General features: G+C 59.1%; 56 protein-coding genes and 1 pseudogene (2 of these 57 cut by a window edge). 10 read left to right on the top strand and 47 right to left on the bottom strand.

The features are described 5' to 3' along the window. A protein-coding gene (locus ACN0TA_RS00570; RefSeq protein WP_417578745.1) for a bifunctional folylpolyglutamate synthase/dihydrofolate synthase crosses the window boundary here: on the top strand, window positions 1–773 show its 3' portion. It extends 520 nt beyond the left edge of the window; 773 of the gene's 1,293 nt are visible here — the last part of the coding sequence; its start codon lies beyond the left edge, outside the window; it ends in the stop codon at window positions 771–773. Window positions 774–871: 98 nt separating this feature from the next. On the opposite strand, the gene trxA is transcribed toward ACN0TA_RS00570, so the two are convergent. The 13 genes from trxA to ACN0TA_RS00505 form a co-directional block, all read right to left on the bottom strand. Continuing rightward, entirely contained in the window at window positions 872–1,195 is a 324-nt protein-coding gene (gene trxA, locus ACN0TA_RS00565) for a thioredoxin (RefSeq protein ID WP_417578743.1), read from the bottom strand. Between the two features lie 108 nt (window positions 1,196–1,303). After that, window positions 1,304–4,723, bottom strand: coding sequence for a double-strand break repair helicase AddA (gene addA, locus ACN0TA_RS00560; RefSeq protein ID WP_417578741.1), 3,420 nt, complete (start codon window positions 4,721–4,723; stop codon window positions 1,304–1,306). Further along, window positions 4,720–7,782 carry a double-strand break repair protein AddB gene (gene addB, locus ACN0TA_RS00555; RefSeq protein ID WP_417578739.1) on the bottom strand — a complete coding sequence of 1,021 codons (3,063 nt, stop codon included), beginning with the start codon at window positions 7,780–7,782 and terminating at the stop codon, window positions 4,720–4,722. Before addB ends, addA begins: the two co-directional genes overlap by 4 nt. Further along, window positions 7,782–8,525, bottom strand: coding sequence for a nucleotidyltransferase family protein (locus ACN0TA_RS00550; protein WP_417578737.1), 744 nt, complete (start codon window positions 8,523–8,525; stop codon window positions 7,782–7,784). Before ACN0TA_RS00550 ends, addB begins: the two co-directional genes overlap by 1 nt. A 3-nt stretch (window positions 8,526–8,528) precedes the next feature. Continuing rightward, window positions 8,529–8,999, bottom strand: a complete 471-nt coding sequence (gene tsaE, locus ACN0TA_RS00545) for a tRNA (adenosine(37)-N6)-threonylcarbamoyltransferase complex ATPase subunit type 1 TsaE (RefSeq protein ID WP_417578735.1) — start codon at window positions 8,997–8,999, stop codon at window positions 8,529–8,531. Window positions 9,000–9,003: 4 nt separating this feature from the next. After that, window positions 9,004–11,475: an ATP-binding protein gene (locus ACN0TA_RS00540; RefSeq protein WP_417578733.1), complete on the bottom strand. Its 2,472-nt coding sequence runs from the start codon at window positions 11,473–11,475 to the stop codon at window positions 9,004–9,006. A 244-nt stretch (window positions 11,476–11,719) separates the two neighbouring features. Next, window positions 11,720–13,120, bottom strand: a complete 1,401-nt coding sequence (gene ahcY / locus ACN0TA_RS00535; RefSeq protein WP_417578731.1) for an adenosylhomocysteinase — start codon at window positions 13,118–13,120, stop codon at window positions 11,720–11,722. 158 nt (window positions 13,121–13,278) lie between these two features. Further along, window positions 13,279–13,809 carry a DUF2937 family protein gene (locus tag ACN0TA_RS00530; RefSeq protein ID WP_417578729.1) on the bottom strand — a complete coding sequence of 177 codons (531 nt, stop codon included), beginning with the start codon at window positions 13,807–13,809 and terminating at the stop codon, window positions 13,279–13,281. A 36-nt stretch (window positions 13,810–13,845) separates the two neighbouring features. Further along, window positions 13,846–14,163, bottom strand: a complete 318-nt coding sequence (locus ACN0TA_RS00525; protein ID WP_417578727.1) for an HPr family phosphocarrier protein — start codon at window positions 14,161–14,163, stop codon at window positions 13,846–13,848. After that, window positions 14,160–14,558 (bottom strand): PTS sugar transporter subunit IIA, encoded by a 399-nt coding sequence (locus ACN0TA_RS00520; protein WP_417578725.1) that lies wholly within the window; start codon window positions 14,556–14,558, stop codon window positions 14,160–14,162. Before ACN0TA_RS00520 ends, ACN0TA_RS00525 begins: the two co-directional genes overlap by 4 nt. A 257-nt stretch (window positions 14,559–14,815) precedes the next feature. Further along, window positions 14,816–15,283 carry an HPr kinase/phosphorylase gene (locus ACN0TA_RS00515; protein WP_417578723.1) on the bottom strand — a complete coding sequence of 156 codons (468 nt, stop codon included), beginning with the start codon at window positions 15,281–15,283 and terminating at the stop codon, window positions 14,816–14,818. Beyond that, window positions 15,280–16,968, bottom strand: coding sequence for a stimulus-sensing domain-containing protein (locus ACN0TA_RS00510; RefSeq protein WP_417578721.1), 1,689 nt, complete (start codon window positions 16,966–16,968; stop codon window positions 15,280–15,282). Before ACN0TA_RS00510 ends, ACN0TA_RS00515 begins: the two co-directional genes overlap by 4 nt. Window positions 16,969–17,158: 190 nt before the next feature. Then, window positions 17,159–17,875, bottom strand: coding sequence for a response regulator transcription factor (locus tag ACN0TA_RS00505; protein ID WP_417578719.1), 717 nt, complete (start codon window positions 17,873–17,875; stop codon window positions 17,159–17,161). Window positions 17,876–18,203: 328 nt separating this feature from the next. Here ACN0TA_RS00505 and ACN0TA_RS00500 point away from each other — a divergent pair, with 328 nt between their 5' ends. Beyond that, complete coding sequence (locus ACN0TA_RS00500; protein WP_417578717.1) at window positions 18,204–19,802, top strand: phosphoenolpyruvate carboxykinase; 1,599 nt, start codon at window positions 18,204–18,206, stop codon at window positions 19,800–19,802. Between the two features lie 83 nt (window positions 19,803–19,885). Here the strand turns inward: ACN0TA_RS00500 and ACN0TA_RS00495 are convergent, their stop codons facing one another. The 5 genes from ACN0TA_RS00495 to ACN0TA_RS00475 form a co-directional block, all read right to left on the bottom strand. Then, the gene (locus ACN0TA_RS00495) at window positions 19,886–20,932 is read right to left on the bottom strand and encodes a hypothetical protein (protein WP_417578715.1); all 1,047 of its coding nucleotides are present in this window, start codon (window positions 20,930–20,932) and stop codon (window positions 19,886–19,888) included. Continuing rightward, complete coding sequence (locus ACN0TA_RS00490; protein ID WP_417578713.1) at window positions 20,929–21,504, bottom strand: cell wall hydrolase; 576 nt, start codon at window positions 21,502–21,504, stop codon at window positions 20,929–20,931. Before ACN0TA_RS00490 ends, ACN0TA_RS00495 begins: the two co-directional genes overlap by 4 nt. A 224-nt stretch (window positions 21,505–21,728) precedes the next feature. Next, window positions 21,729–22,616, bottom strand: a complete 888-nt coding sequence (locus ACN0TA_RS00485) for a cation diffusion facilitator family transporter (RefSeq protein ID WP_417578711.1) — start codon at window positions 22,614–22,616, stop codon at window positions 21,729–21,731. A gap of 51 nt (window positions 22,617–22,667) precedes the next feature. Continuing rightward, window positions 22,668–23,414 carry an HAD family hydrolase gene (locus tag ACN0TA_RS00480; protein ID WP_417578709.1) on the bottom strand — a complete coding sequence of 249 codons (747 nt, stop codon included), beginning with the start codon at window positions 23,412–23,414 and terminating at the stop codon, window positions 22,668–22,670. A 59-nt stretch (window positions 23,415–23,473) separates the two neighbouring features. Next, window positions 23,474–25,801: a mechanosensitive ion channel domain-containing protein gene (locus tag ACN0TA_RS00475; protein WP_417578707.1), complete on the bottom strand. Its 2,328-nt coding sequence runs from the start codon at window positions 25,799–25,801 to the stop codon at window positions 23,474–23,476. Between the two features lie 276 nt (window positions 25,802–26,077). On the opposite strand from ACN0TA_RS00475, the gene ACN0TA_RS00470 reads away from it, so the two are divergent. Next, window positions 26,078–26,881 (top strand): DUF72 domain-containing protein, encoded by an 804-nt coding sequence (locus ACN0TA_RS00470; RefSeq protein ID WP_417578705.1) that lies wholly within the window; start codon window positions 26,078–26,080, stop codon window positions 26,879–26,881. A gap of 5 nt (window positions 26,882–26,886) precedes the next feature. Here ACN0TA_RS00470 and ACN0TA_RS00465 read toward each other — a convergent pair whose 3' ends face one another. From ACN0TA_RS00465 to ACN0TA_RS00450, 4 genes are all read right to left on the bottom strand, one after another. Continuing rightward, a complete protein-coding gene (locus ACN0TA_RS00465; RefSeq protein WP_417578703.1) occupies window positions 26,887–27,660 on the bottom strand; it encodes a phosphodiester glycosidase family protein in 774 nt (257 codons plus the stop codon). Window positions 27,661–27,747: 87 nt separating this feature from the next. Next, window positions 27,748–29,007 carry an Hsp70 family protein gene (locus ACN0TA_RS00460; protein WP_417578701.1) on the bottom strand — a complete coding sequence of 420 codons (1,260 nt, stop codon included), beginning with the start codon at window positions 29,005–29,007 and terminating at the stop codon, window positions 27,748–27,750. Between the two features lie 138 nt (window positions 29,008–29,145). Further along, entirely contained in the window at window positions 29,146–30,132 is a 987-nt protein-coding gene (locus ACN0TA_RS00455) for a hypothetical protein (protein WP_417578699.1), read from the bottom strand. 32 nt (window positions 30,133–30,164) lie between these two features. Then, window positions 30,165–30,764 (bottom strand): LysE family translocator, encoded by a 600-nt coding sequence (locus ACN0TA_RS00450; protein WP_417578697.1) that lies wholly within the window; start codon window positions 30,762–30,764, stop codon window positions 30,165–30,167. A gap of 94 nt (window positions 30,765–30,858) precedes the next feature. Between ACN0TA_RS00450 and ACN0TA_RS00445 the strand changes: the two genes are divergently transcribed. Then, the gene (locus tag ACN0TA_RS00445; RefSeq protein ID WP_417578695.1) at window positions 30,859–31,314 is read left to right on the top strand and encodes an Lrp/AsnC family transcriptional regulator; all 456 of its coding nucleotides are present in this window, start codon (window positions 30,859–30,861) and stop codon (window positions 31,312–31,314) included. Window positions 31,315–31,355: 41 nt separating this feature from the next. Here ACN0TA_RS00445 and ACN0TA_RS00440 read toward each other — a convergent pair whose 3' ends face one another. The 3 genes from ACN0TA_RS00440 to ACN0TA_RS00430 all read right to left on the bottom strand — a co-directional run bounded on the left by ACN0TA_RS00440 (window position 31,356) and on the right by ACN0TA_RS00430 (window position 33,004). After that, window positions 31,356–31,847 carry a GNAT family N-acetyltransferase gene (locus ACN0TA_RS00440; protein ID WP_417578693.1) on the bottom strand — a complete coding sequence of 164 codons (492 nt, stop codon included), beginning with the start codon at window positions 31,845–31,847 and terminating at the stop codon, window positions 31,356–31,358. A gap of 107 nt (window positions 31,848–31,954) precedes the next feature. After that, window positions 31,955–32,578: a nitroreductase family protein gene (locus ACN0TA_RS00435; protein ID WP_417578691.1), complete on the bottom strand. Its 624-nt coding sequence runs from the start codon at window positions 32,576–32,578 to the stop codon at window positions 31,955–31,957. Window positions 32,579–32,692: 114 nt separating this feature from the next. Beyond that, complete coding sequence (locus ACN0TA_RS00430) at window positions 32,693–33,004, bottom strand: hypothetical protein (protein WP_417578689.1); 312 nt, start codon at window positions 33,002–33,004, stop codon at window positions 32,693–32,695. A gap of 214 nt (window positions 33,005–33,218) precedes the next feature. On the opposite strand from ACN0TA_RS00430, the gene ACN0TA_RS00425 reads away from it, so the two are divergent. The 3 genes from ACN0TA_RS00425 (at window position 33,219) to ACN0TA_RS00415 (ending at window position 35,562) form a co-directional block, all read left to right on the top strand. Next, the gene (locus ACN0TA_RS00425; protein WP_417578687.1) at window positions 33,219–33,947 is read left to right on the top strand and encodes a class I SAM-dependent DNA methyltransferase; all 729 of its coding nucleotides are present in this window, start codon (window positions 33,219–33,221) and stop codon (window positions 33,945–33,947) included. A 441-nt stretch (window positions 33,948–34,388) separates the two neighbouring features. Then, window positions 34,389–34,703: a helix-turn-helix transcriptional regulator gene (locus ACN0TA_RS00420; protein ID WP_417578685.1), complete on the top strand. Its 315-nt coding sequence runs from the start codon at window positions 34,389–34,391 to the stop codon at window positions 34,701–34,703. A 181-nt stretch (window positions 34,704–34,884) separates the two neighbouring features. Further along, on the top strand, window positions 34,885–35,562 hold the full coding sequence (locus ACN0TA_RS00415) for a class I SAM-dependent methyltransferase (RefSeq protein WP_417578683.1): 678 nt from the start codon (window positions 34,885–34,887) through the stop codon (window positions 35,560–35,562). A 281-nt stretch (window positions 35,563–35,843) separates the two neighbouring features. On the opposite strand, the gene ACN0TA_RS00410 is transcribed toward ACN0TA_RS00415, so the two are convergent. Beyond that, window positions 35,844–36,944 carry a saccharopine dehydrogenase C-terminal domain-containing protein gene (locus tag ACN0TA_RS00410; protein ID WP_417578681.1) on the bottom strand — a complete coding sequence of 367 codons (1,101 nt, stop codon included), beginning with the start codon at window positions 36,942–36,944 and terminating at the stop codon, window positions 35,844–35,846. Window positions 36,945–37,115: 171 nt separating this feature from the next. Here ACN0TA_RS00410 and ACN0TA_RS00405 point away from each other — a divergent pair, with 171 nt between their 5' ends. Beyond that, window positions 37,116–37,547: an Lrp/AsnC family transcriptional regulator gene (locus ACN0TA_RS00405; RefSeq protein ID WP_417578679.1), complete on the top strand. Its 432-nt coding sequence runs from the start codon at window positions 37,116–37,118 to the stop codon at window positions 37,545–37,547. A 168-nt stretch (window positions 37,548–37,715) separates the two neighbouring features. Here the strand turns inward: ACN0TA_RS00405 and ACN0TA_RS00400 are convergent. The 9 genes and pseudogenes from ACN0TA_RS00400 to ACN0TA_RS00360 all read right to left on the bottom strand — a co-directional run. Beyond that, window positions 37,716–38,256: pseudogene (locus ACN0TA_RS00400) on the bottom strand (ABC transporter ATP-binding protein); the annotation flags it as partial. A 63-nt stretch (window positions 38,257–38,319) separates the two neighbouring features. Then, entirely contained in the window at window positions 38,320–38,673 is a 354-nt protein-coding gene (locus ACN0TA_RS00395; protein ID WP_417578677.1) for a hypothetical protein, read from the bottom strand. A 25-nt stretch (window positions 38,674–38,698) separates the two neighbouring features. Further along, on the bottom strand, window positions 38,699–39,325 hold the full coding sequence (locus tag ACN0TA_RS00390; RefSeq protein ID WP_417578675.1) for a DUF4893 domain-containing protein: 627 nt from the start codon (window positions 39,323–39,325) through the stop codon (window positions 38,699–38,701). A gap of 79 nt (window positions 39,326–39,404) precedes the next feature. After that, window positions 39,405–40,457, bottom strand: coding sequence for a sn-glycerol-3-phosphate import ATP-binding protein UgpC (locus ACN0TA_RS00385; protein WP_417578673.1), 1,053 nt, complete (start codon window positions 40,455–40,457; stop codon window positions 39,405–39,407). Window positions 40,458–40,462: 5 nt separating this feature from the next. After that, window positions 40,463–41,311, bottom strand: a complete 849-nt coding sequence (gene ugpE / locus ACN0TA_RS00380; protein ID WP_417578671.1) for a sn-glycerol-3-phosphate ABC transporter permease UgpE — start codon at window positions 41,309–41,311, stop codon at window positions 40,463–40,465. Window positions 41,312–41,324: 13 nt separating this feature from the next. Further along, window positions 41,325–42,209, bottom strand: coding sequence for a sn-glycerol-3-phosphate ABC transporter permease UgpA (ugpA, locus tag ACN0TA_RS00375; protein WP_417578669.1), 885 nt, complete (start codon window positions 42,207–42,209; stop codon window positions 41,325–41,327). Window positions 42,210–42,320: 111 nt separating this feature from the next. Further along, window positions 42,321–43,649, bottom strand: a complete 1,329-nt coding sequence (gene ugpB / locus ACN0TA_RS00370; protein ID WP_417578667.1) for a sn-glycerol-3-phosphate ABC transporter substrate-binding protein UgpB — start codon at window positions 43,647–43,649, stop codon at window positions 42,321–42,323. A 277-nt stretch (window positions 43,650–43,926) separates the two neighbouring features. Then, complete coding sequence (locus tag ACN0TA_RS00365) at window positions 43,927–45,141, bottom strand: class I SAM-dependent RNA methyltransferase (protein ID WP_417578665.1); 1,215 nt, start codon at window positions 45,139–45,141, stop codon at window positions 43,927–43,929. Beyond that, a complete protein-coding gene (locus ACN0TA_RS00360; protein WP_417578663.1) occupies window positions 45,138–46,046 on the bottom strand; it encodes a ribokinase in 909 nt (302 codons plus the stop codon). Before ACN0TA_RS00360 ends, ACN0TA_RS00365 begins: the two co-directional genes overlap by 4 nt. Before the next feature lie 354 nt (window positions 46,047–46,400). Between ACN0TA_RS00360 and ACN0TA_RS00355 the strand changes: the two genes are divergently transcribed. Next, a complete protein-coding gene (locus ACN0TA_RS00355; protein WP_417578661.1) occupies window positions 46,401–47,195 on the top strand; it encodes a YbaY family lipoprotein in 795 nt (264 codons plus the stop codon). On the opposite strand, the gene ACN0TA_RS00350 is transcribed toward ACN0TA_RS00355, so the two are convergent. The 8 genes from ACN0TA_RS00350 to ureC form a co-directional block, all read right to left on the bottom strand. Next, window positions 47,187–47,678, bottom strand: a complete 492-nt coding sequence (locus ACN0TA_RS00350) for an MmcB family DNA repair protein (protein WP_417578659.1) — start codon at window positions 47,676–47,678, stop codon at window positions 47,187–47,189. The genes ACN0TA_RS00355 and ACN0TA_RS00350 overlap by 9 nt on opposite strands. A 45-nt stretch (window positions 47,679–47,723) precedes the next feature. After that, window positions 47,724–48,356, bottom strand: a complete 633-nt coding sequence (gene ureG, locus ACN0TA_RS00345; protein WP_417578657.1) for an urease accessory protein UreG — start codon at window positions 48,354–48,356, stop codon at window positions 47,724–47,726. After that, entirely contained in the window at window positions 48,353–49,054 is a 702-nt protein-coding gene (locus tag ACN0TA_RS00340) for an urease accessory protein UreF (RefSeq protein ID WP_417578655.1), read from the bottom strand. Before ACN0TA_RS00340 ends, ureG begins: the two co-directional genes overlap by 4 nt. Continuing rightward, window positions 49,026–49,502, bottom strand: coding sequence for an urease accessory protein UreE (locus ACN0TA_RS00335; RefSeq protein WP_417578653.1), 477 nt, complete (start codon window positions 49,500–49,502; stop codon window positions 49,026–49,028). Before ACN0TA_RS00335 ends, ACN0TA_RS00340 begins: the two co-directional genes overlap by 29 nt. A 56-nt stretch (window positions 49,503–49,558) precedes the next feature. Beyond that, the gene (locus ACN0TA_RS00330) at window positions 49,559–49,936 is read right to left on the bottom strand and encodes an MliC family protein (RefSeq protein WP_417578651.1); all 378 of its coding nucleotides are present in this window, start codon (window positions 49,934–49,936) and stop codon (window positions 49,559–49,561) included. A gap of 141 nt (window positions 49,937–50,077) precedes the next feature. Then, window positions 50,078–50,398: an AzlD domain-containing protein gene (locus tag ACN0TA_RS00325; protein ID WP_417578649.1), complete on the bottom strand. Its 321-nt coding sequence runs from the start codon at window positions 50,396–50,398 to the stop codon at window positions 50,078–50,080. Then, window positions 50,395–51,090: an AzlC family ABC transporter permease gene (locus tag ACN0TA_RS00320; protein WP_417578647.1), complete on the bottom strand. Its 696-nt coding sequence runs from the start codon at window positions 51,088–51,090 to the stop codon at window positions 50,395–50,397. The genes ACN0TA_RS00325 and ACN0TA_RS00320 overlap by 4 nt, the downstream gene beginning before the upstream one ends. Before the next feature lie 104 nt (window positions 51,091–51,194). Further along, the gene (gene ureC, locus ACN0TA_RS00315; RefSeq protein WP_417578645.1) at window positions 51,195–52,907 is read right to left on the bottom strand and encodes an urease subunit alpha; all 1,713 of its coding nucleotides are present in this window, start codon (window positions 52,905–52,907) and stop codon (window positions 51,195–51,197) included. Between the two features lie 158 nt (window positions 52,908–53,065). On the opposite strand from ureC, the gene ACN0TA_RS00310 reads away from it, so the two are divergent. Further along, a complete protein-coding gene (locus tag ACN0TA_RS00310; RefSeq protein WP_417578643.1) occupies window positions 53,066–53,740 on the top strand; it encodes a hypothetical protein in 675 nt (224 codons plus the stop codon). A gap of 90 nt (window positions 53,741–53,830) precedes the next feature. Here ACN0TA_RS00310 and ACN0TA_RS00305 read toward each other — a convergent pair whose 3' ends face one another. The 4 genes in view from ACN0TA_RS00305 to ACN0TA_RS00290 are tightly spaced (at most 14 nt apart) and all read right to left on the bottom strand, a layout consistent with a single transcriptional unit that may run on beyond the window. After that, on the bottom strand, window positions 53,831–54,139 hold the full coding sequence (locus ACN0TA_RS00305; protein ID WP_417578641.1) for an urease subunit beta: 309 nt from the start codon (window positions 54,137–54,139) through the stop codon (window positions 53,831–53,833). A gap of 10 nt (window positions 54,140–54,149) precedes the next feature. After that, on the bottom strand, window positions 54,150–54,740 hold the full coding sequence (locus ACN0TA_RS00300; protein ID WP_417578639.1) for a HupE/UreJ family protein: 591 nt from the start codon (window positions 54,738–54,740) through the stop codon (window positions 54,150–54,152). 12 nt (window positions 54,741–54,752) lie between these two features. Next, window positions 54,753–55,055 (bottom strand): urease subunit gamma, encoded by a 303-nt coding sequence (locus ACN0TA_RS00295; RefSeq protein ID WP_417578637.1) that lies wholly within the window; start codon window positions 55,053–55,055, stop codon window positions 54,753–54,755. A gap of 14 nt (window positions 55,056–55,069) precedes the next feature. Further along, window positions 55,070–55,732, bottom strand: the 3' portion of a protein-coding gene (locus tag ACN0TA_RS00290) for an urease accessory protein UreD (protein ID WP_417578635.1). It continues 135 nt past the right edge of the window; 663 of the gene's 798 nt are visible here — the last part of the coding sequence; its start codon lies beyond the right edge, outside the window — the gene reads right to left on this strand; its stop codon occupies window positions 55,070–55,072.

The raw sequence follows: 55,732 nt of genomic DNA, 5'->3' as shown, positions 1-55,732 counted from the left end.
TGGCAGAGATCGCTTCGGCCAAGGCCGGCATCGTAAAGCGGGGCAGCCCGTTGGTTGTCGCCCGCCAGCCCGATCAGGCAATGGACGTCATTGAAGCAGAAGCACGCAAATGCGGGGTCGCGCCGTTTACTGCCGGGGTTGATTTCGATGGCTTTGCCCAGCGCGGCAAGCTCGTCTATCAAGATGATGATGGACTGCTTGATTTGCCGCTCCCTGCCCTGGCCGGCGCGCATCAGATCGATAACGCAGCGCTCGCCATAGCCGCTATGCGCCGGTTTTCCCTCGTTGAGAATGATGCCCAGCTCGGTGCTGGGTTGCGCTCGGTCGTATGGCCGGGCCGCCTCATGGCTCTGCGCGGCGCGCTTTCGTCCTACACTGCTGAGGGCCAGGAACTCTGGCTTGATGGCGGCCACAACGCAGCAGGCGCCCAAGCGCTGGCCACGGCGCTCAAGGATATGAACAAGACCCGCCCTGCGCCCCTGGTTTTGATATCCGGGATGATGGCCTCAAAGGACGCAGCCAATTTCTTTGCGCCTTTTGCCGATATGGCCAGTCACGTCTTTACCGTTCCCATCCCCGGCGAGACCGGCGCCCTGCCGGCTCGCGCCCTGGCCGGGTTTCCCAAGGCGCTGGGGATGCCGACAACCATCGCCCGGTCAGTGCCCGCTGCTCTCCAGCGCGCCGCCCATTTCGAGGGCGCGCGGATCGTGATCTGTGGATCGCTCTATCTTGCAGGAGCTGTCTTGCGCCAAAACAAGACGCCACCGGTCTGAGGCTCGAGAAAAACAAAACGCCCCCAACCGGTAAGGATGGAGGCGTTTTGTCGTCTCGCCGAAACGAAAGGAGCGGCGAGAATCCGGGTCGATCAAACTCAGGCCGCGTGGCCTTCGAGCCATTTAACAAGACCGGCCTTTGGGGTTCCGGCGCCAATCTTGATATCGGCGGCTTCACCGGCCTTGAACAGGATCATGGTCGGGATCGAGCGCACACCATACTGAGCGGCGATTCCGGGATTTTCGTCGACATTGAGCTTGACGATCTTGACCTTGCCGGCCATTTCGCCGGAAATTTCTTCAAGGATCGGAGCAATCGCCCGGCACGGTCCGCACCATTCCGCCCAGAAATCAACAAGCACGGGTTCCTTGGAGCCTAGCACTTCGGTGGAGAAATTGGCGTCTGTAACGTGTCCGGTCATGGCACTACCTTTACTGTCAGGCCCCAGATATGGGCCTTTGAAAATTGCGTTGCACTATAGCTAGGCAGAGTCGGAAGCCAGTTCAAGCCTGTCTGTCACCTCTCCGTCTCACAGCACCGTGACGTCTCGAGCCGCATCATCAAGCAGCGTGTCAGGAATGGTCATCAGCGATGCGGTTTGGGTCCACAAGATCGCCGCTTCGATCCGCTTTCCGGCAAACAGACGGCTTATAGCAAGCTTGTACAGCGCCAATTGCCGCACATAGCCCGCCGAAACTGCTTTCGGGCTATCTGGCACTCCGGCATCGGATTTGTAGTCAACGATCAAAATGGTCTCGCCCGCGATCAGCCTGTCGATACGCCCTTCGAGCCGCGCATCAACCTCGCCATGCCGAATCTTGAGCGAGAACGGCACCTCAGCTCGGCTGTCCGGTCCGAACAGGCCCGCGAGGGCCGGATCTGTAAGGATCGCCAGTCCGCGCTCTGCCACAGGTCCGGCAAGGTCAGGATCGTCGGGCAAGAGCGTTTGCGCGGCGCTTAGGGCTACAGCGTCCCTCTGGTCGCGAGGCACGTCACTCAGATGTTGCAGCAACGCATGCAGGGCGATGCCGCGCATACGCGCGCCCCGCGCATCGATCAGCGTTTCCGTTGCCGTTTCCAGTCCAGAGGACACATAGGCTTCATCGTGCCGCGACGGTGTGAGAATCGGCAGCGTTGTCCGTCTTGGTGGTTGCTCCAGTCTCAGCGGCTTTGTTGAGGTGCGCCCCTCATCTGCTTGCAGGCCCGCGCTTCGGGATGGCTCTGCCTGAGCCGGAAACCGCAGGACGTCACCGCGATGATCGGAAATCTTGGCACTGTGTTCGCCCAGCGCGCCTGACACGGCGCCCATCCAGGTTTCCTCGAGTTTGGTGCGGCTGTCGAGCGTTCCGGCTATGTGCAGCGCCTCTTCGGCTCGCGTCATGCCCACATAGAGATTGCGCCAGTATTCGGCGATATTGCGGTCCTCGATTTCCGCGCGCAGCGGCCGGGAGGCGTCGCAATGATAGTCCTTGCTTGGACAATAGAGCAGGAAGTGTGCGCCGTCATGGCGGCCAAAGAACACGGCATCGGACACTGCCCGCGGCTTTGTCGCAGCATCGGCCAAAATGACCACTGGCGCTTCGAGCCCCTTGGCGCCATGTACCGTCATCACCCGAACCCCGGCGGCCTTGGCCACGAGGTCGCGCTTGATGATGATATCGGATGCCCGCATTGTCGCAACAAAGCCGGTCAATGAAGGCTGGTCGGACTGTTCGTGCTCAAGCGCCAGATCGACGAACTCGGCGATCACTTCGTCGACCTCTTCGCCGAGCCGCGCGTGAAACTGCTTGAGCCCGCCCTGCCCATAAAGCACATGCGCAAAAAACTCGTACGGCCTGTCGAAATCAAGCCGTTGGCGCAGCCCGCTCAGCCGTTCATGAGCCGATTGCGCGGCCGCCAGTGTACTCGTCCCCAGGCGTTCAAACAGGCTCAATTTTCCGCGCCCATGCGCCAAATTGAAAAGGTCTGTTTCCGATATCGAAAACAGGGGTGAGCGCAGCACTGCTGCCAGCGTCAGATCGTCGGCCGGATTGAGCAGAAAATCGGCAAGCCCCAAAAGATCGTCGATGGCAATATGGGCTGACACCGGCAGCCGGTCGGCGCCGGGGCTTGCGATGTTGCGTTGCTTTAGGGCACGCACGATCTCGGGAAAGATCCCCTTGCGTTTCTGGACGAGGATCAGAATATCCTCGGGCCGTATCGCCCGACCGCCCGGTCCGATCGGGGCGCGGATCTCGATCCAGCTAGCGATTGTATCGGCAATTCTGTTGGCCAGTTGCCGTGGCGCAGCTGCCTGGCTTTCAACCGGCTCGGTCGGCCAGGCTTCCGGGATTTCGGGATTATCGGGGTTTTCGATTACTGGCCAGATTTCGATCCGCCCGCCAGCGCGCTGACGCGCCGCCTCATGCCGGATCGAATCCGGCTCGGCCAGCAGCGATGCTGCGATATCGGAGCGGTTGAACACCTTGTCGACGCCGTCCAGCACTTCGCCAAGTGTGCGAAAGCTGGTGCGCAGCACTTCGCCGTGCCAGGTGCGCCCCGCGGCGTTAGCGGCCGCCGCCAATTGGCGGCCCTTGTCCAGAAACAGTTTCGGCTCGGCCCCCTGGAACGAATAGATCGACTGTTTAGGGTCGCCCACGGCAAAGATCGTCTTGGGCTTTTGCGCCGCGCCCACCCCGGAGAAATAGTCCTCGACCAGCGCATCGATCACCGCCCATTGCTCGGGATTGGTATCCTGGCTTTCATCGACGAGAATGTGATCGATCCCGGCGTCGAGCTTGTAGCGCACCCACTCACCCATGCCCTTGTCGCTCAAAAGCGCTGCCGTCCGCGCCACAAGGTCATCGAAATCCATAAGCGAACGCGCGCGCTTTTGGGCTTCATAGCGCTTGAGGATTGCTGCAAGAACGCGCGTCAGCGCGGCGCTGTTCTGGACAATGTTCAGGGCCTTGGATTTTTCAAACAGCCCTTCGAGCCGTTCGGCCTCCAGCGCCAGCCGTTCGGCCAGCTCAGGCATCGCCGTTGCAATTGCCTTCGCCGGAAAGCCACGTTTTGGTGCTGTCCCTGCAGCCGTAAGATAAGCCGAAAACAGCTGGCTGGCCGTAGGCGATGCCCGATCGACGCGTTCGAGCTTGTCTTCAAATGCCGCACGCTTGGCAGTGCCCGGCGGCGTCAGGGACCAGATGACCGGATACTCGCCGGTCGATACCAGCATCCCCGCAATAACCTCGCGATTGAAGTTATCTATGGTTTCACGCGGCCCCACCCCCAAGCTGGCCCCCATGGCGGCGATGGCCCGCTCGGGATCGGCAAGGATCGGCCCAAGCTTGCGATTGTTGGCAAGACATTGTGCAATCGCGGTTTCGATCTGGCTGTCGCTCAGCGCATTGAACAGCGTCCGGACCGACTCGCCCACCGGGCCGTCGGCCACCAGCCCGTCGGCAATCACCTCTTCACGTGCCTCGCGCAGCAGACGCGTTGCCGCCTCGTCCTCGATCACCGTAAAATTGACAGGCACGCCGGCTTCGCGTGGAAACCGTTGCAGCACAGCCTCGCAAAATGCGTGGATTGTGTTGATCTTGAGCCCGCCCGGCGTATCGAGCGCATGGGCAAAAAGACTGCGCGCCCGCAGCTTTTCGGCCGCGCTCGCGCGCTGTCCCAGCAATTGGGCAAGTTCGCGCTCCAGCTCGGCCTCATCGGCCCGTGACCAACCCGCCAGGATGCCCGTTACCCTGTGGCGCATTTCCGCAGCAGCAGCCTTGGTATAGGTCAGGCACAAAATCGCTTCAGGCGCTGCGCCGTCAAGCAGCAGCCGCAACACGCGACGCGAAAGCACATAGGTCTTGCCCGATCCGGCATTGGCCGAAACCCAGGCATTGGCCCGCGGCTCGGCGACGCGTGCCTGCTTGGCCGTGGTGTCGGCGGGAACCAGAAGCGCGTCGCTGCTCATTCGCCCTCTTCCCCGCCATCGAGCAGCGTCCATTCCTCGGTGCGCGCCAGATGGTCGTAATCGCCCTTGAAGCGCTGACTGGCCCTGGGGAGTACCCGCGCCGTCATCGGAAAATCGTCGCGCAGCAACATGGCGGCCACGTGGTTTTGAAACAGCGAGAATGTTGTGTCGATGGCTTGCGTAAGGCTCATGCCGTCCGGGCTGGCATATTGAGTGATCTCAAGTGCCTTTGGCCCATGCGAAAGCTTGATGAACGCCATGGCCTCGGTCAGCCCTTCGGCCCCCACAAACCCGCCGACCCGCGCCATATGAGCTTCCAGCGGCAATTGCGGCGCAAAAAACTGTTTCATTTCCTTTGGTGCCGGTGCCTGTCCGGTCTTGAAATCGATGATTTCCAACCCGCCCGATACCGTCCTGTCGATCCGGTCGGCTCGGCCTGACAGAATGAATGGAGGGTCGCATAGCGGCAATTCGATCCGGCCTGCTATTTCGGCCGTCCGCGCCGTAATCTGTGGCCTGTTGCGCTCGAAATCGAGGAAGGCGCGCGCAATCGCGCCAAACCGCGCCAGCCAGATATCGCGCCGCGCCGGTATGGCATCGAGCCGCCCGTAACGTGTCTGTGCGATGGCCATTATGGTGTCAAATGCGTCGGCATCGTCAGGATCGTGACCGGCCTGGAGGAAATCGCCGAGAATATCGTGAATCAGTGTGCCGCGCTCGGCATGGTCGGGATCAGCGCCCAGGGGGTCGATACGCCGCAAACCCAGGACGTGGCGCGCATAAAGGTCATAGGGTGAGCGCAGCAAGGTCTCGGCCTCGGTAATCGAAAGCCTGCGCGGGCGGACATCGGCCGGTGGCTTTGGGGTGGGCCTGACTGCGGGTTGTGGTGGCAGCCCAGTCGCATCGAGCCGCCGCGCCATCTCAACCCATTGAGCTCCGCGCGCCTGCATTGCCTTGTTGATTTCCGGGCCGACAAAGGCCTCAAGCCTTTGGATAAGCCGTGAGGGGTTGGCGGGCGATGTTCCGGCCCGTTCGGGCAGGGTAAACACGACATCGGGAGCGCCCGCTGCCATCAAAAAGTCATGCGCAGCCAGTCCGTGCAACTTTTCGGGCGGTTCCAGACCGGCCGCCAGGCGCATGCCCCGGCTCATCCACGGGCCCGGATCGGCAATTTCGGGCCAGACGGTTTCGATCACCCCAGCCAGGATCACCCGGTCGGCGCTCATCAGGCGCGCTTCGAGCCGGCCAAAAAGCTGAACATCCTCTGCATCGGGCTGGCGCGGTCGCACGCTCTGGCCCGCCATCAGACCGTTAAGCGCAAAGGCCAGCCCCCAGCCCGAGAGCTTTGGCCCGCGAGCGCCCTGGCGCGATGCCAGATCGATCCAGCGCGTGAGCTCGTCTTCGCCCTCCAGTATCGCAGTCTTGTTGCCCTGCGGTACGTTCCTCAAACCGGTTATTGTCTCGCCGATCGTGCTCGCGACCTCGCTTGGAGCAATTCCTTCACGCGCCATGAGTGCGGCCAGGGGTGCAAGCGCCGCCTCCAGGGCATCGATCAAGGCAAGGCAGGCCCGGGCCTTGTTTTGATCGAGTCTTAATGCCGGGCGTCGCGTTATGCCCTCAAGATTGTCGGCAATGGCGCGCCGCAAACCGGCAAAGCCGGGCAGGGGTCTTTGGCCGCGCAACACGCCAAGGTCGAGCCATTGGCCGGCCAGCGCTACGTCTGCCCGTCCAAGTCCCAGCGCCACATGCCGGTTGCGCAGCAGTGCGACAAGATCGACGGCGGCCAATCCATTGGCCAGGACCGACACGGCCTGACGCACAAGTCGCCCGGCGCGCGAGAGCAGCAGCGGCGTCCCGGCAGCATCATCAAGCGGCACGCCAAATCGCGCCAGTTCGGCGCAAATCCGCCGCGCCAGGGTTTGATCGGGCGCAACAATCGCCACGGACTTGTCGTGGCTCAGCGCGTCATGCACGCAAACGGCGATGGCTCGTGCCTCTTCTTCGGGCGTGCGCGCCACCATCAGTGACAGGCCCGCGGTGCCCTCAGTCAGGCCCGGCCCCATGCCTTGAGCAATGGCTTGCCATTTTGCGGTGGCATCGGGCAGGCCCAGCGCCGCATTGAGGATCGTGGTGCGCGGCGCGTTCTGCGGCACCAATTGGGTTACGGCCCCAGGCAATGTGCCCAGGCGTTTTAGCAGGCGGGCAAGCCCATATTGCGGATGCCCATGCGGGTTCACGCGCGGATCGGTCAGCGTTTCGAGCTCGATTTGGGAGTCGAGCCCGGCCAGAACCACAGCTCCATTGGTCAGCCCGGCCACAGCGGCAATCAGATCAGCCGTTGCCGGTATCGAACCGGTCGAACCAGCGACGACAACAGGCTTGTCCCCGTGAATGACCCCTAAAGATGCGGCCTTGCGCTCAAGCAGGACATTGGTGCGTGCCGCTGCCTCCATCTCGCCCTCTGCGGCCAGAATGTTCGGCCAGGCATCGAGTACGAACGTCACGAAATCGAGATGGTCTTGCCATTGGGCCGGCAATTGATCGCTTTCAATCGCCTTGAGTGATTGCGGGTTGCGCCGCGCAATCGTGAAGTCGTCGATCAGCGTCCCCAGCGAATCCGCCAGCGCAAAAATCTCCGCACCATTAGGCGCGCCCGAAAATCCGCCGGGACCGGGCGATGAGAACGCACCATCGCCCTGCACGACCAGCCAGCGTTCGATGATTTCGGCAAGCAGCAACCGACGCTTGAACCTGTTGATAGCGCCCGGCAGCTCGACAGGCTCATAGGGCGGAATGAATGGCTCCTGGCTCGGATCGTCTCCGCCCAACGGGCGGATATCGGGCAGCAGCATGGGCGTGTCGCCCAACCGTTCGGCCAGGATCCGCGAGAGCGCATTGGCAGCGCGCCGCGTTGGCAGGTAAATCGTGAAATCGGAAAGCCAGAACGGTCCTTCGCGCTGCCAGTCGGGCGCTATCCGTCCATCGATGATCGCCTCGGCCAGGGTCGCGAGAAACGGCGCGTGCGGCGCTATCGAAAAAACTGTGTCCCGATGCGCCATCACACGAGCGCGCCGATATCCTGCTCGGTGCGTTCAAGCGCCTGACGGTCACCGACATGAAACCATTGTGCGGCGATAGTAACGCCCCAAAGCCGCTTCGATTCGCGCGCCGTCTCGAAATGCCTGTAGAGCGAAAACGGCACGTTCGGTCCAGTGGCCGCCAGCTCGCGCGATATCAGTGCAGCCCCTGCATAAACCATCGGCCTGCCATGCGTCTTGGTCAGCCGGCCGGTTTCATCCATGAAGTAATCGGCGCCTTTGCGGAATCCCGAGGCCTCGTCTGGCGCCACGCACAACAGCACCACATCGGCATCACCCGCCCCGAAGCGCGCCTGCATGCGGGCGATGGGAGTGTCTTCGCCGGGAAGCCAGAACGTATCGGTGTTGAGCGCCAGCACCGGGTCCGACCCCAAGAGCGGCAATGCCTTGCGCAGCCCGCCGCCAGTATCGAGCAGCCTGTCCTTTTCGGGGCTCACCGCGAATGCAAGGTCGGGCAGGGCGCTTTCTAGCCGTGCGAAATGGGCGGCAATCATCTCTGCCTTGTGGTGCGCATTGACGACAAACCGCGTGCAGCCCTCGGCCAGTGCCGCATCGATGGCGTGATCGATCAACGGCTTGCCCGCCACCTCGATAAGCGCCTTGGGCTTTTCAAACGTTATGGGCCGCATGCGTGTGCCCAGTCCTGCCGCGAGCAGCATGACATCGGGCATCGGGATCGGTGGAACGGGAAAGGAATCGCTCATGGCCTATTGTGGACCTCCATCCCGCCAGGGTGCAAGCGCTGCGGCCAGGCTGTCCAATTGCCGCCCCCGTGCGGTGATGGTCAGTATGCGCCCCATACCGCTTGCGTCCATGGCCAAGGCAATGTTGAGCCCCGGTCGACGCATGAGCGATGGTGCGCGTTCGGGCCACTCGACAAGCACGATATCGGTTTCATCCTCGACAAGCCCCAATTCGTCGATCTCGGATTCGTCGGCAAGTCTGTAGAGATCGGCATGAATGATGCCGGGATAGGGCTGGACGATAGCAAATGTCGGCGATGGTACGTCCAGATCGGGGACTCCCAGCAGCGCTCTGATAATGGCGCGGGCCAGCGCGGTCTTGCCCGCGCCGAGATCGCCCTCGAGCGTGACGATGTCGCCTGGCTGCAGATGGGTGGCCAGGGCCGCCCCAATGGCGTCGGTGGCATCGGCGTCTGGCGCAAAAAGCGCGACCATTGCGCTATTCGCCTGCGTTCTGCGCCAAAGCGGCGTTGGAGGGGATAATCACTGTGACGCGGGTGCCGCGCGGCTGGCGGCCCTCGATCAAAACCGAGCCGCCATGGAGATTGACGAAGGTCTTGACGATGGCCAGTCCCAGTCCGGCGCCGCGTTGGCGCCCCTCGACAGATTGGCCTTCGAAGCGCTGGAACATGGCGTTGCGCACGTCTTCGGGAATGCCCACCCCGTCATCCTCGACGGCAAAGGCGATGCGGTCATTGCCCCGCGCAGAAACCTTCAGCCGCACCTGCGATCCGGGATCTGAGAACCGCGCAGCGTTGGACAACAGGTTATAGAGCACCTGAACGATCCGCGTGCCATCGGCGACAAATGTTGGCAGATCGCCATCGATCTCGACGGCCAGATCCACCTTTTCCTCGCCGCCGGTAAATGTGGCGTCCAGCCCGGCGCGCGCTTTTTCGATCAGTGCGGAAACATCAAGCAACTCGGGGTTGAGCTGGGCAATGCCGGCATCGACAGTGGCCAGGTCGAGAATGTTGTCGATCAAAAGGCCAAGATTGGCGCTCGAAGCGCGGATATAGTCGGTATAGGCGCGCTGCTTGTCCGATAGCGGCCCCACTTCGCCCGAAGCCAGAAGGTCGGCAAAGCCGATGATGTTGGTGAGCGGCGAGCGCAATTCGTAGGAAACGTTCTGAACGAAAGTATCTTTGAGCCGATCGGCCGCGATCAGTGCCTCGTTGCGCTCCTTGAGCACCCGCTCGTAATTGGCGCTCTCGGAAACGTCCACGAAGGTCATCATGGTCTGCCCGTCAGGCAAACGCACCACTGCATAATCGAGCAAGCGCCCATCGGCGCGGGTAATCCGCCCCTTGGTGTCCGACCGCGTTGGGTTGAGATCGATGATGCGTTGTTTCAAATCGCCCCAGATGCGCCTTCCATCCTCGGGAAACGCTTCCGAACAGGCGCGCGCGATTTCGTCGATATGGGGATGGCTGCCCAGCGTATTCATGGGCAGCTTCCAAAGGAGCGAGAGCCGCGGATTGTGCAGTTTGAGCCGGCCGTTGGTGCCGAACACGGCAACGCCTTCGGTGAGCGCATTGAGTGTTTCGCGCTGGACATGCATCAGCGCGTTGTGCCGCGTTTCCAGCGCCAGGCGCTCGGTCATGTCCTCAAAGACGTAAATCACCCCGCCGGTGCCGGTGGCCGGTGCGGCGACCACATTGGCGCAGCGCCCATCGGGCAGGTACCAGGGCACTTCGCGCGGCGCGGTCAGAGCGTAGCTCATCAAATGCTTGCCGCGCCAGTCGCGATAATCTGTTTCCGCGGGCAGCGCGCCCTGGGTGCGCAGCTTGTCCAGGATGGCTTTTTCGTTGGGCTCTGTGTTGAGCCAATTCGTGTCCAGTCCCCAGAACTGGGCATAGGCTGTGTTGTAATGGGTCAGTTGCTGGCGCTTGTCGAACACGGCGATGGGGGTGGCCAGGGCATCGATGACAGTCGTCAGATGCCCAAGATCAGGCTCTGCATTATCGGGTTCGACAGGTTTGGCGCGCGCCACGGGCAAATAGCAGTACCCAGCGCTGCCACCCGAAAGCGGGAACAGGACCAGCTCAAGCCCGCCAGCCAGTGCGTGTTCTTCGGTGAACGCTATGGTATCGGCGGCGTCTTCGATGGCTTTGAGGTGCCGCTCGCGCGTCGTAACATCGAAAATATCGGGCGCCGTACCGCGCTCGCCCTTAAGCCCCAGCGTGCGTGTGAAGTGCAGGTAGGCGGCATTGGTGTAGATCAGCAGCCCGTCCTTGTCGCGCAGCCAGGCCGGAATGGTGAGATTGGCGAGAATGGACTGAGCTTCGGCCGGTGAGGGCAGCCGGGTGAGGTCGGTCCCCTTGAGCGGGGGTTCGACACTGCCGCCCGAGGGCCGCAGCCGCACGACGGCCGCGCCGCCCACAAGCCGTCCAGTGGCCCTGATGATCCGACCGTCGCGGGCCGTAACCGAGGTTTCAAACACCCGCCCCTCAATACGCAGATCGGTCAGCCGTGCAGCCAGTGCGCGCGCGGCTTCGTCTTCGAGCCAGGAACGGAATTCAAGAACGGCATGGGCGCGGTTTTCGCCCGGCAACAGCGCAGTTATGGGGCCGATCACCGATGGTTCGATCCCGGCGTCACGCCAGATGATGGTGACTTCGGGCATGCCGGCAAGCAACCCCTCGAATTCATCGAGTGCGGCGCGCATGGCGCCAAGCTTGTCTCCGGCATCGCGCTGCGCGGCTTCCGCTTCGCGCCGCCATTTGAGCGCCAGGAGCGTCGCGACGAGTCCAAATCCGGCAGCGCCAAGCGCCATAGCATAGGGCGCTGCGCCAGAGATCGCCGTGGCTGCGAGGGGGGCCGAAAGGGCAGGAGACGCTGCAAAAAGGGCAGTGCCCGCAACGCCAACGGAGACGAATCCCGTGAGTCTGCGGAATCCTGCCGGCCGCATGCCTGATGCCCCCTTGTCCAATGATTTGCCTTGACTGCCCGTGGGATTGCCAGAAGGGCATCCCGAATCAGTTAACCATAACCGCGCCGCGAATCGCGAAAAAGAGTCAAACTGACGGGCCGTGGATAACTTAGGGCTTGCACAGTCCAGAGCAGCCGATTTGATCCTGATTTGTTCCTCAAAAGGTTAATAAAAGGGGCGCCGAAGCGCCCCAATCAGGTTTCCAAAGGTTAACGCGCCTGCGTTAGTAGCGGTAATGATCGGCCTTGAACGGGCCATTCTGAGCAACACCGATATAGTCGGCCTGCATTTTGGAAAGCTGTGTCAGCTTGGCGCCAAGTTTCGCAAGGTGAAGGCTCGCAACCTTCTCGTCGAGATGCTTGGGCAGCACATAGACCTGGTTCTGGTACGCGTCGCCCTTGGTCCAAAGCTCGATTTGGGCGAGCGTCTGGTTGGCAAACGATGCGCTCATCACGAATGAGGGGTGCCCGGTCGCATTGCCAAGATTCACAAGGCGCCCTTCGGAAAGAAGGATCATCCTCTTGTCGCCGGGGAACTCGACGATATCGACCTGCGGCTTGACGTTTGTCCATTTCAGGTTCCGCAGCGCGGCGACCTGTATTTCGTTGTCGAAATGGCCGATGTTGCAAACGATCGCCATGTTCTTGACCCGACGCATATGGTCGATTGTCAGAACGTCCTTGTTGCCGGTCGCGGTGACAACGATGTCGGCGCGTTCGATAGCGTCCTCAAGGGTCACCACTTCATAGCCGTCCATGGCGGCCTGCAGCGCACAGATCGGATCGATTTCTGTCACCAGAACGCGCGCTCCGGCGCCACGCAGGGATTCGGCAGACCCTTTGCCCACGTCGCCATAGCCGCAAACGATCGCTACCTTGCCCGCCATCATCACGTCGGTGCCCCGACGAATGGCGTCAACAAGGCTCTCGCGGCAACCATATTTGTTGTCGAACTTGCTCTTGGTCACGCTGTCGTTGACGTTGATTGCCGGGAAGGGCAGCTCGCCCTTTTCCTGAAGCTGATAAAGCCGCATTACGCCGGTCGTCGTCTCTTCAGAAACGCCCTGGATGGATGCGCGGCATTTCGAATAAAAGCCCGGCTCGGCATCGAGACGGCGCTTGATAACCTTGAACAGCTCTTCTTCTTCCTCGTTGGAAGGGTTGGCAAGAACCGAAGGGTCGGTCTCTGCCTTGGAGCCGATCAGCACCAGCATCGTGGCGTCGCCGCCATCGTCGAGGATCATGTTGGCGACTTCGCCATTGCCCCAATCAAGGATGCGGTCGGCAAACTCCCAATACTCGGCAAGGGTTTCACCCTTGTGCGCAAACACCGGAATACCGGCATCGGCAATCGCTGCCGCTGCGTGATCCTGGGTCGAAAAGATATTGCACGACGCCCAGCGCACATCGGCGCCCAGCGCCGTCAGCGTCTCGATAAGAACGGCTGTCTGGATGGTCATGTGCAACGATCCGGCAATACGGGCGCCCTTGAGCGGCTGGCTTGCTGCATATTCGGCCCGGATGGCCATCAGGCCCGGCATTTCGATCTCGGCCATCTCGATTTCCTTGCGGCCATAAGGGGCAAGCGAAATGTCTTTGACGGCGTAATTGGATGCGGCGCTCATCGGCCCGATCTCCACGTCTGATAAGTGAAAAATTTTCGTGGACTGCTTATACAAGAGACTGGCCCACCCCCGCAACCGGGATATAAAGAAAGTTTTATATCATCGCCGAGGGTTTCCGCGTCGCATCGGCTTTCAAACCCTCAAATCAGATCCTTTGGCTACATGCGCCGCTCTATGCGACTGAGCCTGACCTTGCTGCGTCGCTTTCTGAATGGTGCCCCCAGCACGCTGGCCAGAACCCAGAAAACTGCAAACCCGACCAAAAGTCCGACCAGCACATAACCGAGCCCGACGACAGTAAGGGGAACTGCTGGTTTGAAATCTTCGAGCGCCGCGGCACCGACATCGGTATCGAAATAGCGCGCGATTTCGAAAAGCTGTGTTCCAGCTGGCGCGGTGCGCAGTTCGGCCAATTGGGTTGAAAGCCGCTCATGGCGGGCGAATACGGTCTCCATCGAAATGCCGCGCTCGGCCAGAAAGCCGTCGGCGCTGGCCTGATAGCGCTCAAGGCCCTCGTCTCGTGTCAGCCCGAACTGGGCGGCGTCGGCATCGAACTGGTCGATGATCGCCGTCAGTTCATCTACTGCGCCGGCCAGGCGCTGGGTGTATTGTTGCGTATATTCGGGCGCTTGCGACAGCGTCATCCCGCCAACCGTGGCGCCGATCAGGCAGACAATGCGTTTGAGCATCGATTGGGCTTCCTTTGGGCGGCGATTGATTGGCCGTCAGGCGTGGGGCTCACCGTCCTGGTCTTCATCGAACCCGCCGGTGACCAGTTCCGTGATCGCTTCGATGGCTTCGCGGGCCTGATTACCCGTCGCCTGCACCAAAATTGTCGATCCCGGCCCGGCTGCGAGCATCATCAATCCCATGATCGAAGTGCCGCCAACAGTCACCCCGTCGCGTGTTACGCTGACCTGAGCATCAAAATGATCGGCTGTCCGCACAAAGCGCGCCGACGCACGGGCATGCAGGCCGCGCTTGTTGCAGATCGTCAGCCTTTGGCAAACTGCCCGGCCCGGTTCGGTCACTGTTGTGCTCATTTTCCAAGAACGTCGTTGGCGACATTAATGTATTTACGACCGGCGTCGGCTGCAAGGCGCACGGCTTCGCGCATTTCCATGTCCGGACGGATGCGGGCCAGCTTGACCAGCATGGGCAGATTGAGCCCGGCCAGAACTTCGATTTCGCGATCCTGCATGACCGAAATAGCAAGATTTGATGGCGTGCCTCCGAACATGTCGGTCAGAATCACCACCCCATCCCCAAAATCCACAGATTCCACGGCGGCAATGATGTCCTGCCGCCGGCCCTCCATGTCGTCGTCGGGACCAATCGAGACCGTGGCAATCCCATCCTGGGGGCCTACGACGTGTTCGAGCGCCAATCGGAACTCTTCGGCAAGCCTGCCATGGGTCACAAGGACCAAGCCCATCATAGCTTATGTCAACCTTCTCGATAGAGCGCTCGAAATCATAAGCGCTTCAAAAACAAAGACTTGGAGCCTCTTCGCGATTCGAAGAAACCTTCAAATGCTTTGGTGGCGCAACCGGGGCGAAGTCTTGAACGGGTTGGCGCGGGTTTCAAGTCTTTTCGGACGTCATGCCCGGAAAACCGGACTATGTGGTCCGGCAGTGACCGGGTACAGAGCCGGCTGGCTGACAGTGAATGTTTGCAGCCGGCCAGCGTCTCTCATCAGTCCAGAGTGGCGCCAAGCGCCCTTAACGCAGCATGAACCAGAAACCGCTGGTGCAAGCCATCGATCCGGCCCCGGCGCGGCACCGGGCAGCGTGGCACCCAGATGCCATTGATCTTGGTGGTCAGCGCCGCTTCCTCGAGCAGCCGCTCTTCGTCTTCGACAAGGTCGACAACCAGGTGGACATGAGCTTGCTTTGCAAAGGGCAGCGTTATGATGCCCCGCCCGCGCAACTCGATCATGCCCTCGATGGTTTCGGGAGCTTCCATGATCAGCCCGTCTTCGTCGGAGGACAGCAGCACCCGGTCATCTGATATCAAAAGCGCGGTTTCGCCGCGCAGCCGTCCCTGTTCAAGCAGGTCGAGCGCCAGAAGCGACTTGCCGGCGCCCGAAACGCCAGTGAGAAGAATACCGTGATCGCCGATAAGAATGCCGGTTCCGTGGGCGTTGTGCTTCGCTGGGCTCAAGTTTTCGCTCTGGGTAATGTGAGGGTAAAGACAGCTCCAGTTGCATCGCTTCGGTTGCCCGCGTCAAGCGTGCCCTGGTGCGCCTGAGCAATCTGGCGGGAAATCGACAGTCCCAGACCCGAGTGATCGCCAAAGCTCTCGCCTTCGGGTCGGTCGGTATAAAAGCGCTGGAACACTTTTTCGGCATCGCCCAGCCCCGGCCCCTGATCTTCCACCTGCGCGACCACGCTCTCGCCTTCGGATTTGATCGTGACGGTCACGGTACCGCCATGGGGCGAAAACGAGACGGCATTGTCGATCAGGTTGGTAAACACCTGCGCCAGGCGGGTATCGTGCCCTTTGACCAGAGGTGCGTGGCGCCCCTCTTCGATCTTGAGCACAACGCTCACTTCGCGATTGGCGGCGAGATCGGCCTGGATCGAAACTATGGCTGCCGCCAATTCTCCGAGATTGACAGTTTCGGTGTTCTCGCGCGCCAGCTCGGCATCGATGCGGCTGGCGTTCGAGATGTCGGAAATGAGCCGATCGAGTCGGCGCACGTCATGCTGGATGATGTCGACGAGCCGCTGACGGTCCTTGGCGGTCTTGGCCAGCGGCAGTGTCTCCACAGCGCTGCGCAGCGACGTCAGTGGGTTCTTCAGTTCATGAGCCACGTCGGCTGCAAACCGTTCGATGGCTTCGATGCGGTTGTAAAGCGCGTTGGTCATGGCGCGCAGCGAGCCCGAGAGGTGGCCGATTTCGTCGGACCTGTCAGTATAATCGGGAATTTCCGCCCGCGCCTTCATCGAGCTTTGCACCCGCTCTGCCGCCGCCGAAAGTCTGCGGATCGGTCCGGCGATCGTGCCTGCCATCAGCGCCGAAAGCGTGCCTGTCACCAGCGCGGCAACCAAAGCCAGACGCAGGATCGACCAGCGCTCCTGGGCGACGATGGCATCGATCTCGCCGGGACTTGTCGAGAGCAGCAATGCCCCCACAACGGCGCGCTGACGCTGCACGGGCACGGCGACCGAAACGACCATCTGTCCGCGCGCATCCACCCTCACTATGTCGGCGGGCGAACCATTGAGCGCCGAAGCGACTTCGGGATACCGCACGCCCTCATGGGCGGGATAATCCTGATACAGTGGATAGTCCCCGCCGCGCAAAAGTCGGCCGAACCAGTTCCAGACCGTAAAAAACAGTGGTTGGGACTGGGTGTCGTTCTCGCTGTTTGTCGCGCGCAGGATTTCGCCACTGGCATAGATGTTGTTGGAATCCAGGATCATCAGCCCGTCCCGGTCATAGATTCGGGCGCGCGTGCGCGTCGGGGTCACAAGGTTGCGCAGCAGCGGCGCCACACGTTCGGGACTGATGGGAAATTCGAGGCTGGAATCAAACAATGTATAAGAGGACGGAAACTCCCCCATATAGAGTTCGAGCAGCCTGTCGGGATTGACGGTAATCTGATCGGAATTGGCAGTGGCAGAGGCAGCCACTGCTGCTGAAATGATCTCGCCCTGCACCCGAAGCGCAGAAACCCGCACGTCGATCAGGCCGGCCCTGAAAGTGTTAAGATACATGATCCCGGCCACCAGCGCGGCCAGCGCAACCAGGTTGAGGATCACGATCCGCCGGGTGAGCGACGAGAAAAATGTGAAATTGATCAGCCGTCCCACGCCGCGGAAAAACGCGAACAGGGGGCGCATCAAGGGTTGTCTGGCCGCCTGGCGTTGCCGGGCGGACTTGGCCTTTTCTTCCCCCTTCGATGAGGGGTGCGATCTTGAAATGGTTTCGCCTGCGTCCACGACCTAAAGCGCTCTTGAGAAAAAGTGTAGGGCGGTGTGCAGTATGCAGCCAAAATCGAAGCTGGCGAAAGTGCAGTTCGTCACGCCAGACCTATTGTTCCTTGAAGCGGTAACCGACCCCATAGAGCGTTTCGATCATATCGAAACTGTCGTCGGTGCTCTTGAACTTCTTGCGCAACCGCTTGATGTGGCTGTCGATCGTCCGGTCATCGACATAAACCTGATCGTCATAGGCGGCGTCCATGAGCGCGTTGCGGCTCTTGACCACGCCGGGACGCTGGGCCAGGGCCAGAAGGATAAGAAACTCGGTGACCGTCAGCGTCACGCGCTGGCCCTTCCAGGTGCAGGTGTGACGCTCCTGGTCCATCACCAGCGAGCCGCGCTCGAGCGAGGTCTTGGGAGCGCCCTCTTCGCCGTTGACCACTGTGGATCCTGGCTCTTTGGGCGCTGCGGCGCGGCGCAGCACGGCCTTGACGCGCTCGACAAGTAGTCGCTGGGAAAACGGCTTGGTGATGAAATCGTCAGCACCCATCTTGAGCCCGAACAGCTCGTCTATCTCTTCATCCTTGGAGGTGAGGAAAATCACCGGCACGTCGGATTTCTGGCGCAGGCGGCGCAGCAGTTCCATGCCATCCATGCGCGGCATCTTGATGTCGAGAATTGCAAGGTCGGGCCGATCAGATGTCAGTCCATCAAGTCCTGACGCGCCATCGGTATAGGTGGCAACCTGATAACCCTCAGCTTCCAGCGTCATCGATACCGACGTCAAAATATTGCGGTCGTCATCGACAAGAGCGATCTTGGGCATGGAATTCCCTTTATCTGTTACAGCCTTCCGGCAGGTAAGTTGGCGCGGAAGGTATTTCAACGTCGCTTAAATGAAACTCTTGTGCCGACTTTTGCCGTGCACAATACGCGCAAATTATGGCAAGACCAAACGCTCGGTAGCGGCGCCGGTTCCATTGCGCGTCGCATTGCCCGTTCGCTGCCGATGCCCTGATCGACCCGATCTTGCGGTCCCGCCAAGACCTGCGACGCTCTAGACGAACGTCTTACGACCCATTGCCAGATGGATGCGGTGCTGGCTCAGGCTCTATGGTGGCCCTCAAGTTATCATGGGATTTATGAGTGCCAAAATGACCGCCATCACGTGCCAGAGCCTTGCCAAATCCGTTGCTGCCAGCGCTGCTTCGGTCCGGTTCAACGACACCGCGCCGATCCTCGTGGAAACCGCTGTCGCACTTGGACAGGGGCGGTTGAGCGCCGATGGCGCCTTTGTCGTCGATACCGGCAAGTTCACTGGGCGCTCGCCGTCGGACAAATTCATTGTCCGCGACGAATTGACCGAAAAGCTAGTCTGGTGGGACAATACAAGAGCGCTCGAAACTGCCCAGTTCGAAACCCTGCTTGCCGATTTTTCTGCGTCACTAGAGGGCGAAGCGCTGTTCGGTCAGCAGCTGCTGGCCGGTGCCGATCTCAAGCATCAGCTCAATGTCGAGGTTTTGACGCCGTCGCCATGGCACGCCCTGTTCATCCGCAATCTGTTGATCCGACCGGCCCGCGCCGGTCTCGACGGCTTTGCCCCTCAGGTGACCATCCTGCACAACCCCGCGTTCAAGGCCGATCCCGCGCGTCACGGCACGCGCAGCGAAACGGTGATCGCACTCGATCTGAGCCGCAACATCGTTCTGATCGGCGGCACGGCCTATGCCGGTGAAATCAAGAAGTCGGTCTTCTCGCTCTTCAATTTCCACGCCCCCTCCGATGGCGTTCTGCCCATGCATTGTTCGGCCAATACCGGCAAGGATGGGGATACGGCACTTTTCTTCGGCCTGTCGGGCACTGGCAAGACCACGCTTTCGACCGATCCCAGGCGCATCCTGATTGGGGATGATGAGCATGGGTGGTCCGATGATGGCGTCTTCAATCTCGAGGGCGGCTGCTATGCCAAGACCATCAATCTCTCGCCCAAGGCCGAGCCCGAAATTTTCGGTGCGACAAAGCGGTTCGGTACAGTACTTGAAAACGTGGTGCTCGATGAGCATTCCCGTGAGCCCGATTTCAGCGATGGTTCGAAGACAGAAAACACCCGCGCCGCCTATCCCCTTTATGTACTCGATAATGTCTCGCGCACCGGGACCGGCCCGACGCCGACAAACATCGTCTTGCTGACCGCCGACGCGTTCGGCGTCCTACCGCCTATTGCCCGGCTGTCGCCCGAACAGGCAATCTACCACTTCCTCTCCGGTTACACGGCAAAGGTTGCGGGCACCGAGCGCGGCGTTACCGAGCCACAGGCCACATTCTCTGCCTGTTTCGGCGCACCCTTTATGAGCCTGCATCCCACGGTTTATGGTCGCATGCTCAAGAAGCGTATTCGTGAGTCACTTGCCGAATGCTGGCTCATCAATACCGGCTGGACCGGTGGCGCCTACGGTGTCGGTCAGCGCATTTCGATCAAGGACACCCGCCGCCTGCTCAATGCAGCACTGTCTGGCGAGTTGATCAACGTGCCCGCTCGCATCGATCCGGTGTTTGGCTTTGCCGTCCCGCTTGCCGTCGAAGGCGTTGAGTCCAGGTTGTTGACCCCGCGTGAAACCTGGGCCGATACCGCGGCCTATGACCGCCAGTCTGAAAAGCTTGTCGGTCTGTTCGAAGCCAATTTCGAAAAATTCGCCGCTGCTGATACCCAGATTGCCGACGCTGGTCCCCGCCTGGCGGTCGCAGCCGAATAATCGGGCGGGCGCGAAAAATCCCGAAAGCTCACATTGAGGAAACCCGCATTGGATCGCTCCAGCGCGGGTTTTCCTGATCATGCTCAGCAATCATAGCGCTCAGGCTCGATCCGCACGTCAAGCGCGAGCGCAGTGCCAAGGTCCTGTGCCAGTGCATCGAGCGATTGCTCTTGCCCATAGAGTTCGGAAACGGGCAATTGTTGCTCTTGCGCGTTCGGACCGAGATAGCTGATCGACAGCCATGAACCGCCGCCGCCCTTCGCCGGAAGGATATTCTGCAGCACCAGTCCCGTTATCCGGCTACGCGGGACGATGTAGAGCTGGCGCGAACAGATGATCAATGCCGCCTCATCCCCCGACAGCGCAATCCGTCCCAAAAGGGTTGTGCACGCCTTGACAGGTTCACGGACGAATGTGCGCTCCGCTCCATTTGGCGAGCTTCCCCAAAGGGCATCGAGTGTGCGCGCAGGATTGCCCAGCACCTTCGCAATCGGCACAGCGCTTACTAGCCAAGTGATTTCGGCTGCGTCCAGCGCGCGCCGGAAACCAGCACTCAGCCCCACACTGCATGCAGTTTTGAGGCGCGGATCCCGACTATGGGCATCATTGCGCACCGGAAAGGTTTGCCACTGTGCAGGCCACACGGTCAGGGTTAGGCTCGACGGCCCTGCCTGCCAGCCACAGCCCAGCGTGTTCGAAGACGTTTTGCTGATCTGGGTTGGTCCGAAATGGGCGGAAAGCTGAGCGCGCGCATGCTCGAGATTGGCAAGCATGTCGTCACCAATGCTGACCATCGCACCAAACCAGAGCGGTGTTTCATGACGGAAATTGGCGCCAAGGATATTGGGAGAGAAGGACCCGATCAGCCCGGTCAACCCAAACGGGCAGGGGGTTATGAGAACACTTTCCCGCCCAAACGCTTTGTCGCGTTCAAGTCCATAAGTATCGATCAGCGTCTGACACGACGCCCTGAAGGGGAACTCGATTTGGTCGAGAACGGTTTGAATGGCGTTTGGCTGTTCTGGCCCGCCCGGCAGGGCGGTGTAGCCAAGCTGATTGGGGAATGTTTCAAGCAGCGCCGCCTGCTTTGCGACAGCTGCGGCCTTGCGCCGCCACAAATGCCAGATCAATAGAAGATATGGTTTCCGATGGCGGCGACCTGCGTGTACGCCGAGGCCCAGGAAGGCGAAACCGTAGTTGTGTGGAAATGCATCGCCGTGGTCAGCCCGTCCTCGTGCCGTTTTCCATCGAGTGACTTGCGATAGGCGATCAGCGCCATGATGTTTGACTGAACCCAGCTTTCACGGTCGATGACATTGCCGTTTCCGCCATCGTCGGGCCGTCCGTCGCAGGCAAAGGAAAACTGGCAGCGATTGGGCATATGGGCATTCTGGAACACGACGCCGCAGACACTGTCGGGATAGGTGCGGCTGTCGACACGGTTCAGGATAACCGAAGCAACGGCCCATTGGCCACGGTCGGGTTCGCCGCGCGATTCATGATAGATCGCTTGCGCCAGGCAGTGGATTTCCGACGCGGCAAACTGCTTGCGTTCGGCGGTGCTCACATAGCCCTGAGAAATGTAATCGCTCAATACGTCGGCGGTGAGAACTGCCTCTTCGGCCCATGCCGACGAAAGGCTTACAAGGCCGATTACGACCCCTGTCACCAGCTTGAAGATGGCGTGCTTGGCCCGCGCCATAAAGATCCCCTAGTCCGTTCGGCGTCTCACAGTGGCGCCGTTATCTCGTTGCCCTGAACCCTAAACAGCTTAAGCCATTAACGCGATGTTAAGCTTAATTGTTGGTTAATTTGTAACCGTTTTGAGTTCCATTGCAAGCAGGACTAAAGAACGGGCCTGAACGGGGAATGGTGTAAATCCGTCGGATTTTATGCAAATTTGTACGAGGCGCGCTGCCAACGCGCCTAGAGCACGACGATTCCCGAGTGTTTTGCCTTGTGCTCGGGTTCCACATGGATGGTGACGATTGCGCCATCATCGGTGTTTTTTAGCGCCGCTTCGATACGGTCGCAGATGTCATGGGCGTCAACCACGCTCATTGCGGCAGGCACCACAAGATGAAAATCGATAAACACCGCCTTGCCCGCCTCGCGCGCCCGAACGTCATGGGCCTCGATGGCGCCCTGGGCATTCTCGGCAATGGTCTGGCGGATGGCATCAAGCCGCTCGGCCGCCACTGAAACGTCCATCAGCCCGCTCACGCTGCTGGCCAAAAGCTTTGAGCCGGACCATAAGATGTTGAGACCTACGAGCACCGCAAGCGCCGCATCGAGAAGGGGCTGGCCGGTGATGACGACAAGCACAAGGCCCACGGCAACGCCCAGCGAGGAGACAACGTCGGTCCACAGATGGTGACCATCGGCTTCGAGTGCTGGCGATTGCAATTTGCGCCCCTGCCGAACCAGAACGACGCTCCAGCCCCAGTTGACCGCCGTTGCGACCATCGAGATGGCAATGCCTTCAAAAGGCGCATCGAGTCGGCGCGGCGCTACAAAGCCGTGCCAGGCCTGATGAAAGATCAGCAGCGCGGCGACGACGATGAATACGCCTTCGATAACGGCGGAAAAATACTCGGCCTTGTAATAGCCGAACGGCATCTTGGTGTCGGCTGGCCGGGCCGCAAGGCGCACGGCGATCAGAGCGGCAATTGCTGTGGCCAGATTGACAATCGATTCCAGGGCGTCCGAGAGCAGCGCCACCGATCCGGTGATCTGCGCTGCCCATAGCTTGAGCGCCAGCACGCCAATCGCGACGACAATACTGCCGATGGCAAGTTTGAGGACCTGGGACATGATGGGCTCCGACGCAACGAAACTTGCCCTATCCCAATGGGTGTCCGTTGTCTATCTCTTTGATTTTACTTGCGAATGCTCTTGAGACCTATTTGCAGAACGCGGCGCGGTGGTCAGATGTTCATGGGCATGCGCCATGGTCTCGAGCACGGCTACACACAGTGCGGCGATATCGTCGGATGGCGTAATCAGGTCGGGCACCATCACTGTGCGCATCCCGGCGGCATGAGCGGCGCGCACTCCGGAAAACGAATCCTCGAACGCAACGCAGTGGACGGGATCGACATTGAGCCGGCTGGCCGCTGTCAGATAGGGTTCGGGATGCGGCTTTGGGTTGATCACATCGTCACGGGTGACGATCGTGTTGAAAAACCCGATAACCCCGGCGGCTTCAAGGTGCCCAAGTGCATGGTTGGCCCGCGATGAGGTGGCGACGGCAAGCGGGATGTCGAGTTCGCGCAGTGCCGAGACCAACTCGACAGCGCCGGGCTTGACCGGCACGCTGTCGGCCATCCGCACCCGCATCGAGGCGCGGCATTTTTCGTCGAACGTCTCATAAGGGAAATGTCTGCCGAAATTTTCAGCCAGCAGCGCCGCCGTTGCCTCGTGCGACGAACCCACCATGCGCCCATGCACCGCGTCGCTCATGTCAAAGCCCAGTTCCGTGCACACCTCATACACGATAGCCTTGAACACGGCTTCGGTATCGAGCAGCGTTCCGTCCATATCGAAGATGACGGCGTCGAAGGGATGAGCGAGCGAGGACATGTCAGGCTTTCGGTAACGTTCGGAAAGCATGGTCCCCTAGCATGTTCGCAGGCCCGGTAAAAGGCGCTATCGCGTCAGTGTGTTCCCGTTCAGTTTTCCTCGTCGGGTCCCTCATCGACATCAGGCATATCCTTGCCTTCGATCTCGTCCTTACGCCGCCGCCGGCGCTTTGGCTTGGCTTCGAGCGTCTTGACGGGTGCGTTGGCTGCATCTGCCGCCTCGTCCTCGCGCACCATATGCATGGGCGGCGCCTTTCCGTCTTTGCCCACGCCGAAATACAGCGTCTGGTGGGGGAAGGGGATTTCGATGTCGCGTTCGTCGAAAATGCGTTTGACGATAGCGTTGTAGGCCCGCTTGATGCCCCATTGTTTGCCCGGCAGCGTTTTGATGCGGGCCCGCAGAACGACTTCGCTGGCCCCGAACGCGTTGACGCCCATCCACTCGAAATCGGCGATGATCGCGCTCTTGTATTCGGGATCGGCCCGCAATTCTTCGAACGCATCGAGCATTGCCTGACGCGCCTCTTCGACATTTTCGCGATAGCCAACACCCATATCGATGACCGAGTAGGAAAAACCGCGCATGAAATTGGTGACAGTATCGACCGATGAGAACGGGATGATGTGGTAGGAGCCCTCCACATCGCGGAGCGACACAGACCGGATGGTCAGCCGTTCAACGACACCGGAAATCCCGCCCACGGCCACAACGTCACCCACATCGATAGCCCCTTCGAGCTGGATGAAGATACCGGTGATCAGATCCTGCACCAGCTTTTGCGCCCCAAAGCCGATCGCCAGGCCCAGAACGCCGGCCGAGGCCAGCAGCGGGGCTATATTGATGCCGATTTCCGAGAGTATGAACATCAGCGTGATGCCGATAATGGCGATGGTCAGGGCGTTGCGCATCAGCGCGAACAACGTGCGCTTGCGTGCCGTTGCGCCTGGTGCGAGGTCAGGATTGACCTGCCCGTCGATCCAGGTGTTGAGCCCGATCCACGCCAGCACTGCGACGGCCAAAATGACCAGAATGGTCACTGCCGACCCGGCGACCTGCGCGCCGAATTCGCCTTCCACAAAATCCACGAAGTTGAAAAAGCCCAGCTTGTGCAGGCAGAACACGATGATGGCCCCGATCACGATCAAGCGCACCACCTTGATCACCGCCGGCACGATCTTGTGCAATTGGCGTTGCAGCTCGGGCGAGCGCTGCCGCAGGGATTCGGGCAGGTTGACCCCGTTATTGGTAAGGCGCTTGAGAAGATTGAGGATCACCACCCCGATCATGATAGCGATCACCACCTGCACATTGTCCCAGACATAGGTCTGAAACTGGGCGCTGGTCCGTGTAAGGGCGATGACCGCCAGCACGCCGAGATACAGCAGCGCGAACACGTGCCAGTTGCGGATCGGCAGGGACAGGCCGCGCCGTGCATCCCTGTTCTCGACCATGCTTGTCAGTTTGGCCCTGACCGGTTGGCGCGCCACCAGCACTGCGACCGCCATCGCGATCAGGGTCAGCAGCAGCAACACGATGGAAATGGCCCGCCCCGCCGCGAACGAAACGCTGGTGGTCAGCAGCGGCAGCATCATGATCTGGCCGAAAACAAACAGCGAGACGATGAAACGCGACCATTTCATCACAGTTACCGACTCGGTGTTCGACAGGTGCACGAGCCTTTGCTCGGGCAAATTGGGTGAAACGACGGTGCGGAAGATCGACATGATCACCTCCACCATCAGGAACGCGTTGAGATAGAGAGAGTGCTCGACCCGGATCACGCCGGCTTCGCCCAGCAGCGTCGCGGCCACGGCGTAACCGGCCGCATAGGGCACAAGCGCGGCGGCGATATCGAGCAGGAATTCGAGAGCCAGAACCAAAGGCTTGGCGATCCAGCCGCCCGACTGGAACAGGGCGTGCAGCCGCTCGCGCGGCAGGCGCACCAGCCGCCGCATCACAAACAGTCCGGCATAGGTCAGGACAATCAGGATCGCCACATCGGCAAGGATGGTCCACAGCGCATCGAGCTGGGTGATCGACAGGGCCGAAAAGATTTGCGGCGTCGCCGCCAATTGCTGCCAGAGCCGCTCGAGCGAGGCCGCCGTGTTTTCCACTGCCGAGCGGGTCATGTCCGAAATCTGCGCCCCGACCGAGCGCAGCTCGTTGCCGCCCTCCTGGGTCGGCGCGGTTTCCTCGGCCGCGCCGCTCTCGTCAATGCCTGCCTCGAGCTCGGCAATAAGCGCCTCGCGCGCGGCATCGTCGCGCAACACGTCAATCAACTGGCTGAGCGCCTGTTGCGGGCTTTCGCTGCTCGCCTCGGTGTTTTCATCTTGCGCCATTGCGGGGGCTGAGAGCCCCAGGCCGATGATCAGGACGATAAGCAAGTGCGAAAGGCGGGCAAAAAACTGGAAGGGCATGGACCTTGGGGAACTGTTCGACGCTGAATGGAGCGCAAGGCTATCTGCCTTCGCACTTCGTTTGAACCCCCGCCGCACCAATCGGTTGCCTGCAGCGCTGAATTTTTCGTGCGCCGGTCATTTTCGGGTTGTTGCGCGCCGGCCGCAATGCGACTGCGCTGGGACGCAATGTTTCGGTTTGCAAGCGCCGGACGTCAACGGCCTGCTTCCGGGACCAATTCCGTGGACTGCAGAAATGCTCTAGTGTCCGCAACGCACGATAGATTGGAGACGACAATGGCATTGGGCAGGATTTTCATTGGTGTCGGCGGTTGGACGTTCGAGCCATGGCGCGGCACCTATTATCCTGAAAAGCTCGCCCAGAAGCGTGAGCTCGCGCACATGGGCGCCACCATGACCGGCGTTGAGGTCAATGGCACATTCTATGGCAGCCAGAAGCCGGAAAGTTTTCGCAAATGGCACGATGAAGTGCCCGAGACCTTCATGTTCGCATTGAAGGGTACGCGTTACGCCACCAACAAGAAGGTGCTGGCCGAGGCAGGCGAGTCGGTCAATCGCTTTACCTCAAGCGGGATTGTCGAGCTCAAGGACAAGCTGGGGCCCATCAATTGGCAGCTTGCCGCGACCAAGAAATTTGATCCCGATGATTTTGCAGCCTTTCTGAAGCTGCTTCCCGCCACCCAGGACGGCACGATTTTGCGTCATGCGCTCGAAGCCCGCCATGAGAGTTTTGCCAATGCCGAGGCTGTGGCCCTGGCGCGCGACAATGGCGTGGCGCTGATCACCGGAGCGGATGCCGAATACAAGGTGATTGCCGATCCGACTGCCGATTTCGTCTATCTGCGGCTTCAGGGCACAACCGAAGACCATGAAAAAGGCTATTCGGACAAAGATCTCGACGCCTGGGCCGACAGGATCGTCACCTACGCCAGCGGCGGCGTGCCTGACGATTTGTCCCGTTTCGGCTCGCCCCCCGCCGAAACCCCTCGCGACGTCTTTGCCTTCGTCATCTCAGGCTTCAAACAAAACAACCCCGCCGCTGCCATGGCCCTGATCGAGCGGATCAACAATCGGAATTAGGCTGGTTATTTCACAACGCCCAGCATTGGCCCATAGCCGCCATGCCAGGAAAAATCGTTGCGGCGCAGGGGCGGGTAATAGAGACCGACGCCGCGGCCGCCATCGAGAAACAGTGCATCGGGGCACTCGAGCTGGTCGCGGAACAGGCGCGCGAAATCGTGGAAATTGACCACGCCGTCGCTCACTGCCAGCCGCACGATTCCGTTTTCGCAAACGCCGATGCCGCTGCGCCGAGTGCGATCGGTTGATCCATCGATCAGCGCCGAATGCAGAACATTGTCCTGCACCAGCAATGGGCCCGATTGCGTTGCGAACTCTATGTCGCGTTGCTTGGCGACGAATATTTGCGTGTCCAATATGCCGGCCCCGTCTCCATCGATGAAGAACACTCCATTGGGCTTTTTGTAAAAATTGGGCACCGCAGCGGGTGGCCCGTCGACAGTGCGCGTGTTCACTGGACGTTTTTCGTCCCCGTTCTCGGTATAAAGCCCGATCGGAGCGTAGTCCTCGCCATACATGCCGGCGTTGATCGCCAGGGCAAGGGTTTGATCGCTCTCGGCAAACCGATCAGCAACAGCTGAAAACGTGCGGTAGGGTGCGCCCTCGTCGTCCTGCCAGAAAAGGCGCAGATCCTCGGTGGCTGGATCGATTGTGCAGACAATGAAGTCGGACTCCGCAAAGCGCTGCCGCGAGCACTCTTCGGCCAATGTGGCCGGCACATACCCCAGCGGCGCGACCATGAGTACAAGGCCGGCAATCAGCGTTCTGATTCGGGACATCGTACCGCTCCGCGTCTTGACTGGGTCAGCCCCTATCACGAAGCGCCTGCTCGGGCCAATCGCAACTGCCTGATGGGTCCGCGCCGATCACCCGAAGCGGCGCGCAGCGTCCACGGCCAACCCCAGCCCCACAGCCCCAAACTGGTCCGATTGGGCAATACGGGCATGGCCGAAACGGCTATCGACAAGCGCGCGCACCTGGCGCACCTGCGCGCCGCCACCGGTCAGGATCACGGTTTCGATAGCATCGGCTCCAACCCCTGCGGCGGTCAGGGCTTCATCCATTGCGGCCCCGATCTTGGTTGTCAGCGCAGCGCTTGACGCTTCGAACTCGGCGCGCGTCGTCGCAATGGCCAGCGAAAGCCCAGGTTCAATGAGTTCGATTTCGGTTTCGGCTGCATCGGTCAGAGCGATTTTTGCCTTTTCCACCTGCCCGGCCAGCCGGTGCCCTGAGCGGTTGGCCAGAAGATGTTTGAAGCGCTCGAGTTTTTCGGGTTCGGCGGCCTCGCGCTGCAGGCTCTTGATGTCGCGCAGGATTTCGGGCCGGTAGAGCTGGTTGATCTTGTGCCATGTCGCCATGTCGTGAAAATACCATACGGGCAATTGGCGCTTGCCATCCCTGGTGCTCGTCCCGCGCCCCATCTCGGGCATGACCTTGGCAATGTTGAGCTGGCGGTCGAAATCGGTGCCGCCGACATGCACGCCCGCGGTGCTCAATATGTCATTGCGCCGGTCGGTGCTGTTCTTGCGTTCTGGTGAAAGACGCAGCACCGAAAAGTCGGAGGTGCCGCCACCGATATCGACGACCAGTGCCAGCGATTCGCTGTCGAGCGTGCGTTCGAAATGCAGCGCCGCCGCCACTGGTTCGAACTGAAATTCGATATGTTTGAATCCTTGGGCGCGCGCCGCCGCTTCAAGCTGGTCTTGTGCCGCGCGATCCGCACGCGTGTCCCCATCGACGAAAAATACCGGACGCCCCAGAACCACCTGCTCGGGCATTGCGCCGGTATGCGCGATTAGCCGTTCGCGCAAATGCTTCAGAAATCGCCCGATCAGGCCTTCGAAGCTGGTGCGCTCCCGCCCGATCTGGGTGGTCTCGTCCATCAGCGATGTACCAAGGATCGATTTCAGCGCTCGCATGAAACGGCCCTCGGCGCCGTCCATATATTCATGAACCGCCGACCGCCCGAAATGAGTGCTGTGGTCCTCGAAGCTGAAAAACAACGCCGAAGGCAGCGTCACGTCATTGCCCTCGACTGGAATCAGCACAGGCGTGCCGTCGGATTGCACGAGCCCGATGGTGGAATTGGTGGTGCCGAAATCGACGCCACAATGAAGCGATGACATTGGGTGTTCTCAAGGATCGTGGGGCCTGGCCAGCGGCCATTCTGGCAGCCCGCGGTTTGGTGAAGGGGCGCTGATCTACCCCATCCCCCGCCCCATGGCAACACGACCCGCCAACACGCGGTCCCCGTATCGCCCTGTTTATTCCTCGGAGGTGGCGTAGAGCTCCAGTGCAACGCCATCAAGCATGGAGGCCAAGTCATACGGCTGGTCGGCAGTAGTGGTCCTGTAGCCGTCGATGCCGTTGTAGGGAGCGTCCTCCTGACAGGCGTAAAGCATAAGGTCGATGGCCTCTTGCTGAAAATCGAGCGTATCGGTTCGAATGCTGTCGAACACATCATCATAGACCGCAACGATTTCGGCATCGGTCATCGCCTCGATGCCATAGAGGTTCCATTCATCGTAGCCCATGGCCTTAAGGATCATGGCCACGTCCAGAGCGTTTTGGCGGGTATTGTATTTGGAAAGATCGGTTCCGTCTGCCTCGACTTCGGCCAGGCAGTCGCGCAGGAACCGGGTGACGACGGGGTTGTCTTCATCGTCAGCCTCAAGCGGTCCGACCGCGTCGATCAACAGCGCTGTAATGTTGTCGGTAAGCTGTTGCTGGCAGGAAACGCTGCCTGAAGAAATGCCCGCCGCCCGCTGATCGGAGATTACAACGTCGCGGGTGGCGCGGAACGGTGCGAAAACCTCGGCCATGAATGCCAGCCCGCCATAAAGGTTACCGATGCCCGGGCCAGCATGCAGATAGACCAGCGGATCGCTGGCCGGGTATGTCGTGTCGGCGCGCAATATCGCAAAGGCGAGATCGATTGTCTGACCATTATCGGGCGCATCGTGGTCTTCGGGCACAGTCACGGTGCCGCAATAGATGGTTTCGCCGACAATTTCGGTGCGGTCCAACGGGTCGCTGCAACTGGCGGCCTGTATGGAAGCCCCTTCTCCGCGCGCCATAAGGTGTTGGAAATCGGATCCGTCCGGCTCGGGCGCCGTCAGCGCCAGAAGCATTGCAACATCTGTTCCATCCCCAGCATCCCCATTGCGCTGCGCGCCAGAATGGCTGGTTTGTGCGGCAGTTTCAGGCCGTATCGACCCGATGATTACCGCATGGAAGCCCGATCGAAACAAGTCGATCAGGCAACCTCACCCTCCTGCCGAGGCTAGGCACCGATTCCCAGCACAGGGTAGAGCGAAGCGATCAGCAGAACGGCCATCGTGATATTGAACACCCGAAGCCGTGTCGCGCTCGAAAGCCATTGACGCACAACGGTCCCCAGCCACGCCCAAACAGAAATCGCCGGGAAACAGACAAGCGCAAATGCGCCGGCGACGATCGCCACAGACAAGAGCGAACGGTCGGGTGCGTAGAGCGTGATGGCCGACAGCGCCATTGCCCAGGCCTTCGGATTCACCCATTGGAAGGCTGCGGCTTGCACAAGACTCATCGGGCGTCCTGCCGCTGGGCGGTCCGGGCTTGGCGCTGCTGTGGCAATCTTGAAGGCCAGCCACAACAGATAGAATATCGAGGCGATCTTGAGCACAGTGTTGAGCGCCGGGATGGCGTCGAACAGCGCCATGAGGCCCCCGCCAACCAGCAGCACCATGAGCGACACCCCGCCCATGATCCCGAGCATGTGCGGTATCGTTCGGCGAAATCCGAAATTTGTCCCCGATGCCATCAGCATCAGATTGTTTGGCCCGGGCGTGATGGTCGTCACGAAGGCAAACCCGAAAAGGGCTGAAAGAAGGGTAAGGCTCATTATGTGGCTTTCCGTTGCGAATGCGGCAATGTTAGAAGCACAAAGCCGCAATGTTCCGTCAAATGTGGCTCGATAGCGCCCGATTGGACAATTAATGACCGGTATCGACCAGATTGATCAGAAAATATTGCGCGCGCTGCGCGACGATGGACGCATCACCAATGTGCAGCTGGCCGAACGGGTCAGCCTTTCCCCCTCGGCCTGCCTGCGCCGCGTGCAGGAGCTCGAGCGCTCAGGTGTCATCAGGGGCTATCGGGTCGTAACCGATCCCGAACGGACCGGCCGCGCGCTTGCGGCCTATGTTCTCGTCGGCCTGTCCTCGCACACCAAGGATGCCCAGCAAGGGTTCGAGCGCGCCATGGCGCTGGCGCCCGAAGTCGTCGAATGCCACAACATCGCCGGCTCTTTCGAATATCTGTTGCGCGTGGAAAGCGCCGACCTCGCAGACTACAAGCGTTTTCACACCGAAGTTCTGGGCACACGCCCCCATGTGCACGCGATCACGTCCTATATCGTCATGGGCTCACCCAAAGACGAACGCGCCACCTGATCCGGCTTCCCAAGCGCACGGAGGCGCTGGATGGCGGTCCATCATGGAGGCGGTCGAGCTTCCATGGGGACAATCAGGCCCCAGGGCGTCTCCCGTTCGCCCCCGGTGATTGTAAATCCGAGCTTGGCATAGACAGCGATGGCTCTTGTATTTGTCGGATGGGGATCGACGGCGATGACCGGAGCGCCGGCTGCAAACAATTGATGCATCCTCTGCCCGATAAAGGCTGTGCCATGGCCCCGGCCGATCATCGCCGGGTCGCCGATATACTGGTCGATCCCGCGCGATCCGTCGGGCAGATGCGCGAAATGATGTTCGTCCCATCCATGGACCGTATAGTCCTGCATGTACGCAAATGGCGTCCCGCCCAGCGCCACCATCATTCTTGAAACCCGGTCATCGAGCAATTCCTCCCGATCATACGGCGCGTCATTGCCCCACCACTTGCGAACATGGGGATGGCTCTGCCATGCCCGAAGGCGAGGCAAATCGCTCATTGCAGCGGGACGAAAAACGTACTCTGCCGGGTCCATATGCCCACTTTACCGGTCAGCGTGGCGAGAGGAAGCCCGGATGCAAATCCATCGTTGCAGACGCCGAGCGATAAGCGATCCCCCGCGAGACGACATCTCACCAGCCCCTATGTCGGCGATGTGCCTGATTGGTCCGCATCTGATAAGGGATAGCCCACGCAGATCAGAATAAGCGGCGTCACGGGCGCGCGAAGTCCGAGTATGTCGGCACACGCCTCATCGTTGAAGCCCCCCACCCAGACACACCCAAGCCCCTCCGCCACGGCTTGAAGGTGCAGGTTCTGTGCCGCCGCTCCGGCCTCCAGATACACATATCGCGCGCCGCGGCCCCCGAAGGGCTTCTGGTCGGCAAATTTACGACTTGGCGTGACCATGTCCGCGCAAACCGCAACGATGCACGCAGCATCGGTGATCCATGATGGCGCATCGACACAGGCCCGCTTCAGCCGCTCGCGCAGATCCTCGGGTGCATCGACATGTTTGAAGCTGCGATCGCTGCGATCGAGTTGATAGAGGCTGTGCGCAAGGCCCTCCACGCGGTTTGGAAGGCAGTACATGTCAAGCGGATGGATCGCATGCGCCGATGGGGCGGTCCTCTTGCCGTCCGAAGACGTGATCCCTTGCGCTGCCCACATCAGTTTCTTGAGCGCGTCGAGCGGAATGTGCTCGTCGCTGAATTCCCGAACCGTACGACGGCGTGTGAGAACTTGATTGAGGCTAAGATCGGTCATCAATCAGCATAATGATCATCGACCTGCCAGAAGCAACCCGTGGCGCCAACATCGCCGAAAAGAGCCCCAGATGTTGCCCAGGTCGATGTTCAGCCACGAATGGCGGGCCGATTGTCATTTGGAGGTGATCGAATACAACGATAGGCTCTTCACAAGCGTCGCCTTGGTTGAGCTGAACTCAATAAAGATGGCGAAGGGCTGCTGAACCCCGCCCACGGTCATTGTGCCGTTGGCAGCCCCGATTTTTCCGTGGCTGATGGCATGGGTGATGTCCACAGCGCTCACGCCTTCGGGCACGCCGGGCAGCGCGGCACCATCCTGCAGGTGCGTTGCCAGGTTCGCGCCCGTAAAAAGTCCGATAACAAGTTCTTCAACAAAAGCGTTCTTTGGCGAGTTCTTGCAGTCCGCACTCCGCGTTATCTTCATGGCCCTTCTCCTTTCCAATCAAGACGCACAACCGGCCCGTATTCCGACACCTCGCCGCGTCGCGATCAAGTCTGGATTGTTTCGGCAGGGGGACTGGCGGTGGAAATCGGTCCGGCGGCATTTGGACAGAAAACGGGAAAGCAGGCGCAAATATCGACCGACACATGCAAGCCTTGTAGCATCTCTTGATGTTGTGTTCGTACCTGGTGATCCGATGACCAACGACGGCTATTTTCCTCAATCCGTGGCAAGGACTTACGACGCGGATCACGGCGGGACCGACCCGGGGCTGATTCAACAGACGGTCGAGGTGCTATATGACTTGGCCCAGGGCAAGCCTGCTTTGGAGTTTGCCATAGGAACCGGCAGAATTGCGTTGCCTCTGTCCGAACGCGGATGTCGCGTCGCCGGGATCGAACTCTCGCAAGCCATGGTGGCCGAACTCCGTAAGAAGGAGACCGGCAATCCAATCGAGGTGGCGATCGGCGATATGACCCAAACCCGAGTAGAAGCAGAATTCTCACTCGTATTTCTTGTCTTCAACACCATCGATAATTTGACCACGCAAGAGGCGCAGACTGCGTGCTTCCGAAACGCCGCCGAACACTTGTCGAGGGGAGGTCGCTTCCTCATCGAAACGCAGGTGCCCCCGATTCAGAAGTTGCCGTTCGGGCAAACAATGTCTGCCTTTGCCTGTTCACCAGGGCATATGGGGATCGACGACATTGATATTGTTACACAACGCTACACCTCCAATCACGTGTGGATGGGTGGGGATCAGACGACGTCGCTGACAATTCCGTTTCGCTATGTCTGGCCGTCTGAACTCGACCTCATGGCTAAACTCGCCGGACTGGAGCTGGAACACCGCTGGAGCGATTGGGACAAGTCGCCGTTTGATCGCTTCAGCAAGAGCCATATATCCGTTTGGCGAAAGCACTGATGCAACCAGAATGACGGACGGCCTGGCGCAGTTACACGCGAAAACCGCCATCCTGATCCAGCCGCTTCGGGCAGCCCAGCACCGCCCGTAGCAGGCACGCGGGAAGCTGAACCAGGCTGGCACCCCGCCGGTCAGGTGCGTTTCTAGTGGAATGGAGCGCCCCTGAAGCTGACCGATACGAAGTTTGCCGTCTCGGCGATGGGGTCTTCTGCAGGACGTCCGTGAAGGGGGCGCGCAATCTACAAACGGTTGGGCGCTGCCTCTGAGCGCAGACCTGCTACGCTGTATGGCGGATTCCGAACCTGTCCGCTTGAGGGGCATCGGCGTTGTTCGCTTCTGCGGCCGAAAACGATCGAAATCTTCTGTCATGCTCTTGAGGGCTTCGACAAAAGCGATTGCCTGCAGTCGACCCGGTTCACCAAGTCCATGGCGGGAGGCGTGTTGAAGGCGCGGCGCTGCCTGGAGCGGAATTTCATAGCCCCGCCTTCGCTGGAAGAACTGGCAGCCAAATCAGGACTGAGCCGCAGCACGCTGTGCACAGGTTTTCGTCGGATGCTGGGCCAGTCAGTCTACGACTATATTCGCGATCTGCGCATGCAACAGGCACTTTTGCTGCTCACCGAATGCGATGATCCGCTCACCCAGATCGCCTATGCTGTCGGCTACAATCGCCCCTCTAGCTTCTCATCTGCGGCAGAGAAGCAGACCGTTCGGGGGTGCCAGCTCCCGACATCATTCGCGTCGGCGTGGGTTTGATGATCCAATGATGTGTCGGCTCTCGTTCGCTTTTCGGGAGTGGTCTGAGCCTGTGAGCAGCGCAATGGGGCGGAAACGCGCCGCACTTCCATCATTGCCCGGCAAGGAACCGGCTGCCAGCAGCCAGATCCGCCGTCCAATTGCTTGACGGGTCAAATATAAATGTGACATATAAAGTTACATGAAAAACGGCGACCTCTCTCACTCCGCTTTTGATGCAAGCCATGCTCAAAACTATGCTCAAGGCACACCGCGCAAGGTGCCGGGGTTCGATAGCCTGCACAAAATGACAGCGCAGCTTATGGCAGAGCGAGCGCCGGAAACAGCAAGGATTTTGGTGCTGGGGGCCGGCGGTGGTCTGGAAATAAGGGCGCTGGCCCAAGCCCATCCCGGCTGGGTTTTTGACGGCGTGGATCCCTCAGCCGAAATGCTCGCTGCTGCCCATCGGACAATCGGCGATTCCGGAAACCGTGTCGCCTTGCATCAGGGGTATATCGATGACGCTCCTGAGGGAATGTTCGATGGTGCGGTGTGTCTTTTGACCCTGCATTTCGTGGCCAAAGACCGGCGGCTGTCAACACTGGGGGCAATCAAGCGCCGCCTTGTTCCCGGCGCACCATTCGTTCTCGCCCATATCAGCTTTCCCCAGACCGAGCCCGAACGCAGCCAATGGATTGGCCGCCACATCGCCTTTGGCGGTGGCGACCCGCAAGACGAAGCCGCCCGAGCCGCCATCGCCACCAAACTCTCCATCCTCGCCCCCAAGGAGGACGAGGCCATGCTGGAGGCGGCAGGATTTACCGATATCTCCCTCTTTTATGCCGGCCTGAGCTTCCGCGGCTGGGTGTGCTACGCCTGACAGCACCGGACACGCCGTATGACATCTCTGTTTGGGGAGAGAGCTGCCCTCAACCCGCAGGTCCGTGAGAGGTTTTCCATTCAGCCAGGCCAAAGCCGCAGATACTCCCACCCTCGCTGTCCCGGACGTGATCCGGGACCCAGCGGCCGTGCCGGGCCAATAGAGATTGCTTCAGGGCACCTTGGCTCCGGTGTGCACCTGGGCAGCCTGGGCGCGGCAAAGATCCACAGCGCTGGCCCGAAATCCGCTGTACTTCCCACCTCTGTTAAGCTGATGTGCCGCTATGCGACCTTGCGCGCCTTCTGATCTGCGGCAAAAGCCTTGCCGAACCGGTTGGCAAGAAAAACGTCAAGGTCGATATCTTCTTGCGCCACAAAACCCTTTTGCGGCAGATCGCCTGCCGCCAGCATGTCGAGCACGGTCGCGATGCCCGAAGCTGTTGTGATCTGGATTGCCGAGCGTTCCTTTTTGCCCACATAGCCTGAAAGCACAGTGCGCTCGAAAATCTCGTGGGCGGGTTGCCCGTTCTTTGTACCCGTCACATCGACACGGATCACCACCATGTCCTGCTTGGTAGTGGTCAGCGCGTGCCGGAAAATGTCCAGCGCCAGATCGCGGCGCGCCTTGAGATTCAAATCGTTGAGCAACAGTTTCATGATCCGCGCGTGGCCCGGATACCGGATGGTGCGGTAGTTGAGCGAGTTGACCTTGCCCAAGAGTTTCGCCGGAGTCGAACCGAGCCCGCCCGAGGTGTTGAACGCTTCATAAGCGACACCATCGATTGTGAGCGTTTCGATATCTTCGAGCGGAGCGATCTCGGCCATCTCGCCATCAACGATGGCTTCGCACGGTTCGCAATATTCGTTGATGACGCCTTCGGGCGACCAGGTCAGTGCGTAGTTGAGCACATTGGTGGGGAACTGGGGCAGCGCGCCCACCTTCATCTTCACGGCGTCCAGCGTGTCGAAGGACTTTGCCAGGCTCATTGCGGCGATGGCGATGAACCCCGGCGCCAGACCACATTGGGGAATGAAGGCGCTCTGGGCGTTCGCTGCGATCTCTTTGACCCGGCGGGTCGATTTCACGTCTTCGGTCAAATCGAAGTAATGGACATTGGCAGCCGCTGCCGCTTCGGCAATCCGTGTGGTCAGCGAATAGGGGGCCGCGGAGAGCACTGCGAATTTTCCCGTAAGGATGTCCTCGAGGGCGCCGGGCTCGGCAACTTCGCAGCGCGCGGTTTTGACTTCAGCGTCAGTGTCGAGCGCCGCCAGCGCCTCGGCTGAACGGTCAACGACTGTGACGGAATAATCCCCGCTCTGGCTCAGCATGTCCGCAATGGTTGCGCCAATGCGTCCGGCGCCGATGACAACGATCTCTTTCATCCCAAAACCCCTCTTGGTCAAAGATCACAAATGTTGGGGCGCCGAACGCTCAACTCCATAGCATTTGGCGCCATTGTTTAAGATGATGCCATGAAGTATCGTTGATTAGCAGCCTGCGTTCAGGCACAATTATGCCTTCATCTACTCAAATAGACGAAAATTTACGCCATAATGACGAAAATTAACGCCGACCGCCAACTCATCGCCCTGCTGCGCGAAAACGCCCGTACGCCGGTGGCCGAGATTGCAAGAAAGCTAGGAATATCAAGGAGTACGGCTCAGTCGCGGCTGGAAAAGCTTGAGCGGAACGGCACGATTGCCGGCTATGCTGTCAAGCTCTCCTACGACTATCTCGCTGGACAGATTCGCGCCCATCTCATGGTCACCGTGGCCCCCAAACTTGCGCCTAAGGTCTTCAGATTCCTCGATGATCTGATTGAAGTCCGCACCGTCCACTCGGTCTCGGGCAGCTTCGACATGATCGTCATCGTCGAAGCCCCCTCAGTCGCCGAACTCGATACAGTCATCGACAAGATCGGCGCCCTGGACGGGGTCGAGCGCACACTGTCATCGATCGTTTTGTCGACGCGCATCGACCGCTAAGTCATTATATAAACTTGCAAAAGCTTGTGTGCCAGAAAGAGCCCGCCACGCCTGCGCACACCCCGCAGCTAGGCATTGATTGGCTGTCCGCGTCCAATGGCCATGTCCTTGCTGTCGAAGCAATGGAGGTCTGAAGTCTTGGCTGTCAGGCTAATTTTCTCGCCTTTTCTCAACCGGCGCTCCGATCTGCTCGATCTGCCCGCCATTCAACACCACAATGCGATCTGCCAGCGTCATGGCTTCCACCTGGTCGTGGGTGACATAAATCATTGTTGTATCCGGCAAGCCTCCTTGAGCTTGGCCAATTCAACAGGCGTCGCCACACGCAGGGCAGCATCAAGGTTGGACAGCGGCTCATCGAACAGGAAAACCCGCGCTTCGCGCACAATGGCGCGGCCAATTGCAACGCGCTGACGCTGCCCGCCTGACAATTCGCGCGGATAGCGCCGCAGATAGGGCGTCAGTTGAAGCATTTCTGCCGCGGCTATGCCTCGTTTTCAATCGTCGCCTTGTCGGTGCGAGCGACGCGCAAACTGTATCCGAGATTATCGAATACCGTCATGTGCGGATGCACTGCATAGGCTTGGAAGACCATGGCGATGCCGCGCATTGCCGGCGCAATGTCGTTTGAGCGATTGCCTTCGATATAAAGATCACCGGCATTGATTTCTTCAAGTCCGGCGATCATCCGCAGCAAAGTCGACTGGCCCCTTTTGGGCTCGTATCAGATGGCGCCGTGTCAGAGCCAAGCCAGTAAGGGATTCGGCCCTTTTCAGCCGAAAACAGCAGTTCCCGTGCCCAAACGCTGCACAATACCGGTCAGCGCGCCTGCCATGACAAGACCAGTCGCCAGCGCGGCAAAGCTTAGCCACAAGCTCAGCTTGCCGAGTGCCGCTCTCAATTGAGTGTTTTGGGGGGCTGGGACTTCGATACGCGTAAGCTGGTGAACTCTCGTCAAATAACGACTGACCATAAAAATATGGAGCGCTATTGCAGCAAATATCAACGCGACAACTGCACTAACGACCAGCACATTTCCGCTGGTCATGACGAGAGCGCTTCCCATGACCAGGAGAGCATTGACCAACGACAGACCTGCTGCGGCTAGAAAAATCAGGCGCGCCAATAGAGTTATCCTGTTGTAACAAAGGCTATTTCCGGATTTCGTAAAGCCGGTAGCGGTCGTCGGAGTTGCCGAACGCCATGAGGAAGTGATCCTCGGCGATCTTGTAAATTTCCGCAACAGCGTCGAACGCGCGCTGCTCCTCGGTGGCCCCGCCATCTGACAGGGCTGAATATACGCGCGGTGCTTCGTAGCCATAATAGAGCGCGCCGACAAAGATAACTGTTTCATTATCCAGTTGGGCCAACAGACCTCTGTGGCGCTGGCTGCCTGAATTCTTGTCGAACACAAGCGTTTCGCCCTCAAGATAAATGCTGGCTGGAAAGTACGGGTAGATGAAGGCACCCAGACCATTTGCCTGCAAGGAGCGCATGCGCCAAGTGCCTTCGAGGGCGCCAATTGAGAATGGCAGGTACTCAGCTGCGATCAGCTGCTCGAATTGTGGAATGGCATCGATCGTTTCTTGGTCATCGCTATTGAGTTTGAGCTGGTCGAGCCGGGCGGCAAGTCCGGCTTTCCAGCCCTGAGCAAGAGATTGATCGGCAGGATGGAGCCGTTCAAACAGCGACTTTGCATAGCGATCGGGATCGGGAGTCTGAGCAAACGCAGACACACTGAACATCACAGCGAGCAGCGCTACGGCAAAGTGCTTCATGCTGGCTCTCCCATCAACATAGGAAACGCGCGGGAAGTACTCTCAAAATGCCCCAATGCACGAATATGGCACCAAACCGCTATTGTGTGATTTTCCGTCCTGTACCGGCATCAAAGCAATGCAAATGTGCGTGCTGGACAAAGATCGAGAGCTTGTCGTCGTGCTCTCCGGGGTGAATGCCCTGCGTGCGCAAAACCAGTTCCTTGTCGATGCCTTCGGCATGAGCGTAAACGAGACTTTCTGAGCCGACCAGTTCAACAGCGTCCACGATGACGTCGATCTTAAGGTGGGGTTCTGCAGGAGCTGCAAGCGAAATGTCCTCTGGTCGTATACCGATCGTTCCGCATTGAGATGAAACATGTTCTGGTAGCCCTCCTGCGACACGCGCAAGCGCCTGGGTCTCAAGAAGGTTCATGCCCGGTGAACCCATGAATCCGGCAACGAATACCGACGCGGGATTGGCATAGATCTCGAGCGGTTTTCCGACCTGCTCAATGATACCGCTGTTCATCACAACGAGCTTGTCGGCCAGCGTCATTGCCTCAAGCTGATCGTGGGTGACATAGACCGATGTGGTGCCCAGGCTACGCTGCAACCTGCGAATCTCAACTCGCATCTGCCCACGGAGTTTGGCATCGAGGTTTGACAATGGCTCATCGAACAGGAATGCTTTGGGCTTGCGCACGATGGCTCGCCCCATTGCGACACGTTGGCGTTGCCCGCCGGAAAGCTGACGCGGCTTACGGTCGAGAAAGGCCTCAATCTCGAGAATACGCGCGGCTTCATTGACGCGTTCGTCGATTTCGGTCCTAGGCGTCCTGCGGTTTTTCAATCCGTATTCAAGATTTCCGCGCACGCTCATATGCGGGTAGAGCGCGTAATTCTGGAAGACCATTGCAATGTCGCGCTGGGCGGGCTCGAGGGCGTTAACGACAGTGTCGCCGATCCGCACTTCTCCCGAGGTGATGGATTCGAGCCCGGCCAGCATGCGCAGCAAGGTCGACTTCCCGCAGCCGGAGGGGCCGACGAGCACCACGAGCTCGCCGTCGTCTATCGAGAGGTTGATGCCTTTGATCGCCTCGACATTGCCGGGATAGACTTTGCGGACGCCGGAGATTTCGATTGTAGCCATTGGTGTTATTTCTCGGTTTCGACGAGGCCCTTAATGAACAGGCGCTGCAAGAGGAGGACGACGAGTACAGGCGGAACCATGGCGAGCATCACTGTTGCCATGACGAGGTTCCAGGCAGGTTCTCTGTCGGTATTGGCCATCAGCCGCTTGATGCCCATCACGATCGTATAAAATTGCTCTTGGGTGGTGATGAGCAAGGGCCAGAGATATTGCACCCAGCCGTAGATGAACATGATCACGAACAAAGCGGCGATGTTGGTAATCGAAACGGGGATCAGGATGTCCTTGAAGAACTTCATCGGTCCTGCGCCATCGACGCGCGCCGCCTCCATCAATTCCTCCGGCACGGTCATGAAGAACTGGCGGAACAGGAAGGTAGCGGTTGCAGAAGCGATGAGAGGCAAGGTCAGACCGGCATAGGAATTGAGCAATCCCAGATTGGCGACAACAGCGAAGGTCGGGATGATGCGTACTTCCACAGGGAGCATCAGGGTGACAAAAATCATCCAGAAGGCCAGCATCCGGAACGGGAAGCGGAAATAAACGATGGCAAAGGCCGACGTTATAGAAATTGAGATCTTGCCCACGGCAATGATCATTGCCATCCAGAACGAGTTGCCTAGCATCAACCACACCGGCGGTGTGCCAGCCACTTCCAGCCCCGAGCCGAGCATCTGCGAATATGTAGCGCCCATATTGTCGCCCGGCAGAAGCGGCATGACGCCACGAATGAAGGTCGTGGGTTCGTGGGTGGACGCAATGAAAGCGACATAGACCGGAAACGCGACAATCAGTACGCCGACGATGAGAATGAGATGAGTGAGGAAATCGAGCCAGGGCCTGTTTTCAACCATGTCTGGGTCCTTCCTAGTAGTTGACCCGGCGTTCCACGTAGCGGAACTGGATGAAGGTGAGGATGATCACTATGGCCATCAAAAGTACCGATTGGGCCGAGGAAGAACCGATATTGAGCCCAGCCACGCCATCGGTATAGACCTTGTAGACCAGCGTCATTGTTGCTTGGCCGGGCCCGCCCTCGGTCGTGGCATCAATGACCCCGAAGGTCTCAAACATCACGTAATTGATATTGATGATCAGCAGGAAAAACGTTGTGGGCGAGAGCAGCGGGAACACGATCGTCCAGAATCGCTTGAAGGGTCCGGCGCCATCGATCGAGGCAGCTTCAGACAACGATGCGGGGATTGATTGCAGCCCGGCAAGAAAGAACAGGAAATTGTACGATATCTGCTTCCATGCAGCCGCGATGGTAATCAACGTCATGGCCTGGGTACCGTTGACGCGATGGTTCCAGTCGATGCCGAACCAGTCGAGTACATACGGGAGCAGTCCTATCGTAGGGTTGAAAAGAAACCACCAGAGTACGCCGGCCACAACCGGGGCGACGGCATAGGGCCAGACCAACAGGGTCGTGTAGGCTCTGGCGGTGCGCAGTACGCGGTCCACGCAGACCGCCATGAGCAGTGCCAGTCCCATGGAAAGCACTGTGACCGAAACGGCGAACACAGCGGTGCGACCAAGCGCGTTAAGATAGCTGGGATCGGAAAGAATACGGGTGTAATTTTCCAACCAGACAAACGTCGTGCGGAAGCCGAATGGATCCTCGCGTTCGAAGCTCGATTTGACAGCCTGGCTGGCTGGCCAGAGAAAGAATATCGCGGTGATGGCCAGCTGAGGTGCAAGGAGCGCGTAGGGAAGCCAACGATTTGTGAAGATCGACCGCTTGGTCTGCATTCAACACCCCTGGAAATTGTGCCATTCGCCGGTCTTCTTGCACTGGACCGTTTTGAAGCGAGAGGCCCCGGCCGGAAAAGCCGGGGCCAGATTGCTTGATGTCAGAACCGCTTAGGAATTGGCGGCCTGGAAATCACGCAGGATCTGGTTAGCGCGTTCGGCGGCGGAATCCAGAGCTTCCTGGCCGGTTTTCTCGCCAGCGAGAACAGACTGCAGTTCCTCGTCCATGACCATGCGAACCTGGGGCATGTTGCCGAAGCGCAGGCCCTTGGAGTTCTCGGTCGGAGCATTGAGGTTGATCTGTTCGATAGCAGTGTCGGCGCCGGGGTTCTCTTCGTAGTAGCCCTGCTCCTGGCTCAGCTCGAAAGCGGCTTGGGTGATCGGCAGATAGCCGGTACCCTGGTGCCATTCCGCCTGAACTTCGGCGGAAGACAGATAATCGAGGAAGGCTGCCGTTGCCTGGTACTCTGCTTCATCATGGCCAGCGAGAACCCAAAGCGTTGCACCACCAATGATCGAGTTCTGCGGAGCACCTTCTACATCATCATAATAGGGAAGCATGCCATAACCGACCTCGAAGTCGGCATTGGCGACGACACCGGCGCGGGATGCCGAGGACCCCATGTAGATGGCACATTCGCCAGAATAAAATGCCGGAGCATTGTCTGAGCCGCCGGCTGGGCCGCCATAGACGAAGATGCCGTCATCCTGCCAGCGGGCCAAATCATCCCAGAAACGAGCAACGAGCTCGTTGTTGAAGGAAAATTCAGTGTCCAGGCCGCCAAACCCGTTTTCCAGAGTGCCGTAGGATACGTTGTGCAGCGCCGAGAGATTTTCCGAGCCGATCCACGTTGCAGTATATGTGATGGCCATGCCGCAGCTTGCAGCGCCCGACTCAATGATCTGGCGCGAAAACTCTTCTGCCTGAGCCCAAGTTGTCGGAGACGTTTCAGGATCGAGGCCCGCAGCTTCGAATACGTCTTTATTGTAATAAAGGATAGGGGTGGAGGAGTTGAACGGCATCGAGAGCATGTTGCCGCTCGTGTCGGTATAATACCCTGTGACGACGGGCAAATAGACCGATGGGTCAAAATTGTTGCCGTGAGTTTCCATCAATTCGTAAACGGGATAAACAGCGCCCTGGGCTGCCATCATTGTACCGGTGCCGACTTCGTAAATCTGGACGATGGTGGGCTGTTCACCGGCGCGGAAAGCGGCGATGGCATTAACCATTGTCTCTTCATATTCGCCGCGATACGAGGCATTGACTGCATACTCATCCTGCGACGCGTTGAAGTCTTCGGCGATAGCGGCAACGCGCTCGCCCAGTTCGCCGCCCATCGAATGCCAGAAGGAAATCTCAGTCTGGGCAAATGCCGACGAGGCTCCCAGGAAGAGGGCCACACCGGCGGTGCCGCTGGCCAAAACTGTCTTGAACATGATGTTCTCCCGATCAATGTCATTGCGACCGCATCCGGCCGATGGCACAAAACCATGGGCGTGATGCCTAGACCGGGCGTGCAAAGCTCAGGTGACGGAATCGTGATGATTGCATGACAGTGGAAAACCCCGATACGCATGGCATAGGGCTTAACGGCAAGCTCGCGATGCCTCCTCTGGCCTCCTCCTCACGCCACGATCATGTGGCCGAACACTCCGCATTTTTGCGTGAGTGACTGCGACATTGTGACACTATCGTCATGAATGGCAACCCAGTTCAGCGTTTTGCCGCTGTCTTCCTGAAAATGGCAAATACCTCGACATGGGCTGAGTAGGCGAACTGGTCGACCGGCGTAACCGGCCCAATGGCATAACCGCCAGCGATCAGGACGCCGGCGTCGCGGGCAAAACTCTGCGGATCACAACTGACATAGGCAATCGTTGCAACATTTGACTTTGCAAGTTCTTCGGCCTGAGCCCTGGCTCCGGCCCGTGGGGGATTGAGAACGACAGCATCGAACCTGTTGAGTTCGAACGCGCCAAGTGGTTCCCGGAACAAATCGCGCCGTTCGGCAATAATTGGCTTTAGCCCTTTCGTGGTTCGCTTGGCCGCGTTCAACGCGGAAATTGCCGGGCCATCTGAATCGGCTGCAAAGACAGGAGCGCGGGCGGCAAGTCTTAGGGCAAAGGGCCCGACGCCGCAAAAAAGGTCGGCCACATTTCTCGCACCCTTGACGGCATCAGCCACGAGTTTTGCAAGCGTCTTTTCGGCTTGGCTGGTCGCCTGCAGGAAACTTGAAACCGGCAGCGGCACTGAGGACCGGCCGATCGTTGCCATCGGCGGGCGCAGTAGGATCAGAGCTTCGCCATTGAGCGAGAGTCGCGCCAGATCGAAGTGCTGCGCGACAGCCACTAGTCGTGCGCCCGGTTTTACGCCCTTGGCTCGGACAGCAACATCAAGACCCATGTCACTTGCGGTAAAGCTCACGTCACACGGTCCAACCGCAGCTGCGATCGCACGCGCTATATCGGTAGCATGCGCTAGGTCAGGCACCAGAATAGGACAGGCGTCGAGATCATGAACGTTGCGGCTGCGCAGCGCCATAAATCCGGCAGCCGATTGCGTGGCATGCAAGGTGGCCCGGCGTCGGCCGATGCCGTGCGCCGAAACAGCGTCGTTGACCTCTGCCACAATGTCGGCGCGCGAAAGCGCCTCAACCACACGATTTCGTTTAAATTGGTGGTACCCATCAGGTTTGAGGTGCTGGAGCTGGCAGCCACCGCACGCTCCGTAATGGGGGCAAAAGGGCCGGCGTCTAAAGGCGCTGGGATTGACAACATCAACGAGCTGCCCGCGATCGCCCTCGATTTCGGCAATGACGGTTTCGCCTTGCAGGGTCAGAGCAACAAAAACCGGCTTGCCCTCAAGGATTGCAACGCCCTCACCGCGATGGCCGAGCCGGTCGATGGTGAGGGTTTGTGTCGATTTCATTGTGTGCCGGCGGTAAGACGGTCCTGAACGGAGCTTCGCTCGGGAATGGATGGCTGGGCGCCGGCCGTTAGACAAGCAATTCCCGCTGCGACCGAAGCCGTTTCCATGGCCAGGGACAGCGCGAGCCCATCGGCAAGGCCCGCGGCGAGATAGCCTACAAAGGTGTCTCCGGCGCCAACAGTATCGATCGGTTTGATCTTGAGTGATGGAACGCTGGTCACAGCGCCCGCGGCAACAGCCACGGCGCCGCGCGAACCGAGCGTCGCCACAACGGTGTTGCCGAATTTCTCCGAGAGCCAAGACACGGAGGTGGTTTCATCGAATTCGGGAGCGTCGAGCATTTTGAGCACACCAGCCAACTCGGTTTCGTTGACCACGAGCACGTCGACATTATCCAGAAGCCTCAGATCGAAATCCATGAATGGCGCGAGATTGAGGACAACCTTCGCGCCGTTTGCCCGCGCCAGCGCCGCAGCTGCGAGCACGCCTTCCATTGGTGTTTCGAGCTGCAGCAGCAGGTAGTCGCCCTGATCGATACCCGCCTGTTCCAGCGCTGCTGCCGTCAGCCGTGAATTGGCGCCGGGCAGGACGGTAATCATGTTTTCCCCCGCGTCGTCGACGATGATCAGAGCTGTTCCTGTATGCCGGTCCATGCGCCTCACACCGGACAGGTCGATTTCGGCCTCGCTCAATAATGAAAGCGCGCGCGTTGCGAAGTCGTCACCACCAACACACCCCACCATCTTGACCGCAGCACCTGCCCGGCTGGCCGCAAGCGCCTGATTGCCACCTTTGCCGCCCGGCGAAAATTCAAGGCTCGTGCCCAGTACGGTTTCGCCTGGCCGCATAAGTGTCGGAGCGTGACCAATCAGGTCGATGTTAATGGAGCCGAATACAACGATCACGACATCTATCCTCCGGGGCGTGTTTTTTCTCCTTGTGCCAGATGAAAAGCATCGAACTCAAACGATTTCGTCACACGGTCCCAGCGATCCGCCAGAGTATGGCCCGAACTGTGCACTTCACGGCGGAAATTGCGGGCAAAATTCTAATTCAAAGAGTAGGAGCCCAGGGAGGTCTCACCTCACAACGCTCAATCATGCTGATATGCATTGTATGTTTCAACACATCGATCGCGCCTCAACCAGCCATCTTTGCCAATCGATATGGTTGGGGTCCGTTACGTTCAGTCCCCGTTCAGCCCCGAGAGCCGAAAAGGTGCGCATCGAGAATTTTAGAGCCCCAAGGAGATTTGAACGATGACGTCTATTTCAAAGCCTGTGGCGCTTGCAGCGCTCACCACAATCCTAATGACAGCATCTGCCTTCGGGGATGGCCTGACCATCACCGGTGACATCGCATATCGCGAACGCATAGCGCTTCCGGAAAACGCAGTGGCCACCGTCGCGCTGGTGGATGTTTCGCTTGCCGATGCGCCCGCGGTCACCATCGGGCAGGACATTATAGATCCCGCAGGGCAAGTGCCTATCGGCTTCGTTGTTGATTTTGATTCCGACGCGATCGTCAAAGGGAATTCGTACGCTATTTCTGCGCGAATCGAAGTGGATGGCGAACTCTGGTTTATCAACGATACGCGCATTTCTGTCGATCCTCTGGCACAGACCGAGGTAGTCTCGGTGCCGCTCGTCAGTGCGCGTAGCAGTCAGCCGAGCGCGGACGATGAACTCGACGAAGCGCCTGTGGATTTTGACTTGTTGGGTACCAGTTGGGTGCTGACGATGCTGGGCGATCAGCCTGCGTCGACCGACTTTGAAACGACGCTGCATTTTAGCGATACAGAGGCATCATTGGGCGGCGTTGGTGGATGCAACTCTTATGGCGGTACCATCGCTTCTCAAGGCGAAGGCAGCTTGATCATTTCGAACGTGTTTTCAACGATGATGGCTTGCGATGACGCAAAAATGAGCCAGGAACGCGCCTACTTTGACGCGTTGAGTATAGTGTCAGGCTATGGGATAGAGGACGGGGTTCTCACGCTCGTCGACCAGGACGGCAAGGTGCTTGTTGCCCTTACGGCTCACACTTCAGAATGAGTCGTCGCGGCGCGTTTCGGGGTCCATCAGCACATGGACCCTATCGGCGCCGAGTCGTGCAAGCTTGAGCAGCATTGCCTTACGTCGCGCACTGGGAAGCGGTGCGTGCTGTGCCGGGCGCAGAATTTCGCCCCAATGGCCGTCGGCGGTCATCAGGCCCTCATCGGCAGGAAAAATGTCTCCATCCAGTTCCGGCGGCTTGCAGAAAAAGAACCTGTCGCAGAAATCCTTGTAGTTTGGCCATTTGGCATCGACCTTGTAATCCATAAGGCTGGATTTGATTTCCACGATCCAGATTTCGCCTTTGCTACCCAGCGCGATAACATCGGCACGGCGCCCGTTTGAAAGCGGAACCTCCGCAAGGCATGTCATGTCGTGTACGGAGCGAAGAAAACGCATGACTCCGCGTTGCACCCGCAGCGCTGTCGGCGATTGCCGACCATCGACGATCTGAGGGGCGGCGCTGGATTCGCTCTGGTTCATGTTCACATTTTATAATCTCCACGTCGCCATGACCAGTCGATAGGTTCAAATCACGGCATCAGCGGAAACAAGTCCGCCATTGCGCTCGAGAAATGCAACGATTTCCTGGACACCCTCACCGCGTTTGAGATCGGTAAAAACGTGAAGTTGGCCCGCTCGCATCCGTTTTGCATCTGCATCCATGACGGCTAAATCCACCTCGACATAGGGCGCAAGGTCAGCCTTGTTGATGACCAGCATGTCCGAACGGGTAATGCCCGGACCGCCTTTGCGCGGGATTTCTTCTCCCTGGCACACGGAAATGACGTAGAGTGTGATGTCGGCGAGATCGGGCGAGAAGGTGGCGGCCAAATTATCGCCACCAGATTCGATAAATACGATATCGAGATCAGGGATGCGCTCGCGAAGCTCAGCGATGGCCCGCAAATTGATCGAAGCGTCTTCGCGGATCGCGGTATGCGGGCATCCTCCGGTTTCGATTCCCAGTATGCGTTCCTCTGGCAGCGCCTGCAGGCGGGCCAGCATCATGGCGTCTTCCTTGGTGTAAATGTCATTAGTGACGACACCTACCGAGTATGTCTCCCGCATGGCCTTGCAGAGCTTTTCGGTAAGCGTTGTCTTGCCCGAACCCACAGGGCCACCGATGCCAACGCGAAGCGGTCCATTTTTTGAACTCATGATCGAAAAATCCTTACACCGAGGTCTTCATGGTTCAGGCTTGCAATCTCGGAGCCATAGGACAACGCAGAGATATCATCCAGGCAAGCCGAAATCGCCCTGCTTGCCAATTTTGCAATCCTGGGTTCAAGGGCGGCCTGAATGGCAAGGCCCGCCGTCTGCCCCAGCGGGATTAGCCGAACGCCGACCGATATCTGCTGGGCCACTGCGCTGTTTACAAACCCGGCAATAGCGGCTCCAGGCAAAACGCCATGCAAACCCGCCATGGCGCCAAATGCTACAGGTAAGGCCATGGGATTTTTAAAGGCAGCGCTGAGCGCGTCTGCCATGGGTATGGGCCATGCTGATGCTGCCTGAATAAAGGAGTGCCCCTGTTCGCGCATTTCCTTGTCTCGCTCAGCCGATATCTGCAGTGCCAGACACAGTTCATTGGCCTCGGACAGCGCTGTCCAGTTCCCATTGGTCACTGCTCGGGCAGCGATGGCGAGAAAATAGGCATCGGTCCGCAGTCCGCCGCGATGAAGCTGGCCACCGATCCAATCTGCAAGGTGGTCCTGGTCCCTGATGCGTCCATCTGCGATGGCAGTCTCAAGCCCCTGGCTATAAGCAAATCCGCCGATTGGAAATGCCGGCGATAGCCAGGAGAAAAGCCGGATCAGTGGTGTCTGATTATCCATGATGATGGTGTGTATGGCCATGCTCATGGCCCCAATAGGCCCCGCGCAGCGGTGAAAAGGCGGCGCTTATCTCGTCAATCCGAGCCCCAAGGCCCTCAAGCATGTCTTTAATGACATGGTCGCGGCCGATCAGCAGGCGGTGAGGGGTGCCCGCCCTGGCTTCGATCTGGCAGGGCAGGTGGCGGTTGCCTATATGCCAGCACAATTGAGCGAGATGCGACGTGCTCTTACCAGTGATGGCATAGAGAGGCTCATTTGCGGCGATGATTTCGGCAAACCGGCCATCTTCGAGTTTGAGGGCATCCCCTGTTTCCAGCGCCACTGTCTGAGGCAGATCGACAAGAACATCGAGACCATTGTCCAGCGTCAACAACTTGCGGCGCAAAGCGCGCTGATCGTGGGCAAGTTCGGCTCGCCCGGCAAGTGTGCCTTGCCATTTGCCTTTGGCTTCGAAGTCTGTCGCGCGCATTGCATCCTCCCGATCCGCTGTTGTCGCACCAGTCAAAGCAAGAAGCGCGCCACCATTCAGGGGATGTCCTGAGCGGCATGGCAGGATACCGGCTCCGCTTCAGCGTCTTCGGTTCCATCCGTTACGTCGGTGAACATTGCTTCATTGCCACGCGACCACCATTCGTACGCCCCTGAAACGTAGCGGGCGCCCGAGGCTGAGATCACATTGACGAAGACAAGGTCCTGACCCTCGATTGGCACAATGGCGAGAAAGGTAGGGTGGGCGTTAATATATTGCACGCTCATCGGCTCTTCGATGCCATCGCATTGATAGGTCACCACATCGCGTTGGGCGTTGCCCTCAAATTCGAGCACGAACTGCATTGAGCTTTCCACGGCGCCAGCGGGCAGGGTCGCAAGGGCCAAACCGGTGGCGAGCAAAAACGATTTCATGGCGGGCCTCCTCATAAAGGTCGGAGCATTTTATGGAAAATACTGTAAAATCAAAATCTTAGATAGTTGCAGGCGTTCAGCGAATGGTGCTGATTTGCAGAGCCTAACATCGGATACGTGGCAGCACCATGACCGGTCCAATCAAACGATGGCGAACACCAGCCCATATACAATCGCGCCGCCAAGAGTGGCTAACGAGACGTCGTGTCGCCAGAAATAAATGGCGACTACAGCACCGGAACCCAAAACCAGTGGCGCGATGGCCTGGAACTGGGGCGCGATCATCGGGATGATGGCGCCGATATAGAGTGCAGCAATGGCCGCTGGTCCGGTTGCAGACAAAAAGCGGCTCAGCGGAGCGTTCGGATCGCCTGTGCCCCGCATGAAACGGGTTGGTAGGAAACGCAGCAACCACGTCCCAAGTCCGACGAGAATAGTGATGATCAGAAATTCCGAATTCATGACCGCCTCGAAAGGAACAGACCTGACACAGCGCCGATCACCATGCCGCCCAATATTCCGACAGTAGGAGACATAAGAAGGATCAAGGGGAGGCTGACGCAAGATGTAATCAGCACCACAGGGATGTGCTCCTTGTTCAGGAGCGAGAGCACCATGGCCAGAAAAAGCGCTGGCATGAGAAAGCTCATGGCAGCATCGACAGCGGGCCAGGCGCTAAGAGAAGTGCCGAGCATTGCGCCGATAGCAGTACCGATCAACCACGAGAGATAGGGGCCCGTGGCAATGCCGAACATGAAGCGCGGCGAAAAATGATCCTTTGATCGGTTGAGCGCTATGATGGCCGAGCCGAACGCACCATCAGAGAGGAAGAAACTCCATGCCCAGGCATGACGACGGCTTGCGCGGTCCCGCGCGGCTTCGATGATCGCAGGGCCGTAAAAAACGTGCCGTAGATTGGTCGCGATGATCGATAGCGCTGTAACCAGAATCGGCGCGCCAGCGCCTACCAGTGCAAGAACCAGAAATTGACTCGCCCCCGCATAGACGACAGCTGAAAGCATAGTCGCTTCGAGAGTAGAAAACCCCGCTTTTATCGCAGCGACCCCAAACGCCATGCCGACCGGAAGGTACCCGATGGCGATGGGCGTGGAAGCGCGAGCGCCGGAGCGAAAACTGGAGATAGAGGCGGACATGGAAAGGTCAAAACAGGATGGACAAACCCATCCTCTATAGGACCGATCCCTTGCGAAAGCCAGATGGTGCCGCTGTCATGCGCAGAGATCGCGTCGATTGATTGCTAGAACAGAAAATACCGCTGAGCCATGGGCAGGACGTCAGCCGGTTCGCAAGTTAGCAATTGGCCATCGGCGCGAACTTCATAGGTTTCCGGATCGACGCTGACATCTGGTGTGGCACTGTTGTGGATCATCGCCGATTTCCCGATGCCGCCACGGGTATTGTCGACTGCGAGCATGGATTTATCGACGCCCAGCGTGTCCTTGAGCCCCCCATCCAATGCTGCCTTGGAAACGAACGTCACGGATGTATTGGCAATTGCCTTTCCGAAGGCGCCGAACATGGGGCGGTAATGCATCGGCTGAGGCGTGGGAATTGAGGCGTTAGGGTCCCCCATGGGGGCCGTGGCAATCATGCCGCCCAACAGGACCAATTCCGGTTTGACTCCAAAAAAGGCAGGACTCCAGACGACCATATCGGCGCGTTTCCCCACTTCGATAGAGCCGATATGGCTCGAGATTCCATGCGCGATCGCCGGATTGATTGTGTATTTGGCGATATAGCGCCTGACGCGGAAATTGTCGTTTTGACCTGTTTCTTCGGGCAAGGGGCCACGCTGGCGCTTCATTTTGTCAGCGGTCTGCCAGGTGCGGATGATGACCTCGCCCACACGGCCCATCGCCTGGCTGTCAGAGGAGATTATCGAAAACGCACCGATATCGTGAAGGATGTCCTCAGCGGCGATGGTCTCCTTGCGGATGCGGCTCTCGGCAAAGGCTACGTCTTCTGCAATCGAGGGGTCGAGATGGTGGCAGACCATGAGCATGTCGAGATGCTCGGCCAGCGTGTTGCGCGTATAGGGTCTCGTGGGATTGGTGGAGGATGGGATAACGTTTTCCAGGCCACAAACCTTGATGATGTCTGGCGCGTGCCCGCCACCGGCGCCCTCGGTGTGAAAAGCGTGTATAGTTCGGCCCTTGAAGGCGTTTATGGTGTCTTCCACAAACCCGGATTCATTGAGCGTATCGGTGTGGATCATCACCTGCACGTCATAGTCATCGGCAACCGAAAGACAGTTATCGATCGCCGCGGGTGTTGTGCCCCAATCCTCGTGGAGCTTTAGGGCGGCAGCGCCCCCCATGATCATTTCGACAAGGGCTTCGGGTTTTGAGGCATTGCCTTTCCCGGCCAATGCAATGTTCATGGGAAACGCATCGAAAGACTGGATCATGCGGCCCATATGCCACGCGCCGGGCGTACAGGTGGTCGCCAATGTGCCATGCGCTGGACCGGTGCCACCGCCAAGCATTGTGGTCAGGCCCGATGTTAAGGCTTCATCGATCTGTTGCGGACAGATGAAATGGATATGGGCATCGAAACCACCGGCGGTAACTATCTTGCCTTCGGCAGCGATCACCTCACTCCCGGGCCCTACGATGATGTTGACGCCGGGCTGTGTATCGGGATTTCCAGCCTTGCCGATGGCTGTGATCACGCCATCCTTCAAGCCGATATCGGCCTTGTAGATCCCCGTATGATCAACGATGAGCGCGTTGGTTATGACTGTATCGACGGCTCCGGCTGCGCGAGTAACTTGTGATTGCCCCATACCATCACGGATCACCTTGCCACCGCCAAACTTTATCTCCTCGCCATAGAGGGTGAAATCTTTCTCAACCTCGATGAACAACTCAGTGTCGGCCAGCCGCACCTTGTCGCCGGTCGTCGGGCCATACATGTCTGCATAAAGAGCGCGGGAAATTCTGGCAGCCATGATCAGCTCCTTGTCACATTGGAAATGGCGCTTTCTGAAGCGACCCATTGGCGGTTGGCCGGTTTTGGTTGCGCCGACACAGGATGCAACCGCATCGCTCTCTGCTCGTTTGTAAGCTCCAGAGGGGCGGTAAAACCGAACTCAAACGGAGAATGAAAATGAAAAAGCTCTCTGCTCTCGCTCTTGGTACGGCCTTGACCCTGTCCATGCCGCTTACAGCTCTTGCCCAGGATGCCGATGCCGGCGTCACTCTTGATGGCGGCGTCGCCACGGAACTGGGTGGCGAAGACAGCGGTGTAGATACCGGCGTCGAGCTTGGTGTTGATACAGGTGTCGCGACCGAAGGTTCCAGCGACATGAGCGTTGATGTTGGTGCTAACGCTGACGCTGCAGTCAGCTCGTACACTTATGGCGATCTCGACGATGCCATTCATGGTGCGGGTACCGCCGAACTTTCGGGTGTAACTGCTGACACCGAAATCGAAATCGTAGAGATTTCCGATCTTGGTGAGGACGGCGATCTCAATGCGGAGGCTTTTGCGGACTCGCGTGCCGACTTCCAATCCGATGTCGACCTCTTGCAGTCCAGCATTTCGGAAAACGCCGATCTCGTTTCCGCACTTGAGGCCGAAGGGTACACACACGACGAGGTTGTTGCTGTCTGGACCCAGGCCGACGGCGCGCTGACAGTGTTCGTCGATAGCCAGAACTCAGCCGAGGCCGAGGCTGCAGAAGACGCCGGCTTGACTGACGATGCCATGGGCTCAGATACGAGCGCCAAAGGTGAAGCCGAAACGAATGTTTCGACTGAAGGCGAGGTGACTGCGCAATAGTCGTTGCCGCTCAAGTGGCTTCGGGCGGGGTACCAAGGTGCCCCGCCCTCTTCCAGTCCGCGATGCGAAGCGCTTTGCCGGATCATTGCATCAATCCAGAGAGCCCATGACCATCTGCCGGAATCCAAACACCCGGCGGTCGCCGTCCAGCGCAACAAGGTTGACGTCGCGGGCTTGACCGGGCTCGAACCGTACGGCGGTTCCCGCGGCAATATCGAGCCGCATGCCACGGGACCGCTCGCGGTCAAAATCGAGCCAACCATTTGTCTCAAAGAAATGATAGTGACTGCCCACTTGGATGGGCCGATCGCCAGTATTGGCAACCTTGAGTGTCACAATCTCGCGTCCCGCGTTGAGTTCTATGTCGCCTTGTTCTGGAATAATCTCTCCAGGGATCATAGCTGTATCCTTAACCTGCGATAACCAGCCACACACCGCCAAGAGCGGCAAGGCCTCCGGCAATTCGTTTGGCGAAAGCGCCGCGTTGGGTTGCCAGGATCCGATCAAGACCGATGCCCGCGGCGACACCCACGGCATTGAGCAGCGCAGTGGCGACTAGGAACCCCGCAGAATAACCAAATGTGTCTGCCTGGCCCATTTCCCCACCATGCGCATGGCCATGAAACAGCGCGAAAAATCCAACCACCGCTGCAATTCCGGCTGTGGGAAGTGGCAGTGCGAGCGCCACCATGATGCCGATAAAGATCACCGAGGCCAAAATGACCGGTTCGACGAACGGCAGCGGGACGCCGACCAGTGCTGCGCCAAACCCTAACGCCATTGTGGCAACAAAAGCACCGGGTACTGCCCAGAGTGCCTTGCCGCCGACCGACGCCGCCCACAGGCCCACTGCGAGCATGGCAAGGATGTGATCGAGTCCAAACAGGGGGTGGGTAAATCCAGCGGCAAACGCGCCGTGTTCGACGGGGTCGAGATGAGCATAAGCAGGAGCTGTGCTCACAGTGATCAGCATCAAAGCTGAAATTAGACGTTTGACCATGCAATCGACTCCTTAGCGAATGGGAGAATGGACGGTGACTAACTTGGTACCGTCGGGAAAGGTGGCTTCAACCTGGATATCGTGGATCATCTCGGCAATGCCCTCCATAACCTGCTCGCGTGAAATCACATGCGCACCGGCCTCCATGAGCTCGGCCACAGGGCGTCCGTCGCGCGCACCTTCGACAACGAAATCGGTTATGAGAGCGATTGCCTCGGGATGATTGAGTTTGACTCCGCGTTCGAGCCTGCGCCGTGCCACCATTGCGGCCATCGCAACCAGAAGTTTGTCTTTTTCCCTTGGTGTGAGGTTCATGCTGCCTCCCCCTTCTATAATGTCCAGAGCTTGGGAACGGCCCCAGCCCCCGAGAGCGCTGCAATTGCCGGCATTATGATCTTGCGCAACAGATACCCCGAGCGTTCAGTTGCCCGCAGCACGATTTTGTCACCGATGCGCGAGACGCCAGCGGTCTCATGCTCTGCAACGATTGCTTTCAGGCGGTCGATATGGCGTCCGGCATCGCTGGCGACATAGCAAAGCGTGCCATACGCGCGCGCGCCGCCCAGCAGAGCGCTATTATTGCGTGCGCAATAATCGTCAGCGTCGAGCCGCGCCGCCTCGGCGTGAATGAGATCGCCATCGCGCCGAACGTGCCAGCGATCCGAAATCATTGCGGAAACGGCATCCTCGCCATGGGCTTCACGTCCCAGGATAATTGTTTCCAAACCCAAAAAGACGCCGTTTCCCGCTAAATCGATTTCGAGAGACCGGTCGAGTGCCGAGCCATTGAACATGATGGTTTCTTGCGGCAGCCAGTCGAGCCGGGCGCCAGCTTCGATGCTCAACCTCGATGAGACACGCGCCGCCCCGCCCGTCGACCGGTAAATACGTTCACAGGCTTGGGTGGTGATCGACAGATGTGTTTGTGCAGCGGCGCGCGCGGACCATGCCATCCTGTCGCCCCCGGTCAAGCCCCCCGAAGTATTGATCAG

It is taken from the genome of Pelagibacterium sp., assembly GCF_048264985.1.
Taxonomy (GTDB): Bacteria; Pseudomonadota; Alphaproteobacteria; order Rhizobiales; family Devosiaceae; genus Pelagibacterium.
Note: the sequence above shows the minus strand (reverse complement) of the source record. Positions and strands in the feature narration are given on the sequence as shown.

Excerpts from the sequence above, each read along its gene's own strand:
- trxA (WP_417578743.1), bottom strand. The coding sequence starts at position 1,195 with ATGACCGGACACGTTACAGACGCCAATTTCTCCACCGAAGTGCTAGGC.
- addA (WP_417578741.1), bottom strand. The coding sequence starts at position 4,723 with ATGAGCAGCGACGCGCTTCTGGTTCCCGCCGACACCACGGCCAAGCAG.
- addB (WP_417578739.1), bottom strand. The coding sequence starts at position 7,782 with ATGGCGCATCGGGACACAGTTTTTTCGATAGCGCCGCACGCGCCGTTT.
- ACN0TA_RS00550 (WP_417578737.1), bottom strand. The coding sequence starts at position 8,525 with ATGAGCGATTCCTTTCCCGTTCCACCGATCCCGATGCCCGATGTCATG.
- tsaE (WP_417578735.1), bottom strand. The coding sequence starts at position 8,999 with ATGGTCGCGCTTTTTGCGCCAGACGCCGATGCCACCGACGCCATTGGG.
- ACN0TA_RS00540 (WP_417578733.1), bottom strand. The coding sequence starts at position 11,475 with ATGCGGCCGGCAGGATTCCGCAGACTCACGGGATTCGTCTCCGTTGGC.
- ahcY (WP_417578731.1), bottom strand. The coding sequence starts at position 13,120 with ATGAGCGCCGCATCCAATTACGCCGTCAAAGACATTTCGCTTGCCCCT.
- ACN0TA_RS00530 (WP_417578729.1), bottom strand. The coding sequence starts at position 13,809 with ATGCTCAAACGCATTGTCTGCCTGATCGGCGCCACGGTTGGCGGGATG.
- ACN0TA_RS00525 (WP_417578727.1), bottom strand. The coding sequence starts at position 14,163 with ATGAGCACAACAGTGACCGAACCGGGCCGGGCAGTTTGCCAAAGGCTG.
- ACN0TA_RS00520 (WP_417578725.1), bottom strand. The coding sequence starts at position 14,558 with ATGATGGGCTTGGTCCTTGTGACCCATGGCAGGCTTGCCGAAGAGTTC.
- ACN0TA_RS00510 (WP_417578721.1), bottom strand. The coding sequence starts at position 16,968 with ATGCGCCCCCTGTTCGCGTTTTTCCGCGGCGTGGGACGGCTGATCAAT.
- ACN0TA_RS00505 (WP_417578719.1), bottom strand. The coding sequence starts at position 17,875 with ATGCCCAAGATCGCTCTTGTCGATGACGACCGCAATATTTTGACGTCG.
- ACN0TA_RS00500 (WP_417578717.1), top strand. The coding sequence starts at position 18,204 with ATGACCGCCATCACGTGCCAGAGCCTTGCCAAATCCGTTGCTGCCAGC.
- ACN0TA_RS00490 (WP_417578713.1), bottom strand. The coding sequence starts at position 21,504 with ATGGCGCGGGCCAAGCACGCCATCTTCAAGCTGGTGACAGGGGTCGTA.
- ACN0TA_RS00485 (WP_417578711.1), bottom strand. The coding sequence starts at position 22,616 with ATGTCCCAGGTCCTCAAACTTGCCATCGGCAGTATTGTCGTCGCGATT.
- ACN0TA_RS00480 (WP_417578709.1), bottom strand. The coding sequence starts at position 23,414 with ATGCTTTCCGAACGTTACCGAAAGCCTGACATGTCCTCGCTCGCTCAT.
- ACN0TA_RS00475 (WP_417578707.1), bottom strand. The coding sequence starts at position 25,801 with ATGCCCTTCCAGTTTTTTGCCCGCCTTTCGCACTTGCTTATCGTCCTG.
- ACN0TA_RS00470 (WP_417578705.1), top strand. The coding sequence starts at position 26,078 with ATGGCATTGGGCAGGATTTTCATTGGTGTCGGCGGTTGGACGTTCGAG.
- ACN0TA_RS00465 (WP_417578703.1), bottom strand. The coding sequence starts at position 27,660 with ATGTCCCGAATCAGAACGCTGATTGCCGGCCTTGTACTCATGGTCGCG.
- ACN0TA_RS00460 (WP_417578701.1), bottom strand. The coding sequence starts at position 29,007 with ATGTCATCGCTTCATTGTGGCGTCGATTTCGGCACCACCAATTCCACC.
- ACN0TA_RS00450 (WP_417578697.1), bottom strand. The coding sequence starts at position 30,764 with ATGAGCCTTACCCTTCTTTCAGCCCTTTTCGGGTTTGCCTTCGTGACG.
- ACN0TA_RS00445 (WP_417578695.1), top strand. The coding sequence starts at position 30,859 with ATGACCGGTATCGACCAGATTGATCAGAAAATATTGCGCGCGCTGCGC.
- ACN0TA_RS00440 (WP_417578693.1), bottom strand. The coding sequence starts at position 31,847 with ATGGACCCGGCAGAGTACGTTTTTCGTCCCGCTGCAATGAGCGATTTG.
- ACN0TA_RS00435 (WP_417578691.1), bottom strand. The coding sequence starts at position 32,578 with ATGACCGATCTTAGCCTCAATCAAGTTCTCACACGCCGTCGTACGGTT.
- ACN0TA_RS00430 (WP_417578689.1), bottom strand. The coding sequence starts at position 33,004 with ATGAAGATAACGCGGAGTGCGGACTGCAAGAACTCGCCAAAGAACGCT.
- ACN0TA_RS00425 (WP_417578687.1), top strand. The coding sequence starts at position 33,219 with ATGACCAACGACGGCTATTTTCCTCAATCCGTGGCAAGGACTTACGAC.
- ACN0TA_RS00415 (WP_417578683.1), top strand. The coding sequence starts at position 34,885 with ATGAAAAACGGCGACCTCTCTCACTCCGCTTTTGATGCAAGCCATGCT.
- ACN0TA_RS00410 (WP_417578681.1), bottom strand. The coding sequence starts at position 36,944 with ATGAAAGAGATCGTTGTCATCGGCGCCGGACGCATTGGCGCAACCATT.
- ACN0TA_RS00405 (WP_417578679.1), top strand. The coding sequence starts at position 37,116 with ATGACGAAAATTAACGCCGACCGCCAACTCATCGCCCTGCTGCGCGAA.
- ACN0TA_RS00390 (WP_417578675.1), bottom strand. The coding sequence starts at position 39,325 with ATGAAGCACTTTGCCGTAGCGCTGCTCGCTGTGATGTTCAGTGTGTCT.
- ACN0TA_RS00385 (WP_417578673.1), bottom strand. The coding sequence starts at position 40,457 with ATGGCTACAATCGAAATCTCCGGCGTCCGCAAAGTCTATCCCGGCAAT.
- ugpE (WP_417578671.1), bottom strand. The coding sequence starts at position 41,311 with ATGGTTGAAAACAGGCCCTGGCTCGATTTCCTCACTCATCTCATTCTC.
- ugpA (WP_417578669.1), bottom strand. The coding sequence starts at position 42,209 with ATGCAGACCAAGCGGTCGATCTTCACAAATCGTTGGCTTCCCTACGCG.
- ugpB (WP_417578667.1), bottom strand. The coding sequence starts at position 43,649 with ATGTTCAAGACAGTTTTGGCCAGCGGCACCGCCGGTGTGGCCCTCTTC.
- ACN0TA_RS00365 (WP_417578665.1), bottom strand. The coding sequence starts at position 45,141 with ATGAAATCGACACAAACCCTCACCATCGACCGGCTCGGCCATCGCGGT.
- ACN0TA_RS00355 (WP_417578661.1), top strand. The coding sequence starts at position 46,401 with ATGACGTCTATTTCAAAGCCTGTGGCGCTTGCAGCGCTCACCACAATC.
- ACN0TA_RS00350 (WP_417578659.1), bottom strand. The coding sequence starts at position 47,678 with ATGAACCAGAGCGAATCCAGCGCCGCCCCTCAGATCGTCGATGGTCGG.
- ureG (WP_417578657.1), bottom strand. The coding sequence starts at position 48,356 with ATGAGTTCAAAAAATGGACCGCTTCGCGTTGGCATCGGTGGCCCTGTG.
- ACN0TA_RS00340 (WP_417578655.1), bottom strand. The coding sequence starts at position 49,054 with ATGGCCATACACACCATCATCATGGATAATCAGACACCACTGATCCGG.
- ACN0TA_RS00335 (WP_417578653.1), bottom strand. The coding sequence starts at position 49,502 with ATGCGCGCGACAGACTTCGAAGCCAAAGGCAAATGGCAAGGCACACTT.
- ACN0TA_RS00330 (WP_417578651.1), bottom strand. The coding sequence starts at position 49,936 with ATGAAATCGTTTTTGCTCGCCACCGGTTTGGCCCTTGCGACCCTGCCC.
- ACN0TA_RS00325 (WP_417578649.1), bottom strand. The coding sequence starts at position 50,398 with ATGAATTCGGAATTTCTGATCATCACTATTCTCGTCGGACTTGGGACG.
- ACN0TA_RS00320 (WP_417578647.1), bottom strand. The coding sequence starts at position 51,090 with ATGTCCGCCTCTATCTCCAGTTTTCGCTCCGGCGCTCGCGCTTCCACG.
- ureC (WP_417578645.1), bottom strand. The coding sequence starts at position 52,907 with ATGGCTGCCAGAATTTCCCGCGCTCTTTATGCAGACATGTATGGCCCG.
- ACN0TA_RS00310 (WP_417578643.1), top strand. The coding sequence starts at position 53,066 with ATGAAAAAGCTCTCTGCTCTCGCTCTTGGTACGGCCTTGACCCTGTCC.
- ACN0TA_RS00305 (WP_417578641.1), bottom strand. The coding sequence starts at position 54,139 with ATGATCCCTGGAGAGATTATTCCAGAACAAGGCGACATAGAACTCAAC.
- ACN0TA_RS00300 (WP_417578639.1), bottom strand. The coding sequence starts at position 54,740 with ATGGTCAAACGTCTAATTTCAGCTTTGATGCTGATCACTGTGAGCACA.
- ACN0TA_RS00295 (WP_417578637.1), bottom strand. The coding sequence starts at position 55,055 with ATGAACCTCACACCAAGGGAAAAAGACAAACTTCTGGTTGCGATGGCC.